At 62.7% G+C, this 53,421-nt stretch carries 55 protein-coding genes and 6 pseudogenes; 24 read left to right on the top strand and 37 right to left on the bottom strand.

The features are described 5' to 3' along the window. Positions 1-156 (bottom strand): annotated as a pseudogene (locus QP970_RS10530) (DDE-type integrase/transposase/recombinase); the annotation flags it as partial. A gap of 245 nt (positions 157-401) precedes the next feature. Between QP970_RS10530 and QP970_RS10525 the strand changes: the two are divergent. From QP970_RS10525 to QP970_RS10520, 3 genes and pseudogenes are all read left to right on the top strand, one after another. Then, a complete protein-coding gene (locus QP970_RS10525) occupies positions 402-620 on the top strand; it encodes a transposase (protein ID WP_239268782.1) in 219 nt (72 codons plus the stop codon). Positions 621-661: 41 nt separating this feature from the next. Beyond that, positions 662-1,042 carry an IS3 family transposase gene (locus tag QP970_RS11730; protein ID WP_350309413.1) on the top strand — a complete coding sequence of 127 codons (381 nt, stop codon included), beginning with the start codon at positions 662-664 and terminating at the stop codon, positions 1,040-1,042. A 134-nt stretch (positions 1,043-1,176) separates the two neighbouring features. Further along, a pseudogene (locus QP970_RS10520) lies at positions 1,177-1,491 on the top strand (integrase core domain-containing protein). On the opposite strand, the gene QP970_RS10515 reads toward QP970_RS10520, so the two are convergent. Then, positions 1,421-1,591: a hypothetical protein gene (locus tag QP970_RS10515; protein ID WP_200449860.1), complete on the bottom strand. Its 171-nt coding sequence runs from the start codon at positions 1,589-1,591 to the stop codon at positions 1,421-1,423. The pseudogene QP970_RS10520 and the gene QP970_RS10515 overlap by 71 nt on opposite strands. Positions 1,592-1,667: 76 nt before the next feature. Here QP970_RS10515 and QP970_RS10510 point away from each other — a divergent pair. Both QP970_RS10510 and QP970_RS10505 read left to right on the top strand, forming a co-directional pair. Beyond that, positions 1,668-1,856: pseudogene (locus QP970_RS10510) on the top strand (integrase core domain-containing protein); the annotation flags it as partial. 91 nt (positions 1,857-1,947) lie between these two features. Next, positions 1,948-2,103 (top strand): annotated as a pseudogene (locus QP970_RS10505) (IS110 family transposase); the annotation flags it as partial. 74 nt (positions 2,104-2,177) lie between these two features. On the opposite strand, the pseudogene QP970_RS10500 reads toward QP970_RS10505, so the two are convergent. From QP970_RS10500 to QP970_RS10490, 3 genes and pseudogenes are all read right to left on the bottom strand, one after another. After that, a pseudogene (locus QP970_RS10500) lies at positions 2,178-2,940 on the bottom strand (ABC transporter ATP-binding protein). Beyond that, a pseudogene (locus tag QP970_RS10495) lies at positions 2,933-3,684 on the bottom strand (ABC transporter permease). Before QP970_RS10495 ends, QP970_RS10500 begins: the two co-directional pseudogenes overlap by 8 nt. A 138-nt stretch (positions 3,685-3,822) precedes the next feature. Then, on the bottom strand, positions 3,823-4,992 hold the full coding sequence (locus QP970_RS10490) for an ABC transporter substrate-binding protein (RefSeq protein WP_239268788.1): 1,170 nt from the start codon (positions 4,990-4,992) through the stop codon (positions 3,823-3,825). A gap of 227 nt (positions 4,993-5,219) precedes the next feature. Here QP970_RS10490 and QP970_RS10485 point away from each other — a divergent pair, with 227 nt between their 5' ends. After that, entirely contained in the window at positions 5,220-5,765 is a 546-nt protein-coding gene (locus QP970_RS10485) for an OsmC family protein (RefSeq protein WP_239268790.1), read from the top strand. Positions 5,766-5,828: 63 nt separating this feature from the next. Here QP970_RS10485 and QP970_RS10480 read toward each other — a convergent pair whose 3' ends face one another. Next, positions 5,829-6,839, bottom strand: coding sequence for an o-succinylbenzoate synthase (locus QP970_RS10480; protein WP_239268792.1), 1,011 nt, complete (start codon positions 6,837-6,839; stop codon positions 5,829-5,831). A gap of 105 nt (positions 6,840-6,944) precedes the next feature. Between QP970_RS10480 and QP970_RS10475 the strand changes: the two genes are divergently transcribed. The 5 genes from QP970_RS10475 (at position 6,945) to QP970_RS10455 (ending at position 11,021) form a co-directional block, all read left to right on the top strand. Continuing rightward, the gene (locus tag QP970_RS10475; protein WP_239268794.1) at positions 6,945-7,406 is read left to right on the top strand and encodes a DIP1984 family protein; all 462 of its coding nucleotides are present in this window, start codon (positions 6,945-6,947) and stop codon (positions 7,404-7,406) included. Between the two features lie 301 nt (positions 7,407-7,707). Further along, a complete protein-coding gene (locus QP970_RS10470; RefSeq protein ID WP_239268796.1) occupies positions 7,708-8,676 on the top strand; it encodes a 1,4-dihydroxy-2-naphthoyl-CoA synthase in 969 nt (322 codons plus the stop codon). Positions 8,677-8,691: 15 nt separating this feature from the next. Beyond that, complete coding sequence (locus tag QP970_RS10465) at positions 8,692-8,832, top strand: hypothetical protein (protein ID WP_023025121.1); 141 nt, start codon at positions 8,692-8,694, stop codon at positions 8,830-8,832. Positions 8,833-8,898: 66 nt separating this feature from the next. Further along, entirely contained in the window at positions 8,899-10,035 is a 1,137-nt protein-coding gene (gene menE, locus QP970_RS10460) for an o-succinylbenzoate--CoA ligase (protein ID WP_239268798.1), read from the top strand. Positions 10,036-10,115: 80 nt separating this feature from the next. Continuing rightward, a complete protein-coding gene (locus QP970_RS10455; RefSeq protein ID WP_239268800.1) occupies positions 10,116-11,021 on the top strand; it encodes a 1,4-dihydroxy-2-naphthoate polyprenyltransferase in 906 nt (301 codons plus the stop codon). 21 nt (positions 11,022-11,042) lie between these two features. On the opposite strand, the gene QP970_RS10450 is transcribed toward QP970_RS10455, so the two are convergent. Continuing rightward, complete coding sequence (locus tag QP970_RS10450) at positions 11,043-11,366, bottom strand: DUF4229 domain-containing protein (protein WP_239268802.1); 324 nt, start codon at positions 11,364-11,366, stop codon at positions 11,043-11,045. A gap of 38 nt (positions 11,367-11,404) precedes the next feature. Between QP970_RS10450 and QP970_RS10445 the strand changes: the two genes are divergently transcribed. Then, a complete protein-coding gene (locus QP970_RS10445; RefSeq protein WP_239268804.1) occupies positions 11,405-11,680 on the top strand; it encodes a hypothetical protein in 276 nt (91 codons plus the stop codon). Here the strand turns inward: QP970_RS10445 and QP970_RS10440 are convergent. The 7 genes from QP970_RS10440 to hemL all read right to left on the bottom strand — a co-directional run bounded on the left by QP970_RS10440 (position 11,677) and on the right by hemL (position 18,130). Beyond that, positions 11,677-11,934 carry a helix-turn-helix domain-containing protein gene (locus tag QP970_RS10440; protein ID WP_239268805.1) on the bottom strand — a complete coding sequence of 86 codons (258 nt, stop codon included), beginning with the start codon at positions 11,932-11,934 and terminating at the stop codon, positions 11,677-11,679. The genes QP970_RS10445 and QP970_RS10440 overlap by 4 nt on opposite strands. Beyond that, on the bottom strand, positions 11,935-13,032 hold the full coding sequence (ccsB, locus tag QP970_RS10435) for a c-type cytochrome biogenesis protein CcsB (RefSeq protein ID WP_239268806.1): 1,098 nt from the start codon (positions 13,030-13,032) through the stop codon (positions 11,935-11,937). It abuts the gene before it with no gap. Between the two features lie 82 nt (positions 13,033-13,114). Continuing rightward, complete coding sequence (locus QP970_RS10430; protein WP_239268808.1) at positions 13,115-14,746, bottom strand: cytochrome c biogenesis protein ResB; 1,632 nt, start codon at positions 14,744-14,746, stop codon at positions 13,115-13,117. Between the two features lie 7 nt (positions 14,747-14,753). Continuing rightward, positions 14,754-15,557 (bottom strand): cytochrome c biogenesis CcdA family protein, encoded by an 804-nt coding sequence (locus QP970_RS10425; protein WP_239268810.1) that lies wholly within the window; start codon positions 15,555-15,557, stop codon positions 14,754-14,756. Next, a complete protein-coding gene (locus QP970_RS10420; protein ID WP_239268812.1) occupies positions 15,558-16,175 on the bottom strand; it encodes a TlpA disulfide reductase family protein in 618 nt (205 codons plus the stop codon). Next, on the bottom strand, positions 16,175-16,783 hold the full coding sequence (locus QP970_RS10415; RefSeq protein ID WP_239268816.1) for a histidine phosphatase family protein: 609 nt from the start codon (positions 16,781-16,783) through the stop codon (positions 16,175-16,177). The genes QP970_RS10420 and QP970_RS10415 overlap by 1 nt, the downstream gene beginning before the upstream one ends. A gap of 36 nt (positions 16,784-16,819) precedes the next feature. Then, a complete protein-coding gene (gene hemL / locus QP970_RS10410; protein WP_239268818.1) occupies positions 16,820-18,130 on the bottom strand; it encodes a glutamate-1-semialdehyde 2,1-aminomutase in 1,311 nt (436 codons plus the stop codon). Between the two features lie 136 nt (positions 18,131-18,266). Between hemL and QP970_RS10405 the strand changes: the two genes are divergently transcribed. Together QP970_RS10405 and QP970_RS10400 are read left to right on the top strand one after the other, a co-directional pair. Further along, the gene (locus tag QP970_RS10405) at positions 18,267-19,106 is read left to right on the top strand and encodes an NAD(P)-dependent oxidoreductase (RefSeq protein ID WP_284772085.1); all 840 of its coding nucleotides are present in this window, start codon (positions 18,267-18,269) and stop codon (positions 19,104-19,106) included. A 115-nt stretch (positions 19,107-19,221) separates the two neighbouring features. Next, the gene (locus QP970_RS10400; RefSeq protein ID WP_284772084.1) at positions 19,222-20,262 is read left to right on the top strand and encodes an HNH endonuclease signature motif containing protein; all 1,041 of its coding nucleotides are present in this window, start codon (positions 19,222-19,224) and stop codon (positions 20,260-20,262) included. Between the two features lie 350 nt (positions 20,263-20,612). On the opposite strand, the gene QP970_RS10395 is transcribed toward QP970_RS10400, so the two are convergent. The 9 genes from QP970_RS10395 to QP970_RS10355 form a co-directional block, all read right to left on the bottom strand. Beyond that, positions 20,613-21,995, bottom strand: coding sequence for a protoporphyrinogen oxidase (locus QP970_RS10395; RefSeq protein ID WP_284772083.1), 1,383 nt, complete (start codon positions 21,993-21,995; stop codon positions 20,613-20,615). Beyond that, positions 21,996-23,030, bottom strand: a complete 1,035-nt coding sequence (hemE, locus tag QP970_RS10390; RefSeq protein WP_284772082.1) for a uroporphyrinogen decarboxylase — start codon at positions 23,028-23,030, stop codon at positions 21,996-21,998. A 51-nt stretch (positions 23,031-23,081) separates the two neighbouring features. Further along, positions 23,082-23,636: a tellurium resistance protein TerC gene (locus QP970_RS10385; protein ID WP_284772081.1), complete on the bottom strand. Its 555-nt coding sequence runs from the start codon at positions 23,634-23,636 to the stop codon at positions 23,082-23,084. Further along, complete coding sequence (locus QP970_RS10380; protein ID WP_284772080.1) at positions 23,633-24,811, bottom strand: hypothetical protein; 1,179 nt, start codon at positions 24,809-24,811, stop codon at positions 23,633-23,635. The genes QP970_RS10385 and QP970_RS10380 overlap by 4 nt, the downstream gene beginning before the upstream one ends. A 9-nt stretch (positions 24,812-24,820) precedes the next feature. Further along, positions 24,821-25,804, bottom strand: coding sequence for a porphobilinogen synthase (gene hemB / locus QP970_RS10375; RefSeq protein WP_284772079.1), 984 nt, complete (start codon positions 25,802-25,804; stop codon positions 24,821-24,823). Between the two features lie 29 nt (positions 25,805-25,833). Beyond that, positions 25,834-27,555: a bifunctional uroporphyrinogen-III C-methyltransferase/uroporphyrinogen-III synthase gene (locus QP970_RS10370; RefSeq protein WP_284772078.1), complete on the bottom strand. Its 1,722-nt coding sequence runs from the start codon at positions 27,553-27,555 to the stop codon at positions 25,834-25,836. Positions 27,556-27,719: 164 nt separating this feature from the next. Further along, a complete protein-coding gene (gene hemC, locus QP970_RS10365; RefSeq protein ID WP_284772077.1) occupies positions 27,720-28,616 on the bottom strand; it encodes a hydroxymethylbilane synthase in 897 nt (298 codons plus the stop codon). Then, positions 28,617-29,951 carry a glutamyl-tRNA reductase gene (locus QP970_RS10360; protein WP_284869910.1) on the bottom strand — a complete coding sequence of 445 codons (1,335 nt, stop codon included), beginning with the start codon at positions 29,949-29,951 and terminating at the stop codon, positions 28,617-28,619. It abuts the gene before it with no gap. Positions 29,952-30,027: 76 nt separating this feature from the next. Beyond that, positions 30,028-30,267, bottom strand: a complete 240-nt coding sequence (locus QP970_RS10355) for a glutaredoxin family protein (protein ID WP_239268840.1) — start codon at positions 30,265-30,267, stop codon at positions 30,028-30,030. A 97-nt stretch (positions 30,268-30,364) separates the two neighbouring features. On the opposite strand from QP970_RS10355, the gene QP970_RS10350 reads away from it, so the two are divergent. After that, the gene (locus QP970_RS10350) at positions 30,365-31,402 is read left to right on the top strand and encodes an HAD family hydrolase (RefSeq protein WP_284772075.1); all 1,038 of its coding nucleotides are present in this window, start codon (positions 30,365-30,367) and stop codon (positions 31,400-31,402) included. Positions 31,403-31,512: 110 nt separating this feature from the next. Here QP970_RS10350 and QP970_RS10345 read toward each other — a convergent pair whose 3' ends face one another. The 5 genes from QP970_RS10345 to QP970_RS10325 all read right to left on the bottom strand — a co-directional run bounded on the left by QP970_RS10345 (position 31,513) and on the right by QP970_RS10325 (position 35,483). After that, a complete protein-coding gene (locus QP970_RS10345; protein ID WP_003855542.1) occupies positions 31,513-31,614 on the bottom strand; it encodes a 30S ribosomal protein bS22 in 102 nt (33 codons plus the stop codon). Positions 31,615-31,959: 345 nt separating this feature from the next. Then, positions 31,960-32,148: a helix-turn-helix domain-containing protein gene (locus QP970_RS10340; RefSeq protein WP_005276651.1), complete on the bottom strand. Its 189-nt coding sequence runs from the start codon at positions 32,146-32,148 to the stop codon at positions 31,960-31,962. 251 nt (positions 32,149-32,399) lie between these two features. Further along, positions 32,400-33,191, bottom strand: coding sequence for a pyrroline-5-carboxylate reductase (proC, locus tag QP970_RS10335; protein WP_239268844.1), 792 nt, complete (start codon positions 33,189-33,191; stop codon positions 32,400-32,402). Between the two features lie 81 nt (positions 33,192-33,272). After that, entirely contained in the window at positions 33,273-34,544 is a 1,272-nt protein-coding gene (locus QP970_RS10330) for an Rv0497 family membrane protein (protein ID WP_284772074.1), read from the bottom strand. A 9-nt stretch (positions 34,545-34,553) separates the two neighbouring features. Continuing rightward, on the bottom strand, positions 34,554-35,483 hold the full coding sequence (locus tag QP970_RS10325) for a Ppx/GppA family phosphatase (RefSeq protein WP_284772073.1): 930 nt from the start codon (positions 35,481-35,483) through the stop codon (positions 34,554-34,556). 33 nt (positions 35,484-35,516) lie between these two features. On the opposite strand from QP970_RS10325, the gene QP970_RS10320 reads away from it, so the two are divergent. Beyond that, the gene (locus tag QP970_RS10320) at positions 35,517-36,416 is read left to right on the top strand and encodes a DUF3109 family protein (RefSeq protein ID WP_284772072.1); all 900 of its coding nucleotides are present in this window, start codon (positions 35,517-35,519) and stop codon (positions 36,414-36,416) included. Positions 36,417-36,430: 14 nt separating this feature from the next. Here QP970_RS10320 and QP970_RS10315 read toward each other — a convergent pair whose 3' ends face one another. The 4 genes from QP970_RS10315 to mshA are packed head-to-tail and all read right to left on the bottom strand — an operon-like array spanning position 36,431 to position 40,526. Further along, positions 36,431-37,141 (bottom strand): response regulator transcription factor, encoded by a 711-nt coding sequence (locus tag QP970_RS10315; protein WP_284772071.1) that lies wholly within the window; start codon positions 37,139-37,141, stop codon positions 36,431-36,433. Next, positions 37,138-38,418, bottom strand: coding sequence for a sensor histidine kinase (locus QP970_RS10310; protein ID WP_284772070.1), 1,281 nt, complete (start codon positions 38,416-38,418; stop codon positions 37,138-37,140). Before QP970_RS10310 ends, QP970_RS10315 begins: the two co-directional genes overlap by 4 nt. 51 nt (positions 38,419-38,469) lie before the next feature. Further along, on the bottom strand, positions 38,470-39,219 hold the full coding sequence (locus tag QP970_RS10305) for a phosphoglyceromutase (RefSeq protein WP_284772069.1): 750 nt from the start codon (positions 39,217-39,219) through the stop codon (positions 38,470-38,472). Between the two features lie 41 nt (positions 39,220-39,260). Beyond that, positions 39,261-40,526, bottom strand: coding sequence for a D-inositol-3-phosphate glycosyltransferase (gene mshA / locus QP970_RS10300; protein WP_284772068.1), 1,266 nt, complete (start codon positions 40,524-40,526; stop codon positions 39,261-39,263). A gap of 66 nt (positions 40,527-40,592) precedes the next feature. Here mshA and QP970_RS10295 point away from each other — a divergent pair, with 66 nt between their 5' ends. The 5 genes from QP970_RS10295 to QP970_RS10275 all read left to right on the top strand — a co-directional run bounded on the left by QP970_RS10295 (position 40,593) and on the right by QP970_RS10275 (position 46,794). Then, positions 40,593-42,311, top strand: a complete 1,719-nt coding sequence (locus tag QP970_RS10295; protein WP_284772067.1) for a long-chain-fatty-acid--CoA ligase — start codon at positions 40,593-40,595, stop codon at positions 42,309-42,311. 22 nt (positions 42,312-42,333) lie between these two features. Continuing rightward, positions 42,334-42,903, top strand: a complete 570-nt coding sequence (locus QP970_RS10290; RefSeq protein WP_284772066.1) for a methylated-DNA--[protein]-cysteine S-methyltransferase — start codon at positions 42,334-42,336, stop codon at positions 42,901-42,903. Positions 42,904-42,973: 70 nt separating this feature from the next. After that, on the top strand, positions 42,974-44,683 hold the full coding sequence (locus QP970_RS10285) for a long-chain-fatty-acid--CoA ligase (protein ID WP_284772065.1): 1,710 nt from the start codon (positions 42,974-42,976) through the stop codon (positions 44,681-44,683). 11 nt (positions 44,684-44,694) lie between these two features. Further along, positions 44,695-46,248 carry an AMP-binding protein gene (locus QP970_RS10280; protein WP_284772064.1) on the top strand — a complete coding sequence of 518 codons (1,554 nt, stop codon included), beginning with the start codon at positions 44,695-44,697 and terminating at the stop codon, positions 46,246-46,248. Positions 46,249-46,317: 69 nt separating this feature from the next. Beyond that, positions 46,318-46,794, top strand: coding sequence for an S-ribosylhomocysteine lyase (locus QP970_RS10275; RefSeq protein ID WP_023025084.1), 477 nt, complete (start codon positions 46,318-46,320; stop codon positions 46,792-46,794). Positions 46,795-46,955: 161 nt separating this feature from the next. Here the strand turns inward: QP970_RS10275 and QP970_RS10270 are convergent, their stop codons facing one another. Then, positions 46,956-48,080, bottom strand: coding sequence for a UDP-N-acetylmuramate dehydrogenase (locus QP970_RS10270; protein ID WP_284772062.1), 1,125 nt, complete (start codon positions 48,078-48,080; stop codon positions 46,956-46,958). A 24-nt stretch (positions 48,081-48,104) separates the two neighbouring features. On the opposite strand from QP970_RS10270, the gene QP970_RS10265 reads away from it, so the two are divergent. Genes QP970_RS10265 through QP970_RS10255 form a run of 3 tightly spaced genes read left to right on the top strand, consistent with a single transcriptional unit; the run spans position 48,105 to position 50,291 of the window. Continuing rightward, positions 48,105-48,596 carry a DUF2505 domain-containing protein gene (locus QP970_RS10265; RefSeq protein WP_284772061.1) on the top strand — a complete coding sequence of 164 codons (492 nt, stop codon included), beginning with the start codon at positions 48,105-48,107 and terminating at the stop codon, positions 48,594-48,596. 32 nt (positions 48,597-48,628) lie between these two features. After that, positions 48,629-49,438, top strand: coding sequence for a class I SAM-dependent methyltransferase (locus tag QP970_RS10260; protein ID WP_284772060.1), 810 nt, complete (start codon positions 48,629-48,631; stop codon positions 49,436-49,438). A gap of 49 nt (positions 49,439-49,487) precedes the next feature. Continuing rightward, positions 49,488-50,291: an LmeA family phospholipid-binding protein gene (locus QP970_RS10255; protein WP_284772059.1), complete on the top strand. Its 804-nt coding sequence runs from the start codon at positions 49,488-49,490 to the stop codon at positions 50,289-50,291. 38 nt (positions 50,292-50,329) lie between these two features. Here QP970_RS10255 and QP970_RS10250 read toward each other — a convergent pair whose 3' ends face one another. The 4 genes from QP970_RS10250 to QP970_RS10235 are packed head-to-tail and all read right to left on the bottom strand — an operon-like array spanning position 50,330 to position 52,898. Continuing rightward, the gene (locus QP970_RS10250) at positions 50,330-50,773 is read right to left on the bottom strand and encodes a deoxyribose-phosphate aldolase (protein WP_284772058.1); all 444 of its coding nucleotides are present in this window, start codon (positions 50,771-50,773) and stop codon (positions 50,330-50,332) included. Between the two features lie 2 nt (positions 50,774-50,775). Then, positions 50,776-51,066 carry a DUF2516 family protein gene (locus QP970_RS10245; protein WP_284770986.1) on the bottom strand — a complete coding sequence of 97 codons (291 nt, stop codon included), beginning with the start codon at positions 51,064-51,066 and terminating at the stop codon, positions 50,776-50,778. Positions 51,067-51,071: 5 nt separating this feature from the next. Continuing rightward, the gene (locus tag QP970_RS10240) at positions 51,072-51,506 is read right to left on the bottom strand and encodes a CGLAU_01105 family protein (RefSeq protein ID WP_284772057.1); all 435 of its coding nucleotides are present in this window, start codon (positions 51,504-51,506) and stop codon (positions 51,072-51,074) included. A gap of 33 nt (positions 51,507-51,539) precedes the next feature. Then, complete coding sequence (locus QP970_RS10235; protein WP_284772056.1) at positions 51,540-52,898, bottom strand: DUF445 domain-containing protein; 1,359 nt, start codon at positions 52,896-52,898, stop codon at positions 51,540-51,542. Positions 52,899-53,421 lie beyond the last annotated feature (523 nt).

Below are 53,421 nucleotides of genomic sequence, written 5' to 3'. Positions count from 1 at the left end.
GCCTTGCCCTTTCCGCAATGAGTGCATCGCCTCCATCCCTTTCAACGTCCGATATGCAGATGTCCGGTTCTTAAACGCGCCTTTCGGCCCGAGGATCCGCTTCAGCCGACCATGGTCGCCTTCCAGGATGTTGTTGAGGTATTTCACCTGCCGGTGTGAAGTGCCCCGAGTTTTGTTCCTAGGCATTTGCCTTGATTTCTATTATTCCCTGTTGCGGGGTCTTCTTCCAAAATTCGGTTTCCACCTCGGCTGGGGTTGGTCTGGGCTGGATTAAATAGACCATGTGGTTTGATCGTGTCTTCCGTGACAGCCCTTTGTTGGGCAGGAAGACTGATAATCATGAAGAAGTTTTCAAAACACACTCCTGAGCAGATCGTGGCCAACTTGATAAAGCCCGATCCATGAAGGCCTCGGGTAGTACCGTAGCCGAAGTCTGCCGCGACCTCGGTGTTAGCGAGGCAACCTACCGTCGCTGGGTCAAGCAGTACGGCGAGATGTCCCGCAGCGAAGCCCGCCGCTTTAAAGAACTGCAGGAAGAAAACGCCAAGCTTACCCGCCTACTCGGAGAAGCCGAGTTGGAAAAAGCGCTACTGAAGGAGCTTGCGGAGGGAAAATTCTGACCCCGGCACCCAAATATGAAGCCATCTATGACGCTGTATCCGTGGGCTATTCGGTGCGCTTTGCCTGTCGCGTGGTCGGGGTATCTAGAGCGGCGTACTACAACGCCCGCACACGCCACCAGCAGCCCAGCGTGGATAAGTACGCTGCTCTACGCAGGTGGCTCGTCACTTTCGCTGGTGAGCACCGACGCTGGGGCTATCGCCGTGCTTGGGTGAAAGCCAGGCCAGCTGATTTTACCTGTGGCCGTGATGTGGTGTATTACCTGTGGCGCCAGGAGGGTTTGCGGGTCTTGCCTCGCAAAGCTGGTAAGCAACAGTGCTTGCCTGTGCCAACGCCGCGCACCCAGCCAGCGACATGTCCGGGGCACGTGTGGGCACTGGACTTCCAGTTCGATAGTAACTTTCAGGGCAAAGCCTTTTAAGATCTGCAACGTGATCGACGAGTTTACCCGTGAGCATGTTGGTTTCGAGGTCGCTCGGTCAATCACCGCTACTGCCGTGATTGACCTGCTGGAGAACGTGAGCTGCTGTGCGTGGCAGGCCTCGGGTGTTACGTATGGATAACGGCCCGGAGTTCATCAGCCGTGAGCTGGCTAGTTGGGCTGCTAAGCAAGACACTGTCGAGGCGTTCATCCCACCGGGAATGCCATGGCATAACGGGTTTGTGGAGTCCTTCCACAACCGGCTACGCGACGAGCTGTGAGAGGACGAGATATTCGACGACCCCGACCATGCGTCGCGTTGCCTGCGACTGTGGTCGAAGCGCTATAATACCTATCATCCTCATTCGAGCCTAGGGTTTATCCCGCCGACTGAGTACGCCAACCAATGGCACCACACCCAGGAAGGCACTCAAACCGCCCGGTCTTAAAAACCAGCCCGGCCCACATCGACATGTTTTCCGCCAAGATGCGGTCTTCCACGAGACGGACCACACGGTCCTTCGCATCCTGGTCAAATTTTCTCGGCACGTTCCAGATTTTCCCATCTACTCAAACGGAACAAAACCTGGGACACTTCACACAAGCATTTAGAAACTACTGCTCATCGTTAGGTGTACGCCAGTCCATGGGCGCGGTTGGAACGAGTGCCGATAATGCCCTGGCAGAATCATTTAACGCCACCTTAAAGCGGGAAGTACTGCGTGATAGGAAACTCTTTGAAAGTCCAATCAGCTGCCGCCAGGAAGTCTTTCGGTGGTGCATGGGCTACAACACCCGAAGGCGCCACTCCTGATGCAATCTTGTAGCTCCTGATGTCTTTGAAGCCGAGACTTCAGCTACACTAATTAAAGCAGCACAGCTACCCCGACGTGTCCACATTTCGGGGTCAGGCCCTTATGTCGAATTCGCCCAATCGGGCTGGCAACAAAAAATTAAAGAACGCCCTATAGCAATCGTCTTTTGCATCGATCAGATTCCACGAGCGTTCCCGGCAATTCTATGAACGAAAACGCAAAGAAGGCAAAAGACTCAACGCCGCAGCAACCTAAAGTCAACACACCCCCAACAAGCCCACCCACGAAGTTGACAACCTATATAGGAACATCCTCTCGCTCTAGCCGTTTTCGAGCAGCCCAAGGAGCCGTTCGCGCAGCTCATTTTTGCGCTCCACCACCGCGGAGTCATCGCTACCGCTGCGCGGGCGGGGCAAGCCCACTTCAATGTCCTCGATGATGGTGGCCTCTGGCCCCGGCGACATGACCACAATGCGATCCGAGAGCAATACTGCCTCATCCACGTCGTGGGTGACCATGACCACCGTGCGGCGGTTTTCTTCCCACACATTCAACAGCAGCGACTGCAGCTGGCGGCGGGTAAGCGCATCCAACGCGCCGAAGGGTTCATCGAGCAATAAGATATCCGAGCCGATGGCGAAGGCGCGCGCCAAACCGACGCGCTGCTGCATGCCTCCGGATAACCGCGACGGGCGCCGGTCGGCCGCATGGCCCAAGCTGACCTCGTCGAGGAAGTCCTGCGCAATCTTGGTGCGCTCTGCCTTCGACAGCTCCGGGCGGGCCGATCGCAGTCCGAATTCGATATTCCCGCGCGCCGTCATCCAGGGCAGGAGCGCGTGATTTTGAAATACCACGCCGCGGTCTGGACCTGGGCCGGTCACGGCCTCGCCTCGCGCGCACCTCGCCGGTAGAGGGAAATGCGAGGCCCGCGATCATATTCAGCATGGTGGATTTGCCGGAGCCCGATGGCCCCAGCAGGGATACGAACTCGCCCTCCCCAATGGATACCGAGGTATCCCCAATGATCTTGGTTGGGCCGTAGCTTTTGGTAATACCAGCAAATTCGATATGGGCTTTAGTCATAGCGCACCACTTTCTGCAGGGAGGCAACGAGGTAATCCAGGGCCAATCCGATGACACCAATAAGCACGATGACCACGACGATGGCGTCAATATCGAGGCGGTTCCACATATTCCAGACAAAGAAACCGACGCCTTGGCCGCCGACGAGCATTTCCGCAGCCACGATGACTAACCAGGCGGTCGATAGCGATTGCCGCATGCCGGTGATAATCCCTGGCAGCGCAGCCGGCCCGACGATGTAGAGGAGCTGTTGCATCCGGTTCGTGCCGAGCGTGGCCGCTAGGTTCTTATACGTGGGGTGAATCCCGCGGACCGCCTCGATGGTATTGAGCAGCGTCGGCCACAAGGCGGAGAGGATGATGACGAAGACGGCGGTATTTTCGGCATCGCGAAGCAGCGCCAGGCCTAGTGGCAGCCATGCCAGCGGGGAGACGGGGCGCAGGATCTGGACAAAGGGATCCGTCGCGCGGCGGAAGGTTGCAGAAGAGCCCAGCCAAAAGCCCAGCGGAATGGCTATCACCATGGCGATGGCAAAGCCAATGAGCACGCGGCGCAAGGAGGCGACCATATGCCAAAGAATGCCCACTGAGGCCGGCCCATCCCGGTAGAAGGGATCCGAAAGAATCTCTACGGCCCTATCCCAGGTGTGCGCGGGAGTGGGGCGATATCGGAAAGCCAGCCCGCAGCCGCGACCGCCTGCCAGAGGGCGATGAAGGCAATGAAAAGCGCAATACCCAGGCCCATTGCCTTCCACGGGCTCTCCCGCCGCTTCTTCCGGCTGGCGGTGCGGCCCGAATGGGGCGCTGCTGTGTGAGTGTCAGTGGAGTGCGCTGTACTGGTGCTAGCGCTGTCATTTTTACTGTGGTCATAAGGCAAGAGTCCTTAACGCTGGTATCCGGCGGTGGGGTGCAGGGGATCGAAGCTATGGCCGTTGATTTTCACCGGGTCCGTGGTGAGATCGGCTTCGCGCGGTAAGACGGATTTCGTGACATCTAGCAACGCTTGGTCATCCATCCGCATCGCGCTTCCGCCCAGATCCCAGCGGGCCATTTGGGTGCCCATCCACGTAATTGCGGTGGCGGAGGTGCGGCCGCCAAACTTGATCATCTGTGGATCCACCGTGTCCTTGCCGTCCCAAGTGGTGTAGTTTCCGGCGAGCGCCCGCGAAATCAGCTCTTCCTTCTGGTTCAGGTACTTCTCCTTAGCCAGCATGGACGCCGATTCATGGACGTGGTCTGGGCTATCGACGTACTGCGCGCCTTCCTGCAGCGCCGCGACGACGCGGTCGCGCACGCCCCGGTCCACTTCCTTCGCCACGGCAACCGAGCAGCACGGGTGGTTGTCCCACATCTGGCGGGTGGGAACAAAGGCGCGGCCCGAGCCGGTAGTCAGGGCGCACTGGTTGAAGGGCTCTGGGCCAATGAAGCCGTCGATGGTGCCGACCGAAAGTTGCGCCACCATATCGGCCGGGCGCAATAGGCGCAGCTCCACATCGGAAACTGGGTCGACCCCGCCGGCCACGAGATAATCGCGCAGCAAGAGGGCATGCACGGAGTACTCAAAGGGAATTCCCAGCACCATGCCCTTCAGGTCCGCTGGCCGCGACACGGTATCCAGGTGAGAGGTGGACAAGGTCAGTGCCTGCCCGTTGGTGTTTTGCGTAAAGGCTAACTCGGTGGGCCGGGAGGCGTTGGTGGCACCGGCATCAATGGCTAGCGGCATGGGCGAGAGCATGTGCGCTACGTCTAAGGCGCCGGTGGCATAGGCGGTCCAGAGATCTGCCCACCCCGCGAATTTGCGCAGCTCAACGTTGAGGCCCTGCTTTGCGAAGGCGCCCAGGCCATCGGCGGCGACCAGCGGGGACGCGCACGCGATGGGCACGAATCCGATGGTGAGGGTTTCCCCGCCCTGCCCGGATGTCCCGGACTGGGCATTGTCCTCCTGCCGCGGCGAGGAACACGCAGAGAGGACCTGCGAGCCCACTGCTACCCCGCCCATTGCTACTGCGCTGCGCAGTATCTGCCGTCGCGACAGCTTCCGATTGTGAACCATGCGTTCTTTCTTAACTAGACCAAGTGGTTTGTTCAGAACGAACCTAGGCCGGGCGCACTACGGTGTCAATTTCTAAATTCACAGGTCAGCAAATGCGGTGCACACATTTATATTCACTCTAGACCTGGCATTCTCTACAAAATAGACCCCTTGTTCTAGATTTATATTTGCCTTCGCGTTACCATGGCGCCATCAGTTAATAAACATCTGATACAAGGAGCAATTTAATGTCTGATCTCACCCCAAACCACAACGAAGGCGACGCTCTCGAGCCCATCGACGGCGAGAAGCTCAACGACCTAGCACAGAAGAACATCGACAACCCTGAGGGTGCCAAGAAGCACGTCCGCACCCACACCGAGGCTGACGGTTTCTTCCGCAATAACACCACCGTGCGCGACCACACCATCAAGGTGGGCGAGCCTTTGCCGCTGCTTGGCGATGACTCCGCACCCAACCCCACCGAGGTCGCTCAGGCCGGTCTTGGCGCCTGCATCAACGTTGGCATCCAGGCCATCGCTCAGCACCGCGGCGTTACCCTGACCAAGCTGGAGCTCGACATCGTTGGCGACATCGACCTCTCCCCAACCTGGGGCGTTGGTGACTTGGGCGAGGACAAGCGCCCGGGCGTTTCCGACGTCAACGTTAAGGTCAATATCGACGGCGACGCCGACAAGGAGACCCTGCAGAAGATCGTGGACGACGCCATCAAGTGGTCCCCGGTTGTTAATACCTACACCCGCCCGGCCAACCTCACCCACGAGTTGGTCTAAGGTTTAGATAGATAAAAGCGCCTGGCAAGTGCCAGGCGCTTTTTCTTATGCTTTTAGGCGCAACTACAGGTGCTGCCACGATTCCCGGAGGCGCTCGAACCACCACTCGCGGCGGTCGGCCGGCGCGGCTAGGTCGGACAGGCGGTCCGGTTCTGGGGCGAGGATCTCGGCGCGCAGGTGCCCGTCGTGTAGCTGGCGTGGCGCGGTGACGTCTTCCTCAAAAAGGCTGCCCGTGGCCAGGCCCGCTGCGGCCGGGGTAACGTCGATGTCCTCGTCATCATAGATTTGCGGCAACGCCGCCACCGCCGCCAAGCCCATATTGATGCCGATGGAGGTATCCAGCGCCGAGGCCACTGTAATATCCATGTGCCGTTCGCGCAGGTGCTGTGCCACCTCGAGGACGCGGCGCACCCCGCCCAGCGGTGCAGGTTTAACCACTGCTACATCGGCCGCCTGCAGATCCGCCACGCGGTATGGATCCTCAACCTTGCGAATGGATTCATCCGCGGCCACGCGCACAAAAAGCCCGTTGCGCATGAGCTGCCTGCGCACCTCCACCAGTTCTTCCGCGCTCGCGCAGGGTTGCTCCATATAGTCCAGCGGCATGAGTGCCTGGGCGGCCTCTACCGCTTCGGCCACACTCCAGCCGCCATTGGCATCCACGCGCAGCACCGGGATAACCCCCCGGGCGCTGACGTGCTCGCGAACGGCGTGGACGCGCGCAATGTCATCGGCAAGCGTCTGGCCTTTCTCCGCCACCTTGATCTTGAACGTCCGGCAGCCGGGGTAGCGATCCACAATCGCGGGTACCTCGCTGGCGGGAACGGCGGGAATGGTGGCGTTGACCTCTACCCACTCTCGGACTGGCTCCGGAAATCCCTCGTAAGCGGCCTCCAACCCGGCGCGCAGCCACGCGGCCGATTCCGCGGGCCCGTATTCCAGGAACGGCGCAAATTCACCCCAACCGGCTGGCCCATCAATAAGCAACGCCTCTCGCGTGGTGATGCCGCGAAACTTCACGGCCAGCGGGAGGGAGACTACGTGGGCGCGGTCGAGAACGTCATCGATGTTCATAGGCTCATGGTAGCTGGCACGCCGCTCGCGCTGCGGACCACAACCCATTGACCCCAGCCCCCACCCCGGCTACGTTGGTTCCTACCTACCCCTGAAGGAGGAACCATGTTACTGGCAGAGGCATTAGCAGAGCGCGCCCAGGCGCAGGACCGGCTCAATGAGCTGCGCGAGCGTCTACTTTCCGTCGTACGCGTGCAGGAGGGCGATACCCCGGACGAGGATCCGGCCGAGCTTTTGCGCGAGTTGGAGGGCATTACCGGGCGCATCGATAAGCTCGTGCAGGCCATCAATGCCACGAACGTGGCCACGGATTTTGATGGCGAGAAGAACCTGATGCAGGCCCTTGCGCTTCGCGATGGCCTCGTGCGCACCCGCCGCATCTACCACGACCTCGCCCAAGCCGCGGGCGCGCGGCAGGACCGCTATTCCCGCGCGGAGATTAAGTTTGTGGCCACGCTGCCGGTAGCAGAGCTGCGCAAGCGGGTCGATGACCTGTCCAAGCAGTTCCGGGAGCTTGATACCCGCATCCAGCAGTTGAACTGGAATACGGAACTGATAACTCCATAGCGAAGCTTTAGTCATGCCACGCCGCGCGCGTGGCGGTAGCCTTTACGCACATGCAGCGAGTATGCCCCCGCCTTCGAGGGGAAATTCGAGGACATGTAGGCACCCTTTGGCGTTAAAGGGTTGAGGGAGTTCGAGTCTTCCCACAGTATTGATGACCGCGCCAGCATAGGGTACACGGGTACATTGCGGGATAACCCCTCGCAGTTATTGAGTATCGATTATTACCAGCATGCTGGGCAGTGCGTAGAGGTGAGGGTTGGGAATGGGGACTAAACTTTTCGCGCCCACTATGCTGGGCGCTATGAGCGAGCAGAAGAAATACAGCACCGAAAATCCGTTCCGCGAGGAATTGTGGCGCCCGGTTGAGGGCTTTGGGGATCTCACGGACGTCACCTACCACCGCCTGGCGGCGGACGGCCGGAAGAATGGCATCGTGCGCATCGCCATCGACAGGCCCGAGGTGCGCAATGCCTTCCGGCCACACACCGTAGATGAGCTGTATCGCACCTTGGATCACGCCCGCCGCACCCCGGATGTGGGCACGATCTTGCTTACTGGCAATGGGCCCTCGCAAAAGGATGGCGGCTGGGCGTTTTGTTCCGGCGGTGACCAGCGCATTCGCGGCCGGTCGGGGTATCGCTACGCCACCGAGCACGCCCACGATGATGCGACGGCGGATGAATCCAGCGTCGACGAGGCCCGCGCCAAGGTCGAAGGCGGCCGCCTGCACATCCTGGAGGTCCAACGGCTTATCCGCACCATGCCCAAGGTGGTTATCGCCGTGGTCAATGGGTGGGCCGCCGGCGGCGGGCACTCGCTGCACGTGGTCTGCGATATGACCGTGGCCTCCCGCCAGGAGGCGCGCTTTAAGCAGACGGATGCGGACGTCGGATCCTTCGATGCGGGCTATGGCTCGGCCTACCTGGCCAAGATGGTGGGCCAGAAATTCGCCCGCGAGATCTTCTTTTTGGGCCGCACCTACGATGCCCAGCGCATGTATGAGATGGGCGCGGTCAATGAGGTCGCAGACCACGGCGAGCTCGAGGACACCGCCATCCGCATGGGCCAGGAAATCAATATGAAATCCCCCACCGCCCAGCGCATGCTGAAATTCGCATTCAACCTTACCGATGATGGCCTGATGGGCCAGCAGGTCTTCGCCGGCGAGGCCACCCGCCTGGCTTATATGACCGATGAGGCCGTCGAGGGCAAGCAGTCCTTCCTGGACAAGCGCGAGCCTAACTGGGACGAATTCCCCTATTACTACTAAGGAGTGCCCCGCACCGTGCTCATCGCATTTTGTATCCTGCTTGCGATCCTCGCCGTCGGGGGCGTTCTCGGCTCGCGCGTGTGGATGCTGCGCCGCATTAAAGAAGCCGAGGCCAATAACGAGCGGCCCTTTGATCAAGAGGACACGTACCGCTGATTCCCGCATCGACTCACCCCGGCCGCAACCGGGCTTTGTCCCGCCGTAGCCTTAAGATCTACTGCCGTGACTATCCTCGCCCCCTTGCCCGTTGATCCGCATGACCCCGCGGCCATCCTGCCGGACCTCGAATCAGCCATTGCCGGTAGGTCCTGCTTTTTGCCGCTGCCGCTTGCCGATGCCACCCGCGCCACCCTCCTGCGCAATTCCCAACGCGCCGGCGAGCCCATCGCCGCGGACATCGCGCTCGTGGTCTCCACCTCAGGGTCCACCGGCACCCCAAAGGGCGCTCAACTAACGCCGGCCAACCTGGTCGCCAGCGCCGATGCCACCCACCAGGTCCTCGGTGGCCCTGGGCAATGGCTCTTGGCGATGCCCGCCCACCACATCGCCGGCATCCAAGTCCTCGTCCGTTCCCTGGTGGCCGGGGTGGATCCGCTCTGCCTCGATCTCAGCGCAGGCTTTAATATCTCCGCCTTCGCCCGCGCCGCCGCGGAGCTCTCCCGCACCGGTGATCGCACCTACACCGCGCTGACCCCGCTGCAACTGGCCAAGGCCATGGATACACCGGAAGGTATCGACGCGCTCCAGAGTTTCGATGCCATCTTGGTGGGCGGGGCCGCCATCCACCCGCGCCTGCACGCCGCGGCCACGGAGCGGGGCATCACTATCACCACCACCTACGGTTCCTCCGAAACCGCCGGCGGCTGCGTCTACGATGGCCGCCCCCTGCCCGGGACGACCGCCCGCGTCCAAGACGGCCGCATCCTACTCGGCGGGCCCACCATCGCGCAGGGCTACCGCAACGCCCCAAGCCACGAGGCGTTTCCCGGAAACGGGTGGTTTGCCACTTCCGATGCCGGCGTCATCGAAGATGGCATCCTCACCGTAACCGGACGCCTCGATAATGTCATCGACTCCGGTGGGCTCAAGCTGCACCCAGAGGTCTTGGAACGCGAGATCCTCCGCGTGCCGGGTGTTGAGGAGGCGTGTGTCGTCGGTATCCCGCACCCGCGGCTGGGCCAGGCCATCGTGGCCGCCTATACCGGTAATGCCGAGCTTGGCGATATCTTCGAAGCCCTCGAAGACGCCGAACTTCCCCGCTGGCAGCTGCCTAAGGACTTAAAGCGCCTCGCGGACTTTCCCACCACCGGCCCCGGCAAGATCGACCGCCAGGCCGTTGCCGCCCTCTTTAGCGCCTAACCTCCACCGCGGGCCCCGGCCTCGACTCCGGCCTCGGCCCCGGCTTCCTGATTGCTAAACGCTGCCAGCCCAGTGGCACAATGGTGGCTATGACTTCATCAGCCGGTAATTATTCCGCTACCGCACAGGATTGGATCAATGGCGCCCGCCCGCATACGTGGGCTAATGCCTTCGCACCCGTTATCGCCGGTACGGGCGCGGCCTTCGGCATTAATAGCGGGCATATCGGCCGCGCGGTGCTCGCGCTCATCGTGGCGTGGGCGCTTATCATCGGCGTGAACTTTGCCAATGACCATTCCGATGGTATCCGCGGTACCGATGATGACCGCACCGGCCCGCAGCGCCTGACCGGCAGCGGGCTTGCGCAGCCGCGCCACGTGAAATACGCCGCCTTTGGCTGCTTTGCCGTCGCCGGTCTGGCCGGAATCTTCCTGTCGCTGGCCGCTGGTGCCTGGTGGCTCATCCTCATCGGTGCGCTGTGCATCGCCGGCGCGTGGTTTTATACCGGCGGCAAGAACCCCTACGGCTACCGCGGCCTGGGCGAGGTCGCCGTCTTTATATTCTTCGGCCTCGTCGCCGTGCTCGGCACCGAATTTACCCAAGCCGGTCGCATTTCTTGGACGGGCCTGGCCCTCGCCATCGGCATCGGCGCCATGAGCTCCGGGGTGAACCTGGCCAATAATATCCGCGATATTCCCTCCGATGCCGAGGCCGGCAAGATCACCCTCGCGGTGCGGCTGGGCAATAAGAACGCCCGCCTGCTCTTTACCGGCCTGCTGCTGTTGCCCTTCATACTCACCATCGCGGTCGCCTTTGGCAGCTGGCTCGCGCTCGCAGGCCTGGTCTACTTCCCGTTTGCACTCCGCGCGGTGCGCACCGTCAACCGCGGCGCCACCGGACCCCAGCTCATCCCCGTGCTAGGGCTGACCGGGCGCGCCATGCTCATCTGGGCAGTCATCGAGGCCATCGCCGTCGCCCTCGTCTAGTCAAGGGCCAGGCTTGCGCGCCTAGGCCTCCGCGCGGCCTTCCAATTCGGCTTGCACCCAGCGCTTGTGCGCCTTGCGCTGCGCGGAGTATTCCGCCAGCGTCTGCGTGGCCTCGATGCGCCAGTTTTTAAACATCAGCATCGATAGCGGCAGGGCAACAAAGAGCGCCAGGAGCGCTGCCATGAGGACGGGGATGGGGAAACCAATCGCTACCGCCAGCAGCTCAATGACCGCGGTGAGCGCGATAAAAAGCACCACGCGCGCGAGCCCGTATTTCCAAAGCGCCTTGCGGGAGCGACGGCGCAGTTCGGGGTCCGGTTTCGGTGGCTCAGGGTTGTGCGTCATGGGGGTCGATTGTACGCCGTACAGGTAGAATAATCTGCATGGGTCGACTAATCCTCCTACTGCTTTTTGTCCTCGCCGCCTACCTGGTGTGGAAGGCCTTTGGGCCATCATCCTGGAAGTCCCGCCAGGTTGAAGAACAACCGCGTTCCATCAAGGGCCCCGATGATGACGAGGAGTTCCTGTGGAACCTGGAAAAGGAGCGCTTCAAGCAGCGCCGCAAACAGGAGGTCGAGGAAGAAAAACGCCGCCAGCGCCGCACTCGCGACGCCGACGGCAACAATGGTTCAAAGGGCCAAGAAGACAACCAGGATTAATCCTTTGGCACGAACCGCATCTCCAAGCCCAGCGCTTCTGCCACGGCGGTAACCTTTTCCCACCGCACGCCTGCCCCACCGTGTTCGATGGTGTGGAGGGTGGAGCGGGAGATGTGGGCGGCATCGGCAAGCTGCTGCTGGACGATGCCCAACTCACGCCGCCGCTGCGCAATCTGCGCGCCCAAGCCCAGGATGAGCTCGTTATCGCCGGCGGGCTTTCCCTGCTTATTGCGCGGGCTATGGTTGGTGGCCATTTAGTTCAGCCCCGCATAGGAGTGCAGGCCGGAGACCACCATATTGATGAAGAAGAGGTTGAATACCATCGCCGCCATGGCCAAAACGTTGATCCACGGCGCCGCCTTGCGGAAGGCCGGGGTGGCGCGCGCATGCAGGTAGGCCGCATAAAGAATCCAGGTGGCAAAGGACATGGTTTCCTTCGGATCCCAGCCCCAGAAGCGACCCCACGCGGATTCGGCCCAGATGGCACCCAAGATGATGCCTAGGCCCAGGGTGGGCAGGGTGATAACGGCCAAGCGGTACGCCAAGCGGTCAATCTTGGCCGCGGATGGCAGCGGATAAGCCAGAGCACCAAAAATGCCACGCTCCGCGTTCTTTGGCTGCCACTGGCGCAACAGGGTCAATAGCGAGATGATGCCGGAAATGATGCCGATGGACGCGCCCAAGGACACCACCGTGACGTGAATGGGCAGCCAGTGCGATTGCAGGGCCGGCACCACAGGTGCGGACTCCGCATACAGCTTGGTAGACCCGTAAAACATCAGCGCCAGCACTGGGGTAAGGATCCACGGCCAGACCGTGCGCCATTCCTTGCGCTGCATGGCGATATTGCCCACCAAGAGCACGCCGAAGGACACCATCAACACGTACTCGTAAAGGTTGCCAAACGGGAAACGCCCCGTGGCCAGCCCGCGCAGCACGATAGCCGCGGCGTGCAGGGCAATGCCCACCCACATCAGCGAGCTGGTCATGCCGCCAAGCTTATCCAGCTTGCGTTCCTTGTCCGCGACTTCTTCCTCGCTCAAGGTTGCAGCCGCAGACGACGCCTCAGCCTCGTAGTCGGTGCCGACATCCGTTGCGCCCGTGCCGGTTGCAGCGTCAGCACCGGTATCGCCGCCGCCAGCTCCGGCGGCGGGAGCAGCCGCGGCACCAGCCTCGGCTCCAGCGCCGACCAATACCTTGGACGCCTCCGAGCGGTTGACGCGGTGCGCCTCGATAAGGCTGCGTATGCGGCCGTAGTACAACAGCGACATAAGAAGCGCGACGCAGTACACCACGAATGCGGTCTGCACCGCGAGATCCGAGAAGTTCGACAGATTCTGATCGATCTGCAAGGGAGTCCACCTAGCCTTCACACGTGCGGGATGATGCTGATTACCTTACTCATGCACACAGCGGGATCCAACTATAGTTGGATTACTCATCAGTATAGAGTTTGTCTTCTTCCACCTCATCTGGATCCGGAAGCTCCAAGAGCGCGCGGTGCAGCTCATGGAATTCCTCGGACCAGCCGGCGCGGTCGGTGCGGGCGAGACCACCCATCTCAATGGTGGTGCCGCCGGCGGAATCCGGCCGCAGGCGAATATAGACGCGGCGGCGCTTAATCATCAACGAGGCCACCAGGGATACCAACATGATTAGCGCGGATGCCAGCACCCACTTCTGGAATGGGTCATAGGAGACCTGATAATTGGCAAACTCGTTGGCGCCGTTGAAGGTGATCTTGGTGCCATCGTCAAGCGTGACGTCATCGCCTTGGCTCAGGTTCACGCGGTCGATCTTCTGCAGCTGCCCGGAGTGTACGAGGCTTGAATCCAGCGAAAAGAGCGACTGCGGCGTACCGGTATCGAGGCCAGCATCGCCGCGGTAAATATCGACCGCCAGCGCCGGATCATTCAGGCCCGGGTGAGAGGACTGCAAAAGCTTGCCGTTCTCACCGCTCCACTCGGCCGTTGGGGCGAAGAGGCCCTGGATGGCCAGCTGGTTTTGGCGGCGCTCGAAAAGATCCGGGTACATGCCCGCCGGCGGGTCAAAGCGCAGCACGCCCGAAGACAGGAAGAAGGTCGTGTCAGTGGGCTGGAATTGAATGGTCTGCGTGCGCTTTTCACCATCCGGCCACTCCACGGTCACCGTCGGCGCATAGCCGTGGCCCTGCAGGTAGACGCGGTTTTGTGCCAGGCGCAGCGGGTGGTTGACCTTGAGCTCGTAGTCCTTCCATTCGGAAGGATCCTTATAAATATCGTCGCCTTCCGCATAAGAGACATTGGAGGTAAACATCTCCGCCTGGCCATTGGGCAGGTACTTCGCGGTGAAGTCGTGCGCGGTCATGCAGAAGGGGTGGAGCCCGGTGCCATCGAAAAGCGGCCCTGCCCGGAAGGAGTCAAAGTTCGAGGTGGAGGTATTACAGAACTCCGTGGACTGCTCCAGCGAGGTATTGCCGCCCTGCGAGCCGGATTCCGTAACCACGATGACCTGGCCCTCGTAGTTGACCAGGCGGCCGGCGGCCACGGTGACCAAGATCGCCACCAGGGCGACGTGGAAAATGAGGTTGGCCAGCTCGCGGCCGTAGCCGCGCTCAGCGGAAAAGGCGTGCACCCCGGCGCGGTCCTCATTCGGGGTGTATTCTGCCACGCGCCACTTTTTCAGGCGCTTGTGGATCTCCGCGCTGAGTTCTTCCTCGCTCTTATCCGAATGCCCCTCGGCGCTTAGCGGCAGGCGGTGCAGGTACTTCGGCGCGCGCGTGGGCTGTGTGCGCCACGCCTTGTAGTGATCGATCGAGCGCGGAATGATGCAGCCAATGAGCGAGACCGCCAACAGCAGGAAGATGGCTTGGAACCAGATGGAGGAAAAGACATCAAAAAGCTGCAGCTTATCGTAGATTTCCGCCACGGTGCCATTGGATTCGATGAACTCCTGCACGTTCTGCTCGTTCAGATCGCGCTGCGGCAAGAGGGAGCCGGGGATGGCGGCGAGCGCCAGCAGGAAAAGCAGGGCCAGCGCGGTGCGCATGCTGGTAAGCCAGCGCCAGGCTTTGCGGATATATTTCACGTTTCTCCTAAATGAGGGTTGCGCCGTAGTCCACGGTCCATTTCTGGATATAGGAAATAAACTCGCCCCACAGGCCGGTAATCAGGGCAACGCCCACGAGGATCATCGCCACGCCGCCAATAATCTGAATGGTGCGCGAGTGCTTGCGGGCCCACGAGATGGTGCGCATCGCCCGGGCGGATCCCAGCGCCACCAGCAGGAACGGCAGGCCAAGGCCCAGGCAATAGCCCACGATGAGCAGGGCGCCGCGGGCGGCGGTCACGCCTTCGGTACCGGCGGAAATGGACACAATCGCCGCCAGCGTGGGTCCCAGGCACGGCGTCCAGCCCAGCGCGAACACGCCGCCCAAAAGTGGCGCGCCCAGCCACGTGGTCCAGCGCTTTGGCGCCAAGCGCGTGTCTTTCTGCAGCGCCGGAATCGCGCCCAGGAAAACCACGCCCATCAAGATGGTGACGCCGCCGCCCACGCGCATCAGCGTATCGGCGTTGAGCGTGAGCGCGGAAATCGCGCCAAAGACCGAGACCGTCGCCAGCACAAAGACCACGGTAAAGCCCAAGATGAACAGCGCTGCCGCCAGCACGACGGCCCATTGCCTGCGCTTGCCGACGCCCACCCCCAGCTTCTCGTCATAGCTCACCTCACCGCCAACCACGCTGGCGAGGTACGAGATATAGCCGGGCACCAGCGGGATGACGCAGGGGCTGGCAAAGCTGACGAGACCCGCCAGAGCCGCGGCGAGGATGCCGAGGATCAACGGGCCGGAGGTGGCAGCTTCGGCAAACTGGCCGCCGATATTTGCTGCGTAATCCATTTATTCCTTTTCTAACTTATCCACAACATCCATCACGTCATCGGTAGTGATGGACCGCAAGAAAACGGTAGCCGGACGGTGTTGTTTATCCAAGACGATCGTGGTCGGCACCACGGACGTAGGCACGCCGCCGAGCGCCGCGGCCGTCTTAAACGGCGGGTCATAGATGGAGGGGTACTCCAGCCCGTTATCGTCCAAGAAGTCATTGGATACCTGCGGGTTATAGTCGCGCACGTTGATGCCTAAGACGGTACCCAGGTCGCGTTTTTGCAGCTCTGCGTGCACTGCCTGCAGGTCATCGGCCTCAGCGCGGCACGGCGCGCACCACTGGCCCCAGGAATTCAAGACCACGACTTCACCCTCGTAGTCATCCAAGGAAATGGTCTTATTCGTATCGCGGACATCGGCGCCGCTGAAACTGCGCAGCGGTTTCCTATCGGCTTCCTCGTAGTGGATTTCCCGCTCCCCGCCCGGGGAGATGAATTCGAATTCGCCGCCGGTGGCCACCGCGTTCTGCGCGTTCTCGGCGTCCTGCGTGCAGGCGGTCAAGGTCAGGGCGGTTATAGAAAGCGCGGCTGCCACAACGCGCGTTGCCGCACGGGTGCGTGTACGTGCCATTAAATCTCCTGCGCCGGCGAGGAGTAGAAGATATCGGTGACCTGGTTATCCTCAAAAAGCAGCGAGGTTACCGAGGCCAACGCGCACTCGCGGTTCCACGGCGCATGCGGCAGGCGCTGGCCCAGCACCGTGCGCTGCACCATCACGATGGGCAGCTGGTGACTCACCAGCACGGCTTCATGCCCCTCCGCCGCGGTATGCGCGCGGTCGACCGCACCGAGCATGCGCTCGGCGATGCCCTCATACGCCTCACCCCACGACGGCTCCAGCGGGTTGACCATCTTCGGCCAGTGCCGCGGGTTCCACAGCGCCGAGCGCAAACCCTTGGTGCGCAGGCCCTCGAATTGGTTACCGGACTCGATGAGCGTCTTATCGACGTCCACATTTAGCCCCGTCACCTGCGCAATCGGCCGCGCCGTTTCCTGCGCGCGCTGCAGCGGCGAGGCCGCCAAATAGGTCACATCATGATCGCGGAAGCTTTCCGCCGTCCGCGCGGCCATGGAACGCCCGCGCGAGGATAGGTGATAGCCCGGGATGCGCCCGTACAGGATCTTGCCCGGGTTGTGTACCTCGCCATGGCGCACGAGGTGAACGATGGTGCGTGTCATGTCTCTCCTTATTGAGCAGGCCTAGTTACGCAGGCCTTATTGTGCGGGACGCGCTGCGGCCGCGGCCTTCGCGGCAGGCTTGAGGGCGGCATCGATGCGCTCGAAGTCGGCATCGCCAAGAGCATCAGAGACGAACCAGGTCTCGAACGCGCTCGGTGCCACGTAGATGCCGTTTTCAAGCAGCGCGTGGAAGAACGGGGCAAAGCGGAAGTTCTCCGCGGCCTGCATATCCGCGAAGTTGCGGCCCTCGCCCTCTGCGAAGCGAATGGAGAACATGGATGCCGCGCGCTGAATGTGGTGCGCCACGCCCTCGGCCTCCAGCGCGGAAGAAATCATCGCGCCGAGCTGGTCGGCCTTTTCTTGCAGGCGGGGGTAGAGGGATTCATCGGCAAGCTGCAGCGACTTCAGGCCCGAGGCCATCGCCACCGGGTTACCGGACAAGGTGCCCGCCTGGTAGACCGGACCATCCGGCGCCAGGTAGTCCATGACCTCGGCGCGACCGCCAAAGGCCGCAGCCGGCAGGCCACCGGAAACCACCTTGCCAAAGGTCACCAGGTCCGCCGCCACGCCATCGACGCCGTACCAGCCCTTATAGGAGGTGCGGAAGCCGGTCATAACCTCGTCGAGGATGAGCAGGGCGCCATCGGCATGCGCGATTTCCTTCAGCGCCGCGTTGAAACCCTCATTCGGAGCCACGGTGCCCATATTGCCGGCAGAGGCCTCCGCAATGATGCAGGCAATCTGCCCCTCGTTCTCCGCGAAGGCCTCGCGCACCGCATCCAGATCGTTATAAGGAACGACGATGGTGTCCTTCGCCGTCGCACCCGTCACGCCCGGCGAATCCGGCAGGCCGAACGTCGCCACGCCCGAGCCTGCCGATGCCAACAGCGCATCCACGTGCCCGTGGTAGCAACCCTCAAACTTCAGCACCTTCGCGCGGCCGGTGTAACCGCGGGCCAAACGCACCGCCGACATGGTCGCCTCCGTGCCGGAGTTAACCATGCGCACCTTATCGGCCGCAGTGCGCTTGACGATTTCCTCCGCCAGCAGCGCCTCACCCTCCGTCGGCGTGCCGAAGCTCAGCCCGCCGGTGGCAGCCTGCTGCACGGCCTCGACGATTTCCGGGTGCGCATTGCCGTGGATCATCGGGCCGTAGGAGCTCACGAGGTCGACGTACTCATTGCCGTCGACATCCCACAGGCGCGATCCCTCGCCCCGCTCAATCACGCGGGCCTGGCCGCCCACGGAGCCGAAAGCGCGCACCGGCGAGTTCACCCCGCCCGGGATGACTTTGGAGGAACGCTCGAACCACTGTTGCGACTGGGAAGTATTAGGCATGTCTGTCATTCTAGCGACTCGCGCGCCATACAAAAGTTTGACTGTGCATGTCGGTGGAATTCACAGCAACCCGCCAACGTTCCCTGAGGTTCCGTGATACGTCATAGAAAACGGCATTCACGCTGAGATGGCACACTGGGGAGGTATGAAGATCGCATTTTTAGGAACCGGACGCATGGGCACCGAGCTTGCCCGCCACCTACTCTCTGAGCACGAGCTGACGGTGTGGAACCGCACCGCCGAGCGCGCGCAACCCCTCGTGGACGAGGGCGCGGCGCGCGCCGATACCCCCGCCGCGGCCATCGAGGGCGCCGAGGTCATCATCACCTCCCTCTTCGGCCCCGACCAGATCCGCGAGGTGATCATCGAGCCGCAGCTTATCCCCGAGGGCATTACCTGGATCGACACTACGACGGTCTCGCCTGACGATGCCCGCGAGTTCGCCGCCGCCGTCGACTCCTACGTCCACTCCCCCGTCGTGGGCTCGCTGGGCCCGGCGCGCGAGGGCAACCTGGGCGTTTATGTTGGCACGCCCGACGATGACCGCCGCGAGGTCGCCCTCGGCCTTGCCGAGGCCTGGGCCGGCGAAGAGAAGCTGATTGGGGTGGAAACGGCGGCGACGGCGGCCATCGGCAAGCTGCTGGCCAACCTTGCCCTAGCCGTGACCGCCGAAGGCCTGCTCGAGGCCCTGCAGCTCGGCGAGTCCGAGGGTCTCGATTCCGAGGTAATCCTGCAGATGCTCGACATCACTGGCCTGTCGTTCATGTCCAATATGAAAGGCCCGTTCATCACCGGCGAGCGCAATACCGACCCCGGCGATTTCACCGTCGACGCCCTGGCCAAGGACGCCAAGCTCATGGAGAAGACCTCCGATAAGCCCCTGCCCGCCGTGTCCGCCGCCATCGAGCGCTTCGCCGAGATGCAGGACATGGGCCACGGAAACCAGGACTTCTCATCCATCTTCGTTTTCCGCAATAAGGGCTAGTTATTCACATGTCGCGTCAACGAACCGCGGCTTTTTAGCGCCTTTGGACCGAATTATCCACAGGCTGCGCCCGCGCGCCGCGCTTTAGTTGCGCTATCACCTTAAGCTGCGGGGCATGACAGCACTTCAGGCATACCTCGCGGCCCTGGCGCCCGGCATCGACATCGTCGCCGGGTGCGCAGGCATGTCCGCCCGCGAGCTGCGCGCGGCCGGTGCGCCGAATCGGACGGCGCGCACGCTGCTCACGCTTGCCGATGCCTTCTTCTCCCCCACCTCCTTTTCCCGGCAACAACGCCGCGCCGTGGCCGCCGCCCGCGAACGCGCCCACGCGCTGCCAACGCTCGAGGTCATCGAGCGCTACGCCACGCGCGCCAAGACCAAGCGCCAGGCGTGGCAGCTGAGGGTGGAGCTCTGCCGCACCGCCGCGGATACCGATGAGATGGAAAAGCTCGCGCGCAAGAAGCTGCGTGAGATTAATCCGCCCACCCCGCCGCGCCCCGGCGTCCGCATTCGCCGCCGCAAGGATGCGCCGTGGACGCTCGCGATTACTGGGCCCTCCGCCCTCATCGCTGACTTGGAGTCCAACCTGGACGAAGATGCGCCCTTAGACTCCGTCGCGGGCCTTTTCTCCGGCTCCGCCGCCCCGCGCCCCACGGTGACGACCAATGCGATCATCACGCTCGACGAGCTCGACCGCATCATCGATGGTGACGGCGAAGAAATCACCATCCAGCTCACCAACGGGGCGCGGCTGACCGGCGCCGAATTGGTCGCGCGCACCCTTTCCGAGCGCGGCCTTATCACCCTCGTGCATCCCTTCGAGGGCGCGGTGAACCTCTACCGCACCGAGCGCATGGCCAACGAGAAGCAGCGGCTCATGGCCGCCGCTGAAAACCCCGTCTGCCCGTGGCCGCGGTGCAACTATCCCGCGGATAAGTGCCAAATCCACCACCTCGAAGCCTGGCAGCACGGCGGCGATACCAATATGGCCAACCTCGCGGCCTGCTGCCCGTACCACAACGGCGTCAACGACGATGACCCGAATGCCCCACCTCGCCGCGGTCGCCTCACCCGCAGGCGCGGGCGGGTGGTGTGGCAACCGCCCTGGGCCGATGCCGTGCCCGATGCCGTGCCCGGCCCCAGCGCCGGAACCTAGTATTCGCACCTAGCGCCCAGGTCCCGCCGCCATTCTTGGGAGAGGGACAGGTCCTCGCACATGCCAATTATCTGCGCGCATGTCAGGTTTCCGCACGCGCGGAATCGGCCGCAAACGCCTGTTCAGGCAGCAGTAACCCTGCTGCCTGTTTAGGCATGCCCAAAACCGTCGCGCTCCAGCTCCGGACCGCGACACGGTTCAGGCGCGGGACCGCCGGCGATTCTTAACTACCGGCAGCGCCAGCCACCAACTTCGCTAGGTGCGACCGGCACCAGTTGCAGCCGGCGCTAGTTGCAGCCGAGGCCAGCTTCTGATGCTCGATGCGGGTCCCAGCCGCCCAGCCACGCGAGCTAGCTGCCAGCGATGCGGGCGGCGGCAGCGCGCGCATCCGCGATGACCGCAGGCACGCCCACGCCGCCGGCCCAGGCACCCGTGACGTCGACGCCTGGGGACTGGGATAAGGCATCGCGCACGGCGGCCACGGTGTCGAGGTGGGTGGAATCAAAGCGGGGCAGGCCGCCGAACCAGCGCTGTGTGAAGATTTCGGCAACGCCAGCCGCGCGGCCGTCGAAGCCGGTCAGGTGCTGCAGGTCATCGAGGGCGTAGTCCACGAGGTCGTCTTCCTCGGCGCGGACGATGGCGTCGTCGCCGAACCGGCCGAACGAGGCGCGCACCAACGCTCCGCCGCGCTCTGCCAGGTGGGGCCACTTGCGCGATGACAACGTAAACGCCTTTGCATGCACGTCATCTTGGTCGGTGGCGACGAGGATGCCGGAGTTTTGCGGCAGCGCGGTGCCGGAGGGATCGGTGTCGGATTCGAATTTGAGGCCCACGACTGCCGATGCCGCCAGCTTCACCCCCTTCAACCGCGTCGCCGCATCCGGAGCCACCTTGGGCAGCAGACGCGCGGCGGTCGGTGCTGGTGTAGCTACCAGCACGCGGTCGAAGGGCGCGGTATCGCCCGGCGCGCCGGTCAGGTGGAACTTATCGCCATTGCGCGTGATGCCAGAAATGAACGTGTCAACGAAAATCTTCGCGTCGGATTTTTCCGCCAGGGTCTCGTAAACCTCGGCGTAGCCACCGCGGAAGGTCTGGAAAACGGGCCCGGAACCGCTGGGGTTATCCGCACGGGCTTCCTCAAGGGAGCGCACGGCCGCAGAAAGGGTGACGGGGTGGGAGGCGGCGAGGGAATCGAGGGCATCGGCAAGCGTGGGGATGGTGGCGCGCAGGCCCAGGTCATCGGCGGTGCATGAGTACACCCCGCCCAGCAGCGCGGAAACCACGCGGTCCACCAGGTCGCCGCCGTATTGTTGACGCACCAACTCACCGACCGAAACGTCGCCGCCCACGGTCCACTCGAAGGGCTGCTCGTTATCGATGCGCCGCGCCGTCTCCTCCGAAACCAGGTGCGCGACCGGCGCGGAATGCGACGGAATGCCCATCACCCCGCCCTGCGGCAGGGCCTTGAGCTCCCCGCTGTAGACCAGCGAGCGCAAACCTGACGGGTCAACTAAACTGCCGGCAAGGCCGAGGGAGTGGAAGAACTCCACCGCATCGCGCCGCCGGGCGAGGAAGGCCTCGGCGCCCATGTCGGTGGGGCCGTCATTAAACGGCACGGAATACAGCTTGCCGCCAATGCGCCCGGCGGCCTCGAAAACCTCGACGTCGTGATCACGCAGTTCGTAGGCGGCGGTAAGGCCGGCGAGGCCGGCACCGATGATGGCAATACGCATTTAGCCCTCCTCGTGAATGATGGATACGGCGCGGGTGATGGCCTCCGCGTCGGTGGTGGGCAGCACCCCGTGCCCAAGGTTCCAGATGTGGGTGTCGATATCGCCGCGCTGCTGGGCGCGCTCCACCTCGCCGCGGATGGTGCGCACGGCCTGGCGCACGGCATCGTCGCCGGCAAAAAGCAGCGCCGGGTCGAGGTTGCCCTGCAGCACGCGCGAGTTCACGCGCTGGGCGGCGGCGTCCATGGCCACGCGGTAGTCCACGCCCATGACCTCGGAGCCGGCTTCGGACATCGCCTGTAGCAGCTCCCCGGTGCCCACGCCGAAGTGGATGCGCGGAATATCGACGCTGGCGAGGATTTCCTGCGAATATGGCAGCACGAACTCGCGGTAGTCACGCTCGTTGAGGTAGCCGGCCCAGGAATCGAAAAGCTGCATGGCGTCGATGCCGGCATCGACCTGCACCCGCAGGAAATTAATGATGGTGGGCACGAGCCGGCGCATGAGCATGTGCCACGTCTCGGGCTCGGCGTGCATGAGCGCCTTGGTGCGCTCGTGGTTCTTGGACGGCCCGCCCTCAATGAGGTAGCTGGCCAGGGTAAATGGCGCGCCGACGAACCCGATGAGCGCTTGGGTCTCGGTAAGCTCGCCGAGGATGCCCGCAATGCCTTGGGCGACTTCGGGCACGTCGGTATCAAGGATAGGCAGCTTGCCGATGTCCCCCTTCTCCCTCACCGCCTTCTCCATCACCGGCCCGCGGCCGGGCACGATGTCGACGTTGACGCCGGCGGCCTTGAGCGGGACGACGATATCGGAGAAGAGGATGGCCGCGTCCACGTCGTGGCGGCGCACCGGTTGCAGGGTGATTTCTGCGAGGAGTTCCGGCATGAAGCAAGAGTCCAGCATGCTGATGCCCTCGCGGGCGGCGCGGTACTCCGGCAGGGAGCGACCAGCTTGACGCATCAACCACACTGGCGGGCGGGAGGGGGTGCGGCCGAGGGCGGCATCGATAATGGGGGCGCGGTTAAGTCGAGACATACCCCTCATTATGAATCAAAAGTTGGAGCAGGGGCTAATTTGCCGCGCACGTCAGTCGCGCCCGTGGAGGCTGCGGTGGGCGATAAACCGGTTGGACTGGGGCCGGAAGAGCAGAACCACCGCGATTAGCAGCGTCACGGCGATAATCAGCAGGCCAAGCCCGCCAATGCCAAGCGCTAGGGCCGCGATATTGAAGAAGAGGGCAATCGCAATGACGACGGAGATAATACGGCGCGCCCACTTCGATCCGTTGGCGAGTTGCGCGGAAAAGAGCGCCAGAAGGATCGCGCCGATGATATTAAATACCGAGACGAATAGGCGGTTCGACCGCACGTACTCGGCGATGCGCGAATCCGAAGGCTCCATCTGCTCGCCGCCTCCGCCGAAGATGCCGACCATGCCGCTGACCAGCATGATGACGGCTGCAACAACGAGAACCCAATACGCCCACTGGAGCGGGCGCGGCCACACGGACAAGTCTTGATCCTGGGTGGTGTGCTGCACAGGGCGGTTATAGTCACGGGGCCCCGGGCGATGATTCTTATCCGCAGAACCGCCGTTCCGATCATCATCGCGCCGGCCGTGGCCGGGGAACATGCTGGTCATCGGTTGGCCTTGTGGTCATCGCCCCTGTTTTGGGAGCCGGAATTCCGCGGAGGCTGATTGCGACCGACTTTATCTTTGGGGTCCTTTTGCTTGGCGTCCTTCTCTTGGGCGTCTTTCTCCTTGGCCTCCTGCTTTTCGCGCTTCTCGCGCTCTTTATCCCGGCGCGCCTGTTCGAGTTCCTTTTCCAGCTCGCGCATTTGCTCCAGCTCGCCGGTGTAGTCGAGGGTCTCGGGCTTTATGGAGAAAATAAGACCTAATACGGCGGCGACGCCGACCAGGATTTGCACCATGCCGTCGGAGGCGAAGAGCCAGTCGGGGACGTCGGCACCCGCGGGCGTGACCATGAAGGTCAGCAGGATGCGGAAGCCAAAGTAAATGGAAAAGGCGAACCAGATGCGGCGCGAGGTGCCCGCGCGTTTTGATGGCCCCGCCAGCGACTTCAGCAAAAACAGCAGCAGCACCAGCACGCCGACGGCAATGGCAGCCGACAGCGCCACCGATCCATAGGCGGCCATTTCGATAAAGGAATCCGATACTTCCTCGCCGTCTTCGCCACCCGAGGTGCTTTCGACCATTTGCTTGGCCTGCGCCATGAGCACATCGTGGTTGAGCAGGGTCAGCACCACGTTGAGGATCTGGTGAACTGTCTCGCCGACGACGACGCCCAGCCATAGCCACAGCATGTAGACCACGGTCTCGGGGCGCTTGGAACCGCCCTTCGCGTCCTTGCCGCCCTGCCGGCCGCCGCCAGTTTGATTCGGACTCGGCTTCCCCTGCTGGCCGCGCGGTTTGCCGGGCTCCGGCTTGGGCCGCGATTCTCGTTGAGGCTCACGCTGCTTATCGCGCTGCGGCCCCGGGGTTCCGGGTTGTTGCCCCTGCTGGCCACGCGGATCCCCGGGCTGTGCCCCTGGAGCGCCCGGTTGCGGCTCCTGTTGACCGTGCTGTGGTCGCGGGTCGCCTGGCTGTGGGCCTGGGTTGCCCGGCTGTGGCTCCTTCTTGCCTAGCAGATCTCCAGGCTGCGCCCCCGGGTCACCCGGTTGTGGGCTCGGGGTGCCGGGGTGCGGCTCCTGCTGGCCGCGCGGGTCGCCCGGCTGCTGCGGCCCCAGGTCTCCCGGCTGCTGCGGCGAAGGCGGCGAAGCGGGCGGCGGCGTCGGACGAGAAGAAGGCTGTGTCACAAAAATCCTTTACTTGAGCAGGCGTGCGGCTTCGGTGGCGAAGTACGTCAGGATCTGGTCGGCACCGGCACGCTTGAAGGCGGTAAGAGACTCGAGCATGATGGCCTCGCCATCGACCCAGCCGTTGGCGGCGCCGGCCTTGATCATCGCGTACTCGCCAGAGACTTGGTACACGGCGACGGGGACCGAGGAAGTCTCCGCGATTGCGGACAAGACATCCAAATACGGCAAGCCCGGCTTGACCATGACGAAGTCGGCGCCCTCCTCGATATCGAGCTCGGCCTCCAGCAGGGATTCGCGGAAGTTGCGCGGGTCTTGCTGGTAGGTGCGGCGGTCTCCCTCAAGGGAGGAACCGACGGCCTCGCGGAACGGTCCGAAGAAGGCGGAGGCGTACTTCGCGGAGTAGGCCATGATGGAGACGTCGTCGCGCCCGGCCTCATCGAGATCGGCGCGGATGGCGGCAACCTGGCCGTCCATCATGCCAGACGGCGAAATGATCTGAGCGCCGGCTTCGGCCTGGGAGCGGGCCATCTTTTGGTAGAGCTGGACGGATTCATCGTTAAGCACGCGGCCCTGGTCATCGAGGACACCGCAGTGCCCGTGCGAGGTGAACTCGTCGAGGCAGGTATCGGCCATGATGATGAGGTCATCGCCAAATTCCTCGCGCAGGGCGGCGATGCCGCGGTTCAAAATGCCGTCGGGATTCCAGGCCACGGAGCCGGTGGCGTCCTTGTCCTTGTCCAGCGGCACGCCGAACAGATCCACGCAGGTAACCCCGGCCTCGAGGGCCTCCTCGGTCGCGCGGCGCAGCGAGTCAAAAGTGTGCTGGTACACGCCGGGCATGGAAGAAATCTCATTCGGCTCATCGAGGCCGTCTGCGATAAACATCGGCAGAATTAAGTCCGATGGACGCAGCGTGGTTTCGGCGACGAGGTTGCGCATCTGCGGCGTGGAGCGCAGGCGACGGGGGCGGCGGGCAGGAAATGAGCTCATTGGGTACTCCTTAGAGCGAGACTAAAAACTTACGCCTTCTCGACCTTAGTAGTCTTCTTGCGAGCGCGACGCTTCTTGCGGGGCGCGGGCAGGTTACCGGCGGCGCGGAGGGCGGCGACGTGGCTGGCGAGGGCATCGACAAGCGCGGGCACGTCCGCAACATCCGGCACGACATCAACGCGCAGGCCCAGCTCTTCTGCTGCTGCGCTTGCCGATGGCCCGATGCACGCAATGATCGTCCGTTGGTGCGGCTTGCCGGCGATGCCCACCAGGTTGCGCACGGTGGAACCGGAGGTAAAGGCCACGGCGTCGAAGCCGCCGGTCTTGATCATGTCGCGGATTTCTGCCGAGGGCGGGGCGGCGCGCACGGTGCGGTAGGCCACGACGTCGTCGACGTCCCACTGGAGGGCTTGGAGGCCATCGACAAGCGTATCGGCGGCGATATCGGTGCGCGGCAGGAGAACGCGGCTGACGGCGTCGATGTCCTCGACGTAATTGGGAAAAACCTCGAGCAGCCCTTCGGCGTTTTGCTTCTTCTTGTGCGGCAAAAGCTCCGGCACCATGCCCTTGGCGCGGATGGCATCGGCGGTCTTGGTGCCCACGGCGGCAAGATGCACGCCGGCAAAATCGCGCGCATCCAGGCCGAGCTGGGAAATCTTATCCCACACGGCGGTCACGGCGTTGACGGAGGTAAAGACGATCCACTTGTAGCGGCCCTCGACGATGCCCTTGATGGCGCGGTCCATCTGCGCCGGGTTGCGCGGCGGCTCGATGGAAATCGTCGGCACGTTCTGCGGGATGGCGCCGTAGCCGGCCAGGCGCGCGGACATGGGCCCGGCCTGTTCCTTGGTGCGCGGAACTAGCACGCGCCAACCGTAGAGCGGGCGGTTTTCCCACCACGAGTATTTGGTGCGGTCATCGATGCTGCGGCCGAGCGTCACCACCAGCGGGCCGGACAGGTCCGCGTCCAGCTTGGGGATGGTCCCCAGCGTCGTCTCGTACGTGCGCTGCAGACGCGTGGTGCCGTGGACGGTCACAAATGCCTCGGTTTCCGCCGGCATGCCGCGCTGCTGCAGCTCGGTGGAAATCTCCGCCAAGTCTTCCTTGGTGGCCTGCAAGACGATGGGCTGGGTGGCATTGGCGAGCGCGTCCCAGTCGGCGCCATCGGTGACATCGGCCTCTGTGTACGTCGAGCCCAAGGCTAGCCCGGCAAAAGACGGCACGGTTGAGGGCAGGGACATGCCCGGCACGACCTGGAACTCCAGGCCGGCGGAAGCCACGGCGTTGATCTCGGCCTTGATGGATTCGCGGTTGAGCGGGTTGCCGGTCACGAGGCGGATGACATCCTCGCCATCGGCCTCGGCAAGGCACTCGCGCAGCTGGCTCACGATGTCCTCGCCCGGTGCATAGATAACCGCGGCGGTCGGCGCCGGCGGGCGGGGCGGCTTGCGGCGCGCGCCCTTGGCCTTGGCATCGGCGCACATCTGCGCGTATTCCTCTTCCGCGGCGTCGAGCAGCTCTTGCGGGACGGGCAGCGCGGTGGCGACGGCATCGCGCACGCCCTGCATGACCTGCGGATCGGCCACGGCGATAGCGTTATTGGCCAGAACTTCGCGGGCGCGGACGGTCAGCAGGTCTGGGTTTCCCGGACCAGCGCCCACGAAGACGATCTTGCCCAACTGGGTGTCTGACACAGCATTGCTCATAAAGTTCTTTTCTAGATCTGGGCCCGCGGCACCGCACACGGACATGATCGCCTGCAGTGTTTCTCCCCGCGCCGTCGGTGGGTATCAAGGTCATAACGGCCAAAATCCCAGGCGCGACGTCCTGGGATGCCCTTAAAGGGGGCCGGGTATCATTGCAAAAAATGATCTATGGTATCTACACCTTAAATTATTAGCGCTTAAAGTAGAAATTACTGACCTAGCAGGTCGGCCGCGCCTTGGGCGAAAAGCTCATCAGAGACCCGCGTGCCCAACTCCGCCGCTTCCGCTGCGTCCATCGCAGCGCCGGAGGCGGTGGCGGTCAATTGGCGGGAACCATCCAGCGCAAAGACGCCGCCGCGCACCGTGAGTTGATCGCCGTTCCAGCGGGACGTAGCGGCCACGGGCGCGGTACAGCCCGCCTCGAGGCGGGCGAGAACGGCGCGCTCGGCAAGGGCGGCGGAGGTGGCTTGATAATCAACAATGGCGTCTAATGCCGCGGCCGCCTCGGTGCCGGCGGCGGCCTCGATGGCCAGTGCACCCTGGGCTGGGGCAGGCATGAATAATTCTGGATCGAAGATATCGCTCGCCCGATCCTCGTAGCCGCCGCGCAGCAGGCCGGCATAGGCCAGCACCACGGCATCAAGCTCGCCGTCGGTCACCTTGGACATGCGGGTATCGATATTGCCGCGCAGCGGGCGGATCTCCAGGTCCGGGCGCAAGGCGGCCAGCTGGGAGATGCGGCGCGGCGCCGAGGTTCCTACCCGCGCGCCCTCTGGCAGTTGCATCAAGGTCATCCCATCGCGGGCAACCAGCACCTCGCGGCTGTCCTGGCGCTGCGGGATGACCAGGCGGAAGCGGTCATCCTCGGCCGTGGGCAGGTCCTTGAAGGAATGCACGGCGATATCGCATTCGCCGCGGTACAGCGCCTCACGCAGCGCCTGGGTGAATACGCCCACGCCGATGCGCTCGACCGGGGCCATATTGGTATCGCCGGCGGTGGTGACGATGTGGAGTTCGGAATCGAATCCGGCATCGATAAGCCAATCGCGGACGTGTCCTGCCTGGGTGGTGGCGAGCTTGGAGCCACGGGTACCAATCTGGAACATTTACGCCTCCTTATTCAGCGTGGGCAATTCATTGACGGCCACGGCAACGCCGGAGCCTTCCAGCTGCAGGCCAAAGAGTTCCTGCAGGGCATTTTCGCTGCTAAAACTGCTATCCGATGCCGCCAGCTTCTTCGCCCGCACCGTCGGTTCATGCAGCAGCTTGTCGGCGACGCGCTTGAGGGCGCCTTGGACATCGGCAAGCTGCTTGCCCTCTAGCTCCGGGTGCTTTTGCTGCAGGCGAGCCGCCTCGCACTCCACGAGGTCCGCCGCGCGGCGGTGCAGGGCGCTGACAGCCGGCGCCACATCGCGCACGCGCTGGGCGGAGGTATAGGCGGCGAGCTCCTCATCCACGATGGCGCGGGCCTGCTCGTGCGGGTCCGTGCCAGCCGCAACATCGGTGGCGGCCGCAGACAGGGACTTGCTCAGGCGCTCGATATTCACCAAATCCACGTCATCGATTTTCGTTGCCGCGTCATCGATATCGCGTGGGAGGGAGAGGTCAATGAACATCAGCGGGTGCGCGGGCGGGATGTCGGCCGCGGTAATGGTAAAGCCCTCGGCGCCGGTGGCGGAGATGGCGAGGTCGACATCGGCAAGCGCGGTGGCGCGGTCCTGAAGGTCCACCACGCGGGTGCGCACGCCGGCCTCCTCAGCGTGGCCGGCGAGGCGCTCGGCGCGCTCGCGGGTGCGGTTGGCAATCACCAGCTCGCCGATGCCCAGCCGGCCCGCGTGGGTGGCCGCAAGCGAGGCCATCGCCCCGGCGCCGAGCACGAGCGCGGACTTGCCCTGCAGATCCTCCGCATTCAGGCGCTGCAGCGCCTGGTCAAAGGCGAAAGTCACCATTGAGACGCCGGCCTTATCGATCTCCGTCTCCGAGTGCACGCGCTTGCCGGCACGCAGCGCGGACTGCGCCAAGGCGTGGATGCGCGGGCCAACCGTGCCCTGCTCGGAGGCGGACTGGTAGGCAGAACGCACCTGACCGATGATCTGTTGCTCGCCCACCACCATCGAATCCAGGCCGGAGGTAACGGACATGAGGTGTTCCGCGGCGGCATCGGCATAGCGCACGTAAAGGTAATTGCGCAGCTCTTCCTCATCGACGTGGGAGACTTCCTGCAGCACCCGGATGACGTCCTGCACGCCGGTGTGGAAGGAATTGGTCACCGTATAGACCTCGAGGCGGTTACACGTGGAAATGATCATCGCCTCAGTAAGGGACTCGGTGTCAACCAACCGCCCGCAAGCGGAATGCTGCACCACATCGTCCATACTCAATTTTTCCAGCAACGCCACGGGTGCCGATTGGTGGGACATTCCCACAACGAGCACGCTCATGCTCCACACTCCTCAACCTTTTGATTGACCGCAATGGTTCCAAAGACTACCCCGCGTGGGCGCGGAACCCGAATCGTCAGCGCAGCTCCGCAGCCAACTCTTCGTTATCGACTTCCCAGCAGGCGAATTCTTCTCCGTCTATCACTACAACGGGAACGCGGTCACCGAATTCCATCTCGAGCTCGCGGCTATCTTCCACGTTGCGCACTTCCAGCTGGGCACCGGCCTCCTGGATAACGGGGGTAATCTGCTCTTTTACCCGTTTACAGGAACCGCAGGTGGGGCGCACCATGAGCTCAACTAGATGCTGGGACATAGGGGCGGGATTCTCCTCATAAGGACGCAGACGGGGGAAACGTTTACTATGGACATGTTAGTCCACCCCGCGTTTGCGAAAGCTGTTTATTCCACTCGTGTCCGCTTTACCTCCCCCCGGATTCCCCGAATCTCCCCGCGACTTTTTAGCCAATTGGACGGCCTCGCGCGGCAATCTGCGCAACTTTTTAGAAAACCAGGCGCTGGCCCCCTTGGGCGAGGAAGAACAGCGCGCCGCAGGTGAGGCGGCCGCTGCCGCCGCCTTAGAGGAATTCGGGCTCGAGCTCGAGGACTTCGCCTCCGGCATAGCCTCCGTCTCCGGTTCTTATGACGCCGCAGGCTCCCAGCGCATCACGGCCCAGGATCCGGACGTCCCCGTCGACGTGGGCGCCGCCGCCTTTTTCGACGTGGACAATACCCTCGTTCAGGGTTCCTCCTTGGTGGAATTCGGATTTGGGCTCGCCCGCCGACGCTACATCCGCATCTCTGAGATACTCCCGGTTGCCTGGAAGCAGCTTAAATTCCGCCTTTCTGGCGCAGAGAATGCAAAGGACGTCGCCGCCGGCCGCGCGCAGGCATTGGAGTTTGTCAAAGGCCGCAGCGTGGACGAGCTTATCGATCTCTGCGAGGAAATCGTCGAAGCCTCCCTCGCCCGCCGCGCGTACCCCGGCACCACGCAGCTCGCTGAGATGCATCTGGCCGCCGGCCAACAGGTGTGGCTGGTCACCGCTACCCCAGTCCAGCTCGCCCAGGTCTTGGCGCGTCGCTTTGGCTTTACCGGCGCCCTCGGCACCGTCGCGGAGGTAGAAGACGGCAAGTTCACCGGCCGCTTGGTTGGCGATATCCTCCACGGCCCAGGTAAGAAGCACGCCGTGGCCGCCCTCGCTACCATCGAGGGCCTCGATTTGGACCGGTGCACCGCCTACTCCGACTCCGCCAATGACATGCCCATGCTCACCATGGTGGGCACCCCCGTGGCCATCAACCCGGACCGCAAGCTGCGCAACATTGCAGAGAAGCGCGGCTGGATCGTCCGCGACTATCGCTCCATCCGCCGCGCCATCCGCACCTACGGCCTCCCAGCGCTTGTCACTGCGGCCTTTTCCTATGGCGGCTGGCGCTATTTCCGGAAGTAGCAGCGTACGCGGCGAAGCACTCTCAGCGTAGAAGCAGCTTCGGCACTAAAACCAGAAATCCTCCGCCGCCGCGCTAAGGCACGGTGCGGAGGATTCGTGGGCTGTTGGGTTTACTTGCCCAACTTGCGACGCTGCACGCGGGTGCGGCGCAGCATCTTGCGGTGCTTCTTCTTGGACATGCGCTTGCGGCGCTTCTTGATGACAGAACCCATAACAGGCGTCCTCACTTTCTTTTAGTACGTACTGTGAACCTGCCGGCGCCTGAAACGGCAAAGGTGCACTCTTTGCCACCTTGGCCGCACATATGCGGGCCATCACGGCGTGCCGACACGAATGCGATCTATCTTACCTAGTCCCCAGCGCGTCTCCAAAAGTGGCCCCGGCGGCGACCCGCGGAAACGGCGCGCAGCATATCGCTGCGCGCCGCAAAAGGGTGAAACGCGCTGCACAAGGGTGATGTGCGGTAATCGGACGACACACGGGAAACGAGACAGCGCCCACCACCGCTGACCAAGATTGGCCAACAGAAGTGGGCGCTGCCTTAAAGGCGCGAGCACCTACGCTCCGTAAACGGATGCCTCGAGGTACTCGTTAACGGCAGACTCGTGAACGCGGAAAGAGCGTCCGACGCGCACGGCCGGCATTTCGCCTGCGTGAACCAAACGGTAGACAGTCATCTTGGAGACGCGCATGATTTCGGCGACCTCCGCGATCGTCAGAAAGGTTCCTTTTTCTTCATTTGCCATAATTATCTAACCCTTCAGCTCGTTACGCGCTGTAGGCTTCCCCTCCCACAGGACTTCACGCACGTGCTTGTCCCAGCCTATCGTGAAACATGTGACTAATGCGACCCAAGTGCCAAATTTTTTCACAGCAGTTGTTCAGCTCACCGCCAAAAGCGCTGCGTAACAACCACCCCATGGCTCCCGTATGGCCCCTGAGTGGTGAGAGGTACCTACACCCCCACCACGGGGAACTGGCCGCATTAGGCGGGCTGCTAGCCCAGCTCCTTGGCCTTATCGGAGCAGGCTTGGGCGGCGCGGTAGAACGCACCACGCAGGCCGGACTCCTCCAGCTCGCGCACGGCCGCGGCGGTGGTGCCGCCTGGCGAGGTCACACCCGCGCGCAGCTGCGTTGCCGAGCGGCCGGAGTTGGCCAACATATCGCCGGAGCCGGCAGCTGCTTGGGCGGCGAGCTTTTCGGCGATATCGCGGGGAAGGCCGAGCTGCACGCCGGCATCGACAAGCGCCTCTGCCACAAGGAAGAAGTAGGCCGGCGAGGAACCAGCCAGGGCTGTCGCGGCGTCGATGTTCTTCTCCGGAATGACCGCGACCTCACCCACGGCCTCGAGCAGCTCCGTCACGCCCTGCATCTGGGCCTCAGTGACGTGCTCGCCGGCGGCGCAGGTGCACATGCCGCGGCGCACCAACATCGGCGTATTGGGCATAACGCGCACAACCGGCACGCCGTCGCCCGCAGCAGCCTGCAGGGCCTCCAGCGTCAGCCCTGCGGCCATAGAGACCACCACGGCGTCCTTAGCCGGGTTAATCTCGCCCAGCAGGTCCAGGATGGCATAAGGCTTGACGGAGGCGAAGATATAATCCGCGCCGTCCACCGCCTCAGCGTTATCCGTCGTGACGTTGACGCCATAGTTGCTCTTGAGCTCTTCACCGCGAGAGGCCGTGCGGTTGGTCACCGTGATATCGGAAGCATTGAAGCCCGATTCCACAAGACCCGAGGTCAAAGCCTCACCGATTTGTCCTCCACCTAAAATTGCAATCTTTGTCATAGTCTCCACAATGCCAAAAATAACGCCACCCGGCTACCTCCACGAAGGAAGCAGCCGGGTGGTTCTCAGCAATTCGCTGGTTTAGAGCATGACCAAAAGCAGTGGTCCGAACGTCAATATGAGGCCGGTAATGCCTGCAAGGAACATGGAGAACCCATCGCGGGCCGTGCGCAGCGCATGCGTAACGCCAGCCATAATTGCGGTCACGCCGAGTGCCAAGATAGATACGACGACGCGCGGGAAGTTATCCCAGAGCACTTCAAAGCCCTTGAAGATGACGATGGCCAAGACGATGCCCACGACCACCATGATGAGGATGGACATGGGGTTGAGCTTCTCGTGCTCTTCGGTGACTTCCTCGTCCCGCACCTGAGACAGCTCGCCGGTATCGTCAGACTTCTTCGCAGCCGCCGCAGGCTTCTGCTCAGGCGCGGCAGCCTTGCCCTTGGTTCCAGCGTCCTTGGTGTCTGCTGCGGTCTTCGCGCCAGCCTTCGCTCCCGTTACGGTCGCTGCAGCAGCGCCTGCCCCGGCAGCGCCAGCTGCGCCCGCCTTCTCCTTGGCTTCCTTGGCACCGGATTCAGCGGCATCAGCGGCGTCCTTGCGCTTGTCCTGCGAGGACTGCGACTTACCGATGCGCTGCATTACCGCCGTGTCATCCGCGGATGGCTGATGGGACTTCTTGTCGGCGTCCTTAGCGCCCGCCTTGTCCTCCGGACCCGACTGCGCAGGCTTCTTTGCCTCCTGTGCGTTTGTCTTCTGCGCTGGGGCAGGCTTGGCCGTCGGCTTCGAGCCAGACCCCGCCGCAGGCTTGGGAGAGGCGGTCGGCTCACTCGGCTTCCCGTTCTTCTTCGGCGCAGGGGACGCGGTTGGGGTACCAGCGGAAGGCTTCTCGGCAGCCGGCTTAGGAGAGGAGGATTGGGACTGAGATTGCTTGCTTTGCGCAGGCTTGCCGATGCCCTCCTGCCCCGCGGACGGCTTGCCTGCAGCGGACTTGGCGCCAGCAGGCTTAGCACCGGCAGGCTTGGACCCAGCTGGCTTGGAGCCAGTCGGCTGCGCCGCGGAGTTGTTCGCCGCGGTCTTTTTCTCAGCGGCGTTTTTCTCAGCGGACTGTTCGTCCTTGGACTTCGGCGCGCGGATGACAGGGGCGTCATCGTCGATGGATACGTTGGTGTGCTTCGCCTCAGGCGGGGTGGACTTTACCTTCTTCAGGCTGCCGGTGAGCTCGGCAACGGATACGCCGCCCTCATCGAGGCTCCGCCGACGACGGCGAGAGGTCTTCTCGTCTTTATCCGTGCGGTCCTTCTTATTGCGAGCCAGCAGCTCGGCCACGGTCAACTGTTTTTCGTCAGCCATGATCTCTTCCTATTCCAATCCCTTGTCGGTCCGGCGCAAAATAACACCTTCGCGCAGCGCCCATGGGCAGATTTCCAACTTCTCGATTCCAAGAGCTCGCATGCTTGCCTCGGCAACCAAAGCGCCGGCGACGATTTGGTGCGATCGGTTCGAACTTACACCCTCAAGGTCCGCTCTGTCTGCTGCAGTCATGCGCGTGATGAATGAAATCAACTGGCGCAGGCCCGGTGCGGTCAAGGTGCGCTTGACGTATGGCCCCGCAGACGATGGCGCCGCACCGGTAAGCCGCGAGAGGGTGCGGAAGGTTTTCGAGGTGCCCACGGCCAGGCCAGCCGGGCCCATTGCCTTCATCTGCGTGACGGCATCTTCAAGCTCCGCATCGATGAAATCGCGCAGCGCACTGACCTTCTTTTTCTCCGGCGGATCGGTATCGAACCAGTTGTGGGTCAGCCGGCCTGCGCCCAGATCGAGCGAGAAAGCCAGGTCAGGGTGTTCATCGGTACCGGTGGATAGCTCTAGGGAGCCACCGCCGATGTCCAAGTTGGTGATGCGTCCGGCGGACCAGCCGTACCAGCGGCGGGCAGCGAGGAAAGTAAGCTGTGCTTCCTCCACGCCCGAGAGGATCTGCAGGCGCACGCCGGTCTGCTTTTCCACCTCATCGAGTACCTCTTCAGAGTTAGGGGCAGAGCGGACCGCGGAGGTCGCGAAGGCGATGAATTCGGAGCACCCGAGTTTGTCACCCAGCTCACTTGCCTCACCCACGGCGGAAACGAGCTTTTTCAGGCCCTTTTCGTGGATGTTTCCCTTCTTATCCAGCTGTTCTACCAGCCGGAGTGGGGTCTTCCAATCGCTCATCGGAGTAGGCCGTCCCCCCGTTGCGGCATCGACCGCAACGAGGTGGACGGTATTACTTCCGACGTCTAATACACCTAATCGCACACCCATAGCGTAGTAGGTCTACCGTGGTTAGGTGTGAATCGCCCAAAATCTGACACCGTTTACCTAGGTTTTCCCGCGAGCTCGCCAGCGGCGGCATCGATTAAAGCCGGGCACGAAGAGGCCCCAGATTTTCCGCGGGAGTGGTTCGAATTTACCAACCCAAACGACCCTTACCACGTCTTTTCCATCGATCTCACGTGGGTGGAATCGCACTACAGCTGCCAATTTGGCACGTCGGCGTGCCGGGGCATCGATAAGAGCCAGCCCGATGTGGGCTGCTGCGTGCACGGTGCATATATGGCCGATGAACAAGACCGCGACCAGCTTTACGATGCCGTCTCCCGCATGCCCGCGCGCTATTGGCAGCTGCGCCCAGCGGGGGTAGATGAGTTCCTGGCGCAAGAAAACACCGATGAGCTAGAGCCCTGGTTGGAATGGGACGAGCTCGATGGCGAGGACGGCGAACCGGAACCGGCGCTGAAAACGCCCATCGTGGATGGCGCCTGCATCTTTGCCAACCGCGCCGGCTGGGAAACGGGCACGGGCTGCGCTCTGCACCAATGGGCAGTAGATAGCGGCGAGGAGCTGACCGTGGTCAAGCCGGAGGTGTGCTGGCAGCTGCCGCTGTGGCGCTACGAGGATTATGAAGAACGCCCCGATGGGCAGGAAATTTTGCGCACCACCATCGGCGAATATGACCGCCGCGGCTGGGGCAATGGCGGCGAAGACTTTGATTGGTACTGCTCTACCGATGGCGCCTGCCACGCCAATCCGCTGCCGATGTGGCAATCGCACGAGGACGAGCTCGTCGCGCTCATGGGGCGCGAAAGCTACGATATTTTGGCCCAACAATGCCGTGCCCGCGCAGAAGCCGCCGAGCACGGCGTGCAGCTTACCCAGCACCCGGCCAGCATCAAGGCCGGCTGGTACTAGAGCGCTAGCCGGCGCTAGAGTTCGAATTTATAGCCCAGTCCGCGCACCGTTACCAAGTGCTTCGGGCGGGAAGGGTGCTCCTCAATCTTGGTGCGCAGGCGCTTGATGTGCACGTCGAGCGTTTTGGTATCGCCCACGTAATCCGCACCCCAGATGCGGTCAATGAGCTGGCCGCGGGTCAGCACGCGCCCAGCGTTGCGCAGGAGGTATTCCAGCAGGTCAAACTCCTTGAGTGGCATGGCCACCGGCTCGTCCGCCACGGTGACGATGTGGCGCTCCACATCCATCTTCACGCGGCCGCCGGATAGGATCTGCTGGTCTTCTACCTCGGCGTCCTCCGCGGCGTCCGCGTGGGAGGACTGATCGTTGCCGCGGCGCAGCACGGCGCGGATGCGGGCGATGAGCTCGCGGGAGGAATACGGTTTGGTGACGTAATCGTCCGCGCCCAGCTCTAGGCCCACGACCTTATCGATTTCCGCATCGCGCGCGGTGACCATAATGACCGGTACGGAGGAGGTGGCACGTAGCTGCTTGCACACGTCGGTGCCGGACATACCGGGCAGCATGAGGTCAAGTAGCACGATGTCGATGTCATTGTCGGCGAATTTCTCCAGCGCGGAGGGGCCATCGAGGGCGATAATCGGCTCGAAGCCTTCCTTGCGGAGTAAGAATGCCAGCGGATCGGCCAGCGACTCTTCATCTTCCACGATGAGAATGGTGGTCATTGTGCTTTATCCTTTCGACGTGCTGCAACGCGTGCTACCGCACGCTGGAGCCCAGGAGCCGCCGCATCGACGGAATCCTTGTCTTCATTATCCTGCAAGTCAGCCTCGTGCGCTGGCTTCTCTTCCTTATATATGGGCAACTCGATGGTAAAAGTAGAGCCCGTGCCAGGCCGCGACCACAGCTTGATATTGCCCCCGTGGTTGGCCACCACGTGTTTGACAATTGCTAATCCTAGGCCAGTGCCTCCAGTCTGCCGCGACCGGGCTTGGTCAACGCGGAAAAAGCGCTCGAAGACGCGCTTTTGATGCTCCGGCGGGATGCCGATGCCCCGGTCCGTCACCCGGATCAGCACGACATCATCCCCCACTACCTTCTGTGAGACGGAGACCGGCAATTCCTCTGGCGAATAATTGATCGCGTTGGAAATAAGATTGGACAGCGCGGTTACCAAGAGGGACCGGTCGCCCATGACCTGCACGCCTACGGACGGCCCTTGAGTCAACCTGATGGAGCGCGCGTCTGCGGCAAGCTGATTGCGCGAAATCGCCTCATCAATCAAATCGTCTACGTAGAGCGGTTCCATCTCCGGCAGCGCCTCGGCGCCCTGCAGCTTGGACAGGGAAATCAGCTCGCTGACCATATCCGCCATGCGGTTGGCCTCTTTTTGCACCTTGGTACCGAAGTACTTCACGTGCTCCGGATCCTCGGGGTCTTGCAGTAGGGCCTCTGCCAGCAGCGCGATGCCACCCACCGGGGTTTTCAGCTCGTGGGAGACGTTGGCTACGAAGTCACGGCGCGCGGATTCCATGCGCACGTTTTCGCTCTCATCGGTGCCGTAGATGATGATGAAGCGGCCATCGTTCAGCGTCAGCGGCTTGATAACGGCCCTCACCTGCGTGACGCGGTGCCCGGTGCGGCGCTTAGGGATGGCCAAGTCCACGGTGCGGGTTTCCTTATCCTCGAAGACCTGCTCCGCGGTCTTCCAGATTTCCGGATTGACGGCGCGATCGTGGACCACAGACATCTCGTGCGCCGCGGGGTTGGACAGGATGATTTCCTGGTTCCTATCGAGCACCGTCAGCGCCGTGGGCGAGCCCTGGACCGCGAGGTGGAGGCCTTGGCTCACGGTGGTGACCTGGTTTGCCTGGGCATCGCTCGCGCGCTGGCGGCGTGCCATGCGCTCGCGCACCCGGGAAATCAATGGCAGCGCCACCGCGCAGGCAACCACGCCCGCGAGAAAGACAAAAATTAATTCCACGTCATTAAGCCTAACCATTAGAAAGTCCCCAGGGAGCACCTCCCCGGGGACTTATATGCAGTAGTGGGGTTACTTGTCACCACCCTGCGCGGCGACGGCAGCGGCCCCGGCCTCGGCGGCCTCTGGGTCCAGGTAAGTGCCGCCCTCGTTGACCACGGAGCCATCCTCCGCAATCTCGTACACCAGCGGAATGCCGGTCGGGATATTCAGCCCGGCGATGTCATCATCGGAAATGCCATCGAGGTGCTTGACCAACGCGCGCAGGGAGTTGCCGTGCGCTGCGATCATGACGGATTCGCCCTTCTTGGCCCGCGGCAGGATCTCTTCCTCGAAGTAGGGCACGAAGCGCTCGACAACGTCCTTCAGGCACTCCGTCTGTGGGACCTTGTCCAAATCCGCGTAGCGGGGGTCGTTGGCCTGGGAGTACTCGGCGTCATCGGCAAGCTCGGGCGGGCGCGTGTCATAGGAACGGCGCCATGCCATGAACTGGTCCTCGCCGTACTCTTCCTTGGTCTCGGCCTTGTTCAGGCCCTGCAGCGCACCGTAGTGGCGCTCGTTGAGGCGCCAGTCGCGGATGACCGGGATCCAGTGGCGGTCGGCCGCATCCAGCGCGATATTGGCGGTGCGGATTGCGCGGCGCAGTAACGAGGTGTACAGCACGTTGGGCAGGATGCCCTCTTGCGCGAGCAGCTCGCCGCCGCGCTTGGCCTCTGCCTCACCCTTTTCTGTCAGATCAACATCGACCCAACCGGTAAATTGGTTGGATTCATTCCAGGTGGATTGGCCGTGGCGAAGAAGAATCAGTTTTCCGTTAGTCATGCCTCCAGCATGCCACGAAACCGCCCGGCGCGTCAGTGAGGCTAGTCTCCCATCGCGCGGCGTTGGTGGCAGTCAGGCACGGGAATCTGCTGGGCTTCGGCATAAATCTCCGTCAGCTCCCGGGCCGTGTTGGTCCAGCTAAAGCGCACGGCGTGCGCGACGGCGGCCTCGCCCATGGCGATGCGCCGGGGGTCATCGTCCAGCAGCTGGGTCAAGGAATCCGCCCACTCCTTCGGATCGTGGGACGGCACCAGCAGCCCGGTCTCACCATCGACGACAGCGATGGACAGCCCACCCACGGCCGCGGCGACGACCGGCGTGCCAGAAGCCTGGGCCTCGAGCGCCACTAGACCAAAGGACTCGTTGTAGCTGGGTACCGCCACAATATCCGCTGCGCGGTACACACCCACCAGCTCCTCGGGCGGGCGGGGCCCTAAAAAGCGCACGCGCTTTTGCACGCCCAACTCCCGCGCCAATTCCCTATACGCCTCCGGCGAGGCATTGGCCCCGGATGGCCCACCGCAGATGAGCACTCGAAAATCGCGGGTGGGCTCGCGGTGGCACAGTTCGGCGGCGGTCCGGATAAGGACTTCGGGCCCCTTGAATTTCTGTAGCCGCCCCACAAAGGCCACGACCTTGGTATGCAGCGGGATGCCCAGCTCGCGGCGGGAACGCTCCGTATTGCGGTCGGTACCTGGGGTAAATAGCCCCACGTCGGCGCCCGGGGAGACCACGCGGATGATATCGCGGTCAGCATCGTAATGCTCGGCTAGGTCGCGGGCTTCCTGATCGGTATTGACCACGAGGAGGTCTGCGTTATCCACCAATTGTTGCTCGCAGATGCGCCGCGCTTCTGATTCCACGGTGTCCTCGGCCGTGCGGTAGGCGTTTTTCACCGCGGCCAAGGTGTGGGCGGTGTGGACCAGCGGAATGCCCCATAGATCGCGCAGCAGCCACCCCACCTGGCCAGAAAGCCAGTAGTGGGAATGAATGAGGTCATATTTTTTGCCCTGCCATTTAGCAAATTGCACCACGCCGCCGGAAAAGGCCGCGAGTTGGGTGGGCAGATCTTCTTTTTCTAGCCCCTCAAAGGGGCCTGCCACGATGTTGATCACCCGCAGGTTGGGGGCCACGTCCACGATTTCTTTGTGGCTGGGGCGGGTCGCACGGGTATAGACATCTACCTCTACGCCTAGCTGGGCTAATTGGCAGGCAATATTTAAAACGTAGACGTTCATTCCGCCGGCATCCCCGGAGCCAGGCTGCTCAATGGGGGAGGTATGCATAGAAATCATGGCGATGCGCATGGTGACCCATCTTAGCGGCGCTATACTGGCCCCTGCCAATAACCTACGCTACCGAAAGGTCACGCATTGTCCGCTTATGAATCAAAGGCATGGCTCCAGTATTACCCGGAGTGGACGCCGCATAGCCTCGACTATGGCAACACCACCCTGTTAGACCTGTATGACAACAACCTCAAGGTCAATGGCGATAAGTCAGCCACGTATTTCTTTGGACGCAGCCAAAACTATTCCGAGCTGGACCGCCAAGTGCGCGCCGCCGCAGCCGGCTTGAAGGCCTTCGGCGTGCGCCCCGGTGACCGCGTAGCCATCGTTGCCCCCAATAGCCCGCAGTACATCGCGGCCTTTTATGCCATCTTGAAGCTCGGCGCCCAGGTTGTGCTGCACAACCCGCTTTATACCGCCCACGAGCTGGAGGGGCTTTTCCAGGATCACGGCGCGCGCATCGCCATCGCCTGGGACAAGGCCGCCCCCACCCTGGAGAAGCTGCGGGCTACCACCAACCTGGAAACGGTCGTGTCCATCAACATGATCAACGCCATGCCCACCCTGCAGCGCGCCGCGCTGCGCCTGCCGCTTCCCCCGCTCAAGGCCAAGCGCGAGCAGCTTTCTGCCCCGGCACCAAATACCGTGCCGTGGGAGGCGCTGATTGGCGATGCCATCGGTGGCAACGGCAGCGATATTAAGACGCCAGAGGACATTGATAAAGACACCGTCGCGCTGGTGATGTACACCTCCGGTACGACCGGTGCGCCCAAGGGCGCGATGCTCTCGCACGGCAACCTCGTATCCAACCTGCTGCAGGGCAAGGCTTGGGTTCCAGGCTTGGGCGATAAGCCAGAGCGCATGCTCGCCGCCCTACCCTTCTTCCACGCATATGGCCTGACCATGAACGTCACCTTGGCACAGCTTATCGGCGGCGAATTGGTCATCCTCCCCGTGCCGCAGATCCCGCTCATCATGCAGCTGATGAAGAAGCACACCCCGACCTGGGTCCCGGGCGTTCCTACCTTGTACGAGCGCATCGTCAAGGCCGCCGAGGAGCAAGAAGTACCCATCAAGGGCGTGCGCGCGGCCTTCTCTGGCGCATCCACCCTGCCTTCTGAGACCGTCAATAAGTGGGAAAACGCCACCGGCGGCTTACTCGTGGAAGGCTACGGGCTTACCGAGTGCTCCCCCATTATCGTGGGCAACCCCATGAGCACCGACCGCCGCCCCGGCTACGTGGGCATTCCCTTCCCGGATACCGAGGTGCGCATCGCCAACCCCGATAACCTGGATGAGACCCAGCCAGACGGTGTTGAGGGCGAGGTGCTGGCCCGCGGCCCGCAGATTTTCAAGGGCTATCTTAATAACCAGGAAGCCACCGATGCCGCCTTCCACGATGACTGGTTCCGCACCGGTGACATGGGCATCATGGAAGAAGACGGCTTCATCCGCCTAGTCAGCCGCATCAAGGAAATCATCATCACCGGCGGCTTCAACGTCTACCCGGGCGAGGTCGAAGAAATCCTGCGCGAGCACCCCAGCGTCGACGACGCCGCTGTCGTGGGCCGCCCGCGCGACGATGGCTCCGAAGATGTCGTTGCCTGCCTCGATCTTGCCGATGGCGCCGCGCTCGACCCCGAAGGCCTCAAGGAGTACTGCCGCGAGCGCCTGACCCGCTACAAGGTCCCGCGCACCTTCTACCACTTCGAAGAACTGGCCAAGGACCAAATGGGCAAGATCCGCCGCCGTGAGGTACAAGAAGACCTCATCAACCGCCTCGAAGCGGAGAAGAACTCCTAAAACACCTAGAGTTCCCACCACCATGCTGCGCACCATCGATACCCCCATCGGCCCGCTGCTGCTCACCGCGGATGCAGACGGGCTGTCCCGCGTTGACTTCGTCGCGATCCAGTTGGGTCGCGACGGAACCAGCAAGGGTCGCCGCAAACCCAATGAGGTTCGCGACGAAAACAGCAAGGGGCACCGCAAAACCAATCAGGTTCGCGGCGAGGAAAGCGGCGGAGTACATGGGGGCATCGACAAGCGCGGTGCAGACATCTTAGATGCGGCGCAAGAGCAGCTCGCGGAGTATTTCGCTGGGCGCCGCCGCGAGTTTGACCTGCCGCTCAACCCGGCGCCGACGACGGAATTTCGCGCCCAAATTCACGCGCAGTTGGACACCATTGGCTACGGCGAAATCTCAAGCTATGGCGAGCTCGCAGCCGCCGTGGGGCGCCCCGCTGCTACCCGGGCGGTCGGCACCGCCTGCGGCGCCAATCCCCTGCCGATTATTCGGCCCTGCCACCGCGTGCTGCGCAGCGATGGAACGCTCGGCGGCTATGCCGGTGGCCTGGATATCAAGCGTTTTTTGCTGACACTCGAAGAAAACTAGAGGATTTCCTCACGTTCTGGGTATACTCGCCCTTTGTAATATTTTTCTTTAGCAAACGAAAGGGCAGCGCGTGTCCGCATACGAATCCCGGGCCTGGATTAAGCACTACAGCGACTGGACCCCCGCCACGCTTGATTACGGCGATAAAACCATCGTTGACTACTACGTCAATAACCTCCGCATCAATGCGAATAAGTCCGCTACCTACTTCTTCGGCAGTACACAGAGCTACGCGGACCTAGACGCACAGGTGCGCGCCGCCGCTGCGGGACTTAAGGCCTTTGGCATCCGGCCTGGCGATAGGGTCGCCATCGTCATGCCTAACTGCCCCCAACACGTGGTGGCGTTTTATGCCATCCAGCTGCTCGGGGCCACCGCGGTGGAACACAATCCCCTCTACACCGCCCACGAGCTCGAGGGGCTTTTCCAGGACCATGGCGCGCGTGTGGCCATCGCCTGGGATAAGACGGCGCAGACGCTGAATAAGCTGCGCGCCACCACCCCACTAGAGACCATCGTGTCCGTCAACATGATCGATGCGATGCCACCGCTCAAGCGCCTCGCACTCCGGATTCCCCTGCCGCCGCTGGCCGCCAAGCGCGAGCAGCTAACCGGCACGGCCCCGAATACCGTGGCCTGGTCCACGCTTATCGGTTCTGCCATCGGCGGCGATGGCAAGGACCTCGAGATTGCCAAGGTCACGCAGGACGATATCGCGCTTATCCTCTACACCTCCGGCACCACAGGCAAGCCCAAGGGCGCGCTGCTTTCGCACGGCAACCTCATCTCCAACTGCGTGCAGGGCGAAGCCTGGCTGACGAATATGGACGCCACCGACCAGCGCTTCCTCGCCGCATTGCCGCTCTTCCACGCCTACGGCATGACCACGCTGTGCGTGCTCAGCATCTACTTCGGCGCCGAGCTCATCTTGGTTCCATCCCCGCAGATGCCGCTCATCATGGACATCGTTAAGAAGCACACCCCCACCTGGCTACCGGGCGTGCCCACGTTATACGAGAAGATCATGGACGCCGCCGAGGACAAGGGCGTGGATCTTGCCGGCATCAGCAACGCCTTCTCCGGCGCCGCTACCCTGCCGGTTGACGTGATGGAGCGCTGGGAATCCATGACCGGCGGCCGCCTCGTGGAGGGATTTGGTATGACCGAGACCTCCCCCGTGCTCATTGGCAACCCCATGAACGGCAACCGCCGCCCGGGCTATGTGGGCCTGCCCTTTCCCGATACCGAGGTGCGCATTGGCAACCCGGATAACCTCGATGAAACCCAGCCAGATGGCGAGCCGGGCGAGATGCTGGCTCGCGGGCCGCAGATCTTCCAGGGCTATTTCAATAACGAAAAGGCCACCGAGGAGTCCTTCCACAACGGCTGGTTCCGCACCGGCGATATGGCCACCATGGATGAGGACGGCTGGGTCAAGCTGGTTAGCCGCATCAAGGAAATCATCATCACCGGCGGCTTTAACGTCTACCCGGCCGAAGTCGAAGAGGTGGTGCGCAAGCACCCAGACATCAAGGAGGTCGCCGTGGTGGGCCGCCCGCGCAAGGATGGCTCCGAGGACGTCGTCGCCTGTCTCATCCTGCGCGATGGCGCCGTCTTGGACCCAGAAGGCCTCAAATCCTTCTGCCGCGAGCGCCTGACCCGCTACAAGGTTCCGCGCACCTTCTACCACTTTGAGGAGCTGGCTTCGGACCAGCTGGGCAAGGTCCGCCGCCGCATGGTGCAGCAGGATCTCCTCGATCTCCTCAAACAGAAGGCTTAGTATTAACCACCATGTCAGACCTCGAGTACGACGCCACGCTGACGGATTTCCTCGCCACCGCCGTAGCCAACTTCCCCCACCGTCCCGCCACCTTTTTCGCGGGCGAGACCCTGAGCTACGCGGAGTTGGATACCCGTATCGCCGCTGCCGCCGGCGCCCTGCGGGAGATGGGAATCCGCCCCGGCGACCGGGTGGCGCTGGTCTTGCCCAACTCCCCGCAGCACCTCATTGCCTTTTTCGCGGTGCTGCGCCTGGGCGCGGTCGTGGTCGAGCATAACCCTCAGTACACCGCCCACGAGTTGGCCCCGCTCTTTGCCCACCACGGCGCCCGCATCGCCTTGGTCTGGGATCAGGTCGCCGCCGTGGTCGATGGCCTAGCCAGCACGGTGATTCCCGTGTCCTTGGAGGCGCCCCTTCCCCTCTCCGGCGCCCCAGTGCCTCACCGCCAGGCCGCGCTTGCCGATGCCGCCCTCATCCTCTACACCTCCGGCACCACCGGCCAGCCCAAGGGCGTGGTGCTCACGCACGGCAACCTCGCCGCGAACTGCATCCAATTGGAAGCCCAGGCCGATCTGCGCCCGGGCCACGAGCGTTTCCTCGCCACGCTGCCGATGTTCCACTCTTATGGATTGACCATGAGCGTCTTGCTCGCGGTGCGCTGCGCCGCCGAGATCATCCTGCTGCCCTCCCCACGCCCCGCAGCCGTGGTCGGCGCCTTGGCACAGCGCCGCCCGACCTGGATGCCGGGCGTTCCCACCATTTATGAGCGCGCCATGGGCGAGCTGGCGGCAGAATCTGCCTCCGAGGCGGCCGCTGAGCCGACCGCCGAGCAGGCCACAGACCTGGGCGGGGTGCGCTACGCCATTTCCGGCGCGGCATCGCTGCCCGCGCGCATCATCGAGCCCTGGCAAGACCGCACCGGCGGCATGCTTGTCGAGGGCTACGGTCTTACCGAGGCCTCCCCCGTGCTGACCATCAACCCGCTTGGTGAGGGTCGGCGCGTGGGGACCATCGGCAAGCCGCTTGCCGATACCGACTTGCGCATCGGGGATCCCGCTGACCTTGACCGCAGCCAACCCGATGGCACGCCCGGCGAGATCCTTGCCCGCGGGCCCCAGGTTTTTTCGGGCTACCTCGATAATCCCGCCGCCACGCGGGAGGCATTCCACGGCGATTGGCTGCGCACCGGCGATATGGGTGTGCGCGAGGCCGATGGCCATTTCCGGCTGGTGGGCCGGATTAAAGAGGTCATCATCACCGGTGGCTTTAACGTCTTTCCCAGCGAGGTGGAACATGCATTGTTGAGCCACCCCGCGATAAGCCAAGCCGCGGTGGCCGGCGTCCCGCGTGCCGATGGTTCCGAGGATGTCGCCGCCTGCCTTGTGCTCCACCCCGGCGCCACCTTCGACGCGGAAGCGCTGCGCGAGCACTGCCGCGGCCTCCTGGCCCGCTATAAGGTCCCGCGGCATTTCGTGGTGCAAGAAGAATTGCCCACCGATCAGCTGGGCAAGCTGCGCCGCCGCCAGGTACAGGAAATCTTGGTGGCGGAAGTGTCCTCCCGCTAACTCGCGGCGCACAGTCGGCTGAAGAATCTATTCTGTGAAGTGACACTCGCAGCGATTAGGCTGGGGAGTATGACTGAACAGAACCAAGAAAAGATTAACGTCAAGTCCTTCGAGCTCGACCACCGCCTCGTCAGCGCGCCTTATATCCGGGTGGCTGACCGCACCGATTTGGGCGGCGGCGTCGAGATTATCAAGTACGACCTGCGCTTCTGCCAGCCCAATAAGGAGCACCTGGACACGGAGGCGCTGCACTCCGTGGAGCACATGATGGCCAACTTTATGCGCAACTACACCGATAAGCTCATCGGCTTTGCCCCTATGGGCTGCCGCACCGGCTTCTACGCCATTACCAACGGCATGGAGCAGGATGAATTGCTGCGCGCCGTTGAGGGTGCGCTGAACGATATCCTCACCGCCACCGAGGTTCCCGCCGCCAACGAAGAGCAGTGCGGTTGGGGCGCACACCACAGCTTGAAGGGCGCGCAGGATGCGGCCCGCAAGTTCCTAGACGCCAAGCCGGAGTGGCTCGAGGTCATGGCTGCCTAGGAGCCCGCAAGCAACACTTCCGTCCAAAACAACCGCGTTTCGCCAAAAATGAGGGCGAATTTTAGAAGAACGCGGTTGTTTTGGACGTTTTTATCTCCGCGCGGGCCTAAAACCCGGCGCGAACCCAGCGGCTAAGGCCCCGTCGCGCCGAGAGGCGCGGCCTAGTCCTCGTCCATGGATAGGCCCAGCCACACGGGCTCGGGCACGAGCTCGACGCCGAAGGCCTCGCGGACGCCATCGCGAATAGTGCGGGCCAGCGCGACAATATCGGCGGCGCTCGCGTTTCCGCGGTTAGTCAGCGCCAGGGTGTGCTTGGTGGATAGCGTTGCCGGGCCGGATCCGGGGTAGCCCTTTGTAAAGCCGGCGTTATCGATAAGCCAAGCGGCCGAGAGCTTCTCGTGCGGGGACGATTCGCCCTGTGCGGTGGCGACGGGGTGGCGGGGCATGCGGTCGGCGGGGGCATCGCCAAGCGTGGCGCGCACCTTGTCTTGGATGGCGTCGGCGACGCTGGATTCGACCACGGGGTTGGTGAAGAAAGAGCCGGCGGACCAGGTGTCATGGTCGGCGGCATCGAGCACCATGCCCTTGCCGCGGCGCAGGGCGAGGACCTCCTCGCGGACCTGGGCGACGGGGCGGCGCTCGCCGGGGGCATCGGTAAGCTGCCCAAAGCGCAGGGGGCGAGAGAGCCCATCCGTGGTCAATTGCAATTCGACCTCGAGCACCACCGCGCGGCCGGTGAATTTCAGGTTGGAATAGCGGTAGGCCAGATCGAGATCGGAGACGGGAACCCACTCATCGGCATCGGTGCGCAGGTTATACAGGCGCACACGGGTCAAGACCTCAGAAATCTCGGCGCCATAGGCACCCACGTTTTGCACGGGCACCGCGCCCACCGTGCCGGGGATGCCGGACAGGCACTCGATGCCGCCCAGGGACTGCGTCACGGATTCCGCCACGACCTCGTCCCATACCGCACCGGCTTGGGCGCGCACGAGGCCAGTTTCGGTATCCATGTCCACCGCGGCAAAGTCGAGGACGACGGCGACCACGTCTACCTCACCATCAGAAACCAGCAGGTTGGAGCCGCCGCCAACCACAATGAAGGGAACTTTTTCTTTCTCGAGGTACCGCAGTGCCGCAACTGCCGCTTCAGGCAGCGAGCAACGCAACGTGACCCGTGGCTTTCCCCCCACGCGCAAGGTGGTGAGATCAGCAAAGCTCGCCGTGGGATCCACGTCTACGCCGTCGATTGCTGTGAGTTGTTGCGTCAAAAATTTATCAAGCACGTATACCAAGGTAGTCTGTTAAGCATGTCAACTCGTAGTGAAAACACCGTAACCATCAATCAGCCTATCGACATGGTTCACAAGGCGCTGCTCACCCAGGGGTACTGGGAGTACATCGTGGCAAACCTTTCCCCGGAGGCAGGCCAGGTTCACGATTTCTCCGATAACGTAGCCACGCTCTACGAGGTCCTGCCGACCACCCTTTTGCCAGAGGCAGTGCGCGCCATGGTCTCGCAGGACCTCAAGGTCAAGCGCGTGGTCACCGTGGGCGAGCTCAACGGCCAGGCCGCTGACGTCAACTACACCGCTGACGTCAAGGGCACCCCGGTGGACTTCAAGGGCGATATTTCCCTGGCCGGCGAGGGCGAGATGACCAAGCTGACCTACACCAACGAGATCTCCGTCAAGATCCCGATGATGGGCGCAGCCATCGAGCCGAAGGTGGGCGAATCCCTGGCAGAGCTCTTTGATAACGAGGGCAAGCTGACCGAACAGTGGATTTCTGAAAACTCCTAAGGCACTCCCAACCTTAGAATCCACCGATTCCCATGGCCGACCACGCTCATAACCTGCGCGCCAGCGCAGCAGCGGGTCGGCCTTTTGGCGTTATTACCCGCGGCACCACCAATTACAACCGGCTGCGGCGCTGCGATAGGTGGATGGTCGCCCACCCAGAAATTTCGGCGCTGCTGCGCCACGTGCGCACCCCGCTCGCGCTCGACGTGGGCTACGGTGCCTCCCATACCACCACCGTGGAGTGGGCGCGGTGGCTGCGCCGCATCAATCCCCGCGTGGATGTGCGCGGGCTGGAAATCCACCCGGACCGGGTGCTACCGCCGCGCGATGGCGTGCGCTTTGAGCTGGGCGGATTTGAGCTTGCGGGCTACCGTCCGCAGGTGGTGCGTGCCTTTAATGTGCTGCGCCAATACGACGTGGACCAGGTTGCGGAGGCCTGGCAGACGGTGTGTTCCCGCCTGGCCCCTGGCGGGTTCTTCGTGGAAGGCACCTGCGATGAGCTGGGCCGGCGCGCGGCGTGGATCCTGCTCGATCAGCATGGCCCGAAGACGCTGACGCTCGCGTGGGATCCCTTCGACGTGGCCCGCCCCTCCGATGTGGCCGAGCGCCTGCCCAAAGTGCTCATCCACCGCAACGTGCCCGGCGAGCCCATCCACGAGCTCCTGCAGGCCGCCGATAGGGCCTGGGATCGCGCCGCTGGGTGGGCCCCGCACGGCCCGCGGGTGCGATGGCGCATGGCACAAGCCCTGTTTGCCGATGCCCCCTTTAACCTCCAGCCTCCCCGCCGCCGGCTGCGCGATAATACGCTCACTGTGAGCTGGGAGAGCATCGCGCCCCGCTAATATCCAGCACACATTGCCACCGGCCGCCTCATGCGCCACACTGGTAGTCATGGCTGCAAAGAAATCGGGCGGATCGCTCGCTTGGAAAATTGTCGTAGGCGTCCTCGTAGCGCTGCTTATTATCATCCTCATCGCCGAATTTGGCCTGCGCTGGTTCATTAGTAATCAGATGACCGAGGAGTTTAAAAATAGCGCCAAAGAAGAAGGCATCGAGGCAACGGAAGATCCCTCGGTAAGCTTTGGCGGCAGCCCCCTCCTCTTTGGGCTTATGCGCGGCTCGATTTCCCAGATGGACATGACCACGCCGTCGACCCTGCAGATCGAAGGCTCCCAGATCAAGGGGCAACCCGCCTCCGAAATCCACGTGGAAGATATGTCCACGGATGCGGATAACCCAGTGGCCGGCTCCCTCCGCGCCACCACCACCGTTCCGGATGACTACCTGCTGGCTAGCTTCCAAAAAGGAATCTCGGACCAATCCGGCAGCGACACCATTGGGAATATGGTGGTTACTGAAATCACCGCGAATGACCAGAGCGACGAGCTGGAAGTGAAGTTCGGCGGCGGCTTGGCCAGCCTTTCGCTCAAGCCCACCGCCCGCGACGGCAAGCTAGAGATCAATGCCACCGAGGCCGCCATCTTTGGCCTGTCGCTTCCTGAGCAAGCAACTAGTTCCATTTCCGAGGCACTGCAGGAAGGCATGTCTGATGAGCTCATTGCCAAGGACTTGCAGGTCGAATCCGTGGACGTGGGCGATGGCAAGCTCACGCTCACCTTTACGGGCACCGATGTTCCCTTGAATGATTTGGAACACTTCTCGGGCGAAAGCGACGAACAGAAGAAAGCCGCCTAACAACGTCGGCCGCAGAAGCGGCCGACCTAGGGAGAGACTTAGGCGGTGGGAAATTCTACGACGGGCAGCGAGCTGGACAGCTCGCTGCCTTTTTCTATGACGAGTGCGTGAAATCCCGCCTGGGCGGCGGCGGTTTCCGCGAGGGACCGCGCCGGCTCCACCTCCGGCAAGATGAGGCCCACGCGGGCTGGGTCCGGGCAGGCCTCGCGGATGGCGACGAGCTCGGAGAGGATAGGGGTAACATCGGCAAGCGTGGCATCAACGCTGACCCACACCTCGTCCGCGCCGGACTGGATGGCCAGGCGGGCCTCAGAAGCCTTGATGAGCGTGTGGTGCCGGCCGGTGGGATAGCCCGCCACGGCCGTAATGCCCGCTGGATCGGCTGCGGCCGCCACCGTCACGTGATGCGGCGAGACCAAAACATGCTGCCCGGCGGCCTGCTCCCTGACCTCAGTGGCGGAAGCGTGCAAGAGATTTTTCATGCTTAGTAGCTGTAGTCGCCGTTGATGATGGCCTTGAGCTGCGGGCGCACGTCAAACCAGTAGATGCCGGTGATGACCGTGCCAATCCACGCCAAAATTTGGAGGCCGGTAGCCATCGCAACCGCCGAGCCCGCAAGTAGGCCTACCCATACCCATTTACCCTTGCGGTCGCCGGCCCGAAACGCGTCCTCGCGCGTAGATGCCGCGAGCACGGCCCCGATGATGGCGGTAATGGTCAGGACCTGGAAGAAGTAGATGGGAAAATTATAGGCAATGTCAAGTAAGAGGTACATGCAGATTAATTCGTGGGTTCGTCGGTATCGATAACTTCGCCATCGATAATATTATCGTCCTTGTCCGCCGCAGCGGAATTACCGTTCTTGGGCGCGTTCTTCTTCTCGTTCACGCGCTCCTGGGCATAGCCATACGCGTCCTTCACGCCCTCGCGGGTTTCCTGGTACGCATCCGCGAACTTGTCCTTCGCCTCAGAGAAAGCCTCCGAGTCGCGGGTTTCTTCCGCGGCCTTCTTGATGGACGCGCCCCACTGCTTGGCGGTGTTGGTGGCCTTATCCAGCATGCCGTCCTTATCGCCCTGTGGGCCCTGCGCACCTGCGCCCTGCGCGCCCTGGTTCTCGCGCTCTTCCTGCAGGCGGCCGCCGAAATCCTTGGCGGTATTTAGCGCGGACGCACCGGCTTCCTTCAGGGAATCAAAAAGCTTCTTCTTCTCAGTCATGAAATCCTCCGTGTGATGAATTATTCCGGCGCATTAGGCGCCGAAAATGAGATGATTAACAGCATATATGGCCAAGCCTGCCAGGGAGCCGACGATAGTGCCGTTAAGGCGAATAAATTGCAGATCCTTGCCCACCATCAGCTCGATATTTTGCGAGGCCTCCTGCGCATCCCAGCGCTTGATGGTCTCCGGGATGATCGCGATGATCTCCGGGGCGAATTTCTCCACCGCGTAGCGCGCGGCCTTGTCCACAAGATCATTGGCCTGGGCCAAGAACTCGGAATCCTCGAGCAACCGGTGCGCTAGTTCCTTCACCTTGGCCGTCATCTTCTGCCGCAGGAAGGACTCCGGGTCATTGAACTGATCAATCAGCGTGGTAGAAATCGTGCGCCACATCGCCGCCGGCGCCTGCTGCACCTGATCAGAGGCAAGCATCTCTTGCTTGATGTTCTCAATGCGCTCGCGCATATCCGCATCCCACTGCAGATCCGCAGCCAGCTTGGATAGGTTGCGGCGAATGGCCAGGCGGGCCTCGTGGTTGCCATCGCGGCGAACTTCCTCGGCGAAATTAACGAGCTCGCTATAGACCTTGTCCCCCACCATCTCGCGGGCAAAGCGCGGCGCCCACCCGGGCATGCGCTCATCGATGGCCGTGACCACCGTCGATTCCATGCCAAGAATCTTCTTGTGTGCCCAGTCAATGAGGTCATCCTCCAGCGGGCGCGCCTTGCCGTCCGCGATATAGCCCTCCAGCAACCGGCCCAATGGCGGCCCCCACTCCGGCTCCGCCAGGCGGTCCATGACCTGGGTGCGGATGAACTGCTCCGCCTCAGCCGGGTCAAGGTCCTCCACCACGCTGGCGGCGCGCTGGCCAATCCATTCGGAGACCTCCTCCGCCTTGCCGGGTGCTGCCCCCTGGCGCGCCAACCACAGCGGCAGCTCCGCCTCCCGCACCTTGGCACTCAGCGCATCCGCGGTAAGGAAGTTCTCCTCCACAAAGTCCTTCAGCGCATCGCCCACGCGGTCCTTATTATTCGGAATCAGCGCCGTGTGCGGAATGGGCAGGCCCATCGGCCGGCGGAACAGTGCCGTCACCGCAAACCAGTCCGCCAGGCCACCGACCATGCCGGCCTCCGCCGCCGCACGCACGTAGCCCACCCACACTGGAGCCCCGCTTTCCGACGCCTGCCACCACGAACACCCCAAAAAGATCACCGCCGCACCAATCAGGAACGACAGCGCAATCGCCTTCCACCGCCGCAAGTCCGCCCGCCGGGCCTCCTGGTTACCGGCCTGCGGAACGGGAGCAGCGCCCGACGGCGCCGTTGCAGTTTCCGGCTCCGGTGCCGAAGCGGTTGCCGATTCGAGGCCTTCGTCCGCGCGGTGGTTCATGTGGTCTCCTTGGGATTGGGAAGGTGCTTTCGAGCTTCATTCTCTAACACTAGTGCGTCCTAAAACACTCGCTAAACCACGCGACCAATTCAGTTAGGGGTTAGACCTATGCCCCTACGGATCCTGATCTTTATTCGAAGGTCACGTTCCATTTCCAGCGCTTTCCGGTGAATAGCCTTTGCACATGGATACCTATACGTAAACTGGTTCCGCGCCTTCTATCTATGACAATCAAACCCCTGAAACAAAACTTAGCTTCGGTCTTCGAAAGTTTTCCGTCATATCACCGAATTGATATTGCAACGGGATATTTTAGCCTTCGCGGCTGGTCTTCGATTGACCCTTTAGTACGTGAGAGCTTTGAAACAGGGGATGTTGATGGGCCAATCGAGAGTGTCTGATGGTTTGTGTGTGTAGGTACCTAACCCGCATAAGAAGATGGAGGGCCTGACCCCTGTTTGGTGGACACCTGATATCCAGCCCAGTCGGGCTGGAAAGAAAGGTAATCTACCACCATGTCCAG

The organism is Corynebacterium sp. MSK073 (genome assembly GCF_030232085.1).
GTDB lineage: Bacteria > Actinomycetota > Actinomycetes > Mycobacteriales > Mycobacteriaceae > Corynebacterium.
This window is presented reverse-complemented; position numbering and strand designations above follow the sequence as displayed.

Coding starts and splice junctions, on each gene's coding strand:
- QP970_RS10525 (WP_239268782.1), top strand. CDS start 402: ATGAAGGCCTCGGGTAGTACCGTAGCCGAAGTCTGCCGCGACCTCGGT.
- QP970_RS10490 (WP_239268788.1), bottom strand. CDS start 4,992: ATGGTTCACAATCGGAAGCTGTCGCGACGGCAGATACTGCGCAGCGCA.
- QP970_RS10485 (WP_239268790.1), top strand. CDS start 5,220: ATGTCTGATCTCACCCCAAACCACAACGAAGGCGACGCTCTCGAGCCC.
- QP970_RS10480 (WP_239268792.1), bottom strand. CDS start 6,839: ATGAACATCGATGACGTTCTCGACCGCGCCCACGTAGTCTCCCTCCCG.
- QP970_RS10475 (WP_239268794.1), top strand. CDS start 6,945: ATGTTACTGGCAGAGGCATTAGCAGAGCGCGCCCAGGCGCAGGACCGG.
- QP970_RS10470 (WP_239268796.1), top strand. CDS start 7,708: ATGAGCGAGCAGAAGAAATACAGCACCGAAAATCCGTTCCGCGAGGAA.
- QP970_RS10455 (WP_239268800.1), top strand. CDS start 10,116: ATGGTGGCTATGACTTCATCAGCCGGTAATTATTCCGCTACCGCACAG.
- QP970_RS10450 (WP_239268802.1), bottom strand. CDS start 11,366: ATGACGCACAACCCTGAGCCACCGAAACCGGACCCCGAACTGCGCCGT.
- QP970_RS10445 (WP_239268804.1), top strand. CDS start 11,405: ATGGGTCGACTAATCCTCCTACTGCTTTTTGTCCTCGCCGCCTACCTG.
- QP970_RS10440 (WP_239268805.1), bottom strand. CDS start 11,934: ATGGCCACCAACCATAGCCCGCGCAATAAGCAGGGAAAGCCCGCCGGC.
- QP970_RS10425 (WP_239268810.1), bottom strand. CDS start 15,557: ATGGATTACGCAGCAAATATCGGCGGCCAGTTTGCCGAAGCTGCCACC.
- QP970_RS10420 (WP_239268812.1), bottom strand. CDS start 16,175: ATGGCACGTACACGCACCCGTGCGGCAACGCGCGTTGTGGCAGCCGCG.
- QP970_RS10415 (WP_239268816.1), bottom strand. CDS start 16,783: ATGACACGCACCATCGTTCACCTCGTGCGCCATGGCGAGGTACACAAC.
- hemL (WP_239268818.1), bottom strand. CDS start 18,130: ATGACAGACATGCCTAATACTTCCCAGTCGCAACAGTGGTTCGAGCGT.
- QP970_RS10405 (WP_284772085.1), top strand. CDS start 18,267: ATGAAGATCGCATTTTTAGGAACCGGACGCATGGGCACCGAGCTTGCC.
- QP970_RS10400 (WP_284772084.1), top strand. CDS start 19,222: ATGACAGCACTTCAGGCATACCTCGCGGCCCTGGCGCCCGGCATCGAC.
- QP970_RS10395 (WP_284772083.1), bottom strand. CDS start 21,995: ATGCGTATTGCCATCATCGGTGCCGGCCTCGCCGGCCTTACCGCCGCC.
- hemE (WP_284772082.1), bottom strand. CDS start 23,030: ATGTCTCGACTTAACCGCGCCCCCATTATCGATGCCGCCCTCGGCCGC.
- QP970_RS10385 (WP_284772081.1), bottom strand. CDS start 23,636: ATGACCAGCATGTTCCCCGGCCACGGCCGGCGCGATGATGATCGGAAC.
- hemB (WP_284772079.1), bottom strand. CDS start 25,804: ATGAGCTCATTTCCTGCCCGCCGCCCCCGTCGCCTGCGCTCCACGCCG.
- QP970_RS10370 (WP_284772078.1), bottom strand. CDS start 27,555: ATGTCCGTGTGCGGTGCCGCGGGCCCAGATCTAGAAAAGAACTTTATG.
- hemC (WP_284772077.1), bottom strand. CDS start 28,616: ATGTTCCAGATTGGTACCCGTGGCTCCAAGCTCGCCACCACCCAGGCA.
- QP970_RS10360 (WP_284869910.1), bottom strand. CDS start 29,951: ATGAGCGTGCTCGTTGTGGGAATGTCCCACCAATCGGCACCCGTGGCG.
- QP970_RS10355 (WP_239268840.1), bottom strand. CDS start 30,267: ATGTCCCAGCATCTAGTTGAGCTCATGGTGCGCCCCACCTGCGGTTCC.
- QP970_RS10345 (WP_003855542.1), bottom strand. CDS start 31,614: ATGGGTTCTGTCATCAAGAAGCGCCGCAAGCGCATGTCCAAGAAGAAG.
- QP970_RS10340 (WP_005276651.1), bottom strand. CDS start 32,148: ATGGCAAATGAAGAAAAAGGAACCTTTCTGACGATCGCGGAGGTCGCC.
- proC (WP_239268844.1), bottom strand. CDS start 33,191: ATGACAAAGATTGCAATTTTAGGTGGAGGACAAATCGGTGAGGCTTTG.
- QP970_RS10330 (WP_284772074.1), bottom strand. CDS start 34,544: ATGGCTGACGAAAAACAGTTGACCGTGGCCGAGCTGCTGGCTCGCAAT.
- QP970_RS10315 (WP_284772071.1), bottom strand. CDS start 37,141: ATGACCACCATTCTCATCGTGGAAGATGAAGAGTCGCTGGCCGATCCG.
- QP970_RS10310 (WP_284772070.1), bottom strand. CDS start 38,418: ATGGTTAGGCTTAATGACGTGGAATTAATTTTTGTCTTTCTCGCGGGC.
- QP970_RS10305 (WP_284772069.1), bottom strand. CDS start 39,219: ATGACTAACGGAAAACTGATTCTTCTTCGCCACGGCCAATCCACCTGG.
- mshA (WP_284772068.1), bottom strand. CDS start 40,526: ATGCGCATCGCCATGATTTCTATGCATACCTCCCCCATTGAGCAGCCT.
- QP970_RS10290 (WP_284772066.1), top strand. CDS start 42,334: ATGCTGCGCACCATCGATACCCCCATCGGCCCGCTGCTGCTCACCGCG.
- QP970_RS10280 (WP_284772064.1), top strand. CDS start 44,695: ATGTCAGACCTCGAGTACGACGCCACGCTGACGGATTTCCTCGCCACC.
- QP970_RS10275 (WP_023025084.1), top strand. CDS start 46,318: ATGACTGAACAGAACCAAGAAAAGATTAACGTCAAGTCCTTCGAGCTC.
- QP970_RS10265 (WP_284772061.1), top strand. CDS start 48,105: ATGTCAACTCGTAGTGAAAACACCGTAACCATCAATCAGCCTATCGAC.
- QP970_RS10260 (WP_284772060.1), top strand. CDS start 48,629: ATGGCCGACCACGCTCATAACCTGCGCGCCAGCGCAGCAGCGGGTCGG.
- QP970_RS10255 (WP_284772059.1), top strand. CDS start 49,488: ATGGCTGCAAAGAAATCGGGCGGATCGCTCGCTTGGAAAATTGTCGTA.
- QP970_RS10250 (WP_284772058.1), bottom strand. CDS start 50,773: ATGAAAAATCTCTTGCACGCTTCCGCCACTGAGGTCAGGGAGCAGGCC.
- QP970_RS10245 (WP_284770986.1), bottom strand. CDS start 51,066: ATGTACCTCTTACTTGACATTGCCTATAATTTTCCCATCTACTTCTTC.
- QP970_RS10240 (WP_284772057.1), bottom strand. CDS start 51,506: ATGACTGAGAAGAAGAAGCTTTTTGATTCCCTGAAGGAAGCCGGTGCG.
- QP970_RS10235 (WP_284772056.1), bottom strand. CDS start 52,898: ATGAACCACCGCGCGGACGAAGGCCTCGAATCGGCAACCGCTTCGGCA.